77 protein-coding genes (1 of these 77 running past the window's edge) are annotated in these 54,418 nt (G+C 41.6%); 5 read left to right on the top strand and 72 right to left on the bottom strand.

Annotated features, from left to right (window positions below; translation table 11 throughout):
* Window positions 1-273: 273 nt before the first annotated feature.
* The 27 genes from RWN13_RS10645 to RWN13_RS10515 form a co-directional block, all read right to left on the bottom strand.
* Window positions 274-699 (bottom strand): activator of HSP90 ATPase, encoded by a 426-nt coding sequence (locus RWN13_RS10645; RefSeq protein ID WP_314063157.1) that lies wholly within the window; start codon window positions 697-699, stop codon window positions 274-276.
* 178 nt (window positions 700-877) lie between these two features.
* Entirely contained in the window at window positions 878-1,240 is a 363-nt protein-coding gene (locus RWN13_RS10640; RefSeq protein WP_314063155.1) for a DUF1048 domain-containing protein, read from the bottom strand.
* Window position 1,241: 1 nt separating this feature from the next.
* Entirely contained in the window at window positions 1,242-1,565 is a 324-nt protein-coding gene (locus RWN13_RS10635) for a PadR family transcriptional regulator (RefSeq protein ID WP_314063193.1), read from the bottom strand.
* An 81-nt stretch (window positions 1,566-1,646) separates the two neighbouring features.
* A complete protein-coding gene (locus RWN13_RS10630) occupies window positions 1,647-2,402 on the bottom strand; it encodes an ABC transporter permease (protein WP_314063153.1) in 756 nt (251 codons plus the stop codon).
* Complete coding sequence (locus tag RWN13_RS10625; RefSeq protein WP_314063150.1) at window positions 2,399-3,322, bottom strand: ATP-binding cassette domain-containing protein; 924 nt, start codon at window positions 3,320-3,322, stop codon at window positions 2,399-2,401. The genes RWN13_RS10630 and RWN13_RS10625 overlap by 4 nt, the downstream gene beginning before the upstream one ends.
* A gap of 431 nt (window positions 3,323-3,753) precedes the next feature.
* The gene (gene rpsI / locus RWN13_RS10620) at window positions 3,754-4,146 is read right to left on the bottom strand and encodes a 30S ribosomal protein S9 (RefSeq protein ID WP_314063148.1); all 393 of its coding nucleotides are present in this window, start codon (window positions 4,144-4,146) and stop codon (window positions 3,754-3,756) included.
* Window positions 4,147-4,159: 13 nt separating this feature from the next.
* Window positions 4,160-4,588 (bottom strand): 50S ribosomal protein L13, encoded by a 429-nt coding sequence (gene rplM, locus RWN13_RS10615; RefSeq protein ID WP_245249373.1) that lies wholly within the window; start codon window positions 4,586-4,588, stop codon window positions 4,160-4,162.
* A gap of 168 nt (window positions 4,589-4,756) precedes the next feature.
* Window positions 4,757-5,515, bottom strand: a complete 759-nt coding sequence (gene truA / locus RWN13_RS10610; RefSeq protein WP_314063146.1) for a tRNA pseudouridine(38-40) synthase TruA — start codon at window positions 5,513-5,515, stop codon at window positions 4,757-4,759.
* Between the two features lie 56 nt (window positions 5,516-5,571).
* Entirely contained in the window at window positions 5,572-6,369 is a 798-nt protein-coding gene (locus RWN13_RS10605; protein WP_314063143.1) for an energy-coupling factor transporter transmembrane protein EcfT, read from the bottom strand.
* Entirely contained in the window at window positions 6,366-7,223 is an 858-nt protein-coding gene (locus RWN13_RS10600; RefSeq protein ID WP_314063140.1) for an energy-coupling factor ABC transporter ATP-binding protein, read from the bottom strand. Before RWN13_RS10600 ends, RWN13_RS10605 begins: the two co-directional genes overlap by 4 nt.
* Window positions 7,199-8,038: an energy-coupling factor ABC transporter ATP-binding protein gene (locus tag RWN13_RS10595; protein ID WP_314063138.1), complete on the bottom strand. Its 840-nt coding sequence runs from the start codon at window positions 8,036-8,038 to the stop codon at window positions 7,199-7,201. The genes RWN13_RS10600 and RWN13_RS10595 overlap by 25 nt, the downstream gene beginning before the upstream one ends.
* 356 nt (window positions 8,039-8,394) lie before the next feature.
* Window positions 8,395-9,342: an N-acetylmuramoyl-L-alanine amidase gene (locus RWN13_RS10590; protein WP_314063133.1), complete on the bottom strand. Its 948-nt coding sequence runs from the start codon at window positions 9,340-9,342 to the stop codon at window positions 8,395-8,397.
* Window positions 9,335-9,631, bottom strand: coding sequence for a hypothetical protein (locus tag RWN13_RS10585; RefSeq protein ID WP_314063131.1), 297 nt, complete (start codon window positions 9,629-9,631; stop codon window positions 9,335-9,337). Before RWN13_RS10585 ends, RWN13_RS10590 begins: the two co-directional genes overlap by 8 nt.
* A 16-nt stretch (window positions 9,632-9,647) precedes the next feature.
* Complete coding sequence (locus tag RWN13_RS10580) at window positions 9,648-9,926, bottom strand: hypothetical protein (RefSeq protein ID WP_314063130.1); 279 nt, start codon at window positions 9,924-9,926, stop codon at window positions 9,648-9,650.
* A gap of 123 nt (window positions 9,927-10,049) precedes the next feature.
* Window positions 10,050-10,475: a hypothetical protein gene (locus RWN13_RS10575; protein ID WP_314063129.1), complete on the bottom strand. Its 426-nt coding sequence runs from the start codon at window positions 10,473-10,475 to the stop codon at window positions 10,050-10,052.
* Window position 10,476: 1 nt separating this feature from the next.
* Window positions 10,477-10,716, bottom strand: coding sequence for a hypothetical protein (locus RWN13_RS10570; protein ID WP_314063127.1), 240 nt, complete (start codon window positions 10,714-10,716; stop codon window positions 10,477-10,479).
* A 2-nt stretch (window positions 10,717-10,718) separates the two neighbouring features.
* On the bottom strand, window positions 10,719-11,030 hold the full coding sequence (locus RWN13_RS10565; RefSeq protein WP_314063126.1) for a hypothetical protein: 312 nt from the start codon (window positions 11,028-11,030) through the stop codon (window positions 10,719-10,721).
* Complete coding sequence (locus RWN13_RS10560) at window positions 11,030-11,851, bottom strand: BppU family phage baseplate upper protein (protein WP_314063124.1); 822 nt, start codon at window positions 11,849-11,851, stop codon at window positions 11,030-11,032. The genes RWN13_RS10565 and RWN13_RS10560 overlap by 1 nt, the downstream gene beginning before the upstream one ends.
* A 16-nt stretch (window positions 11,852-11,867) precedes the next feature.
* Window positions 11,868-14,624: a phage tail spike protein gene (locus tag RWN13_RS10555; RefSeq protein ID WP_314063122.1), complete on the bottom strand. Its 2,757-nt coding sequence runs from the start codon at window positions 14,622-14,624 to the stop codon at window positions 11,868-11,870.
* Entirely contained in the window at window positions 14,621-15,385 is a 765-nt protein-coding gene (locus RWN13_RS10550) for a distal tail protein Dit (RefSeq protein ID WP_314063120.1), read from the bottom strand. The genes RWN13_RS10555 and RWN13_RS10550 overlap by 4 nt, the downstream gene beginning before the upstream one ends.
* 14 nt (window positions 15,386-15,399) lie before the next feature.
* Window positions 15,400-17,013, bottom strand: coding sequence for a hypothetical protein (locus RWN13_RS10545; RefSeq protein ID WP_314063117.1), 1,614 nt, complete (start codon window positions 17,011-17,013; stop codon window positions 15,400-15,402).
* A 60-nt stretch (window positions 17,014-17,073) separates the two neighbouring features.
* Entirely contained in the window at window positions 17,074-17,358 is a 285-nt protein-coding gene (locus RWN13_RS10540) for a hypothetical protein (RefSeq protein ID WP_314063114.1), read from the bottom strand.
* A gap of 59 nt (window positions 17,359-17,417) precedes the next feature.
* Entirely contained in the window at window positions 17,418-17,774 is a 357-nt protein-coding gene (locus RWN13_RS10535) for a tail assembly chaperone (protein WP_314063112.1), read from the bottom strand.
* A 49-nt stretch (window positions 17,775-17,823) separates the two neighbouring features.
* Window positions 17,824-18,336: a phage major tail protein, TP901-1 family gene (locus RWN13_RS10530; RefSeq protein WP_314063109.1), complete on the bottom strand. Its 513-nt coding sequence runs from the start codon at window positions 18,334-18,336 to the stop codon at window positions 17,824-17,826.
* Between the two features lie 11 nt (window positions 18,337-18,347).
* On the bottom strand, window positions 18,348-18,527 hold the full coding sequence (locus RWN13_RS10525) for a hypothetical protein (RefSeq protein WP_314063107.1): 180 nt from the start codon (window positions 18,525-18,527) through the stop codon (window positions 18,348-18,350).
* A 179-nt stretch (window positions 18,528-18,706) separates the two neighbouring features.
* Window positions 18,707-19,111 carry a hypothetical protein gene (locus RWN13_RS10520; protein ID WP_314063105.1) on the bottom strand — a complete coding sequence of 135 codons (405 nt, stop codon included), beginning with the start codon at window positions 19,109-19,111 and terminating at the stop codon, window positions 18,707-18,709.
* Between the two features lie 38 nt (window positions 19,112-19,149).
* A complete protein-coding gene (locus RWN13_RS10515; RefSeq protein ID WP_314063103.1) occupies window positions 19,150-19,470 on the bottom strand; it encodes a hypothetical protein in 321 nt (106 codons plus the stop codon).
* A 326-nt stretch (window positions 19,471-19,796) separates the two neighbouring features.
* On the opposite strand from RWN13_RS10515, the gene RWN13_RS10510 reads away from it, so the two are divergent.
* Together RWN13_RS10510 and RWN13_RS10505 are read left to right on the top strand one after the other, a co-directional pair.
* Complete coding sequence (locus tag RWN13_RS10510; protein ID WP_314063101.1) at window positions 19,797-20,120, top strand: helix-turn-helix transcriptional regulator; 324 nt, start codon at window positions 19,797-19,799, stop codon at window positions 20,118-20,120.
* The gene (locus tag RWN13_RS10505) at window positions 20,095-20,790 is read left to right on the top strand and encodes an ImmA/IrrE family metallo-endopeptidase (protein WP_314063098.1); all 696 of its coding nucleotides are present in this window, start codon (window positions 20,095-20,097) and stop codon (window positions 20,788-20,790) included. The genes RWN13_RS10510 and RWN13_RS10505 overlap by 26 nt, the downstream gene beginning before the upstream one ends.
* 182 nt (window positions 20,791-20,972) lie before the next feature.
* Here the strand turns inward: RWN13_RS10505 and rplQ are convergent, their stop codons facing one another.
* From rplQ to rpsL, 34 genes are all read right to left on the bottom strand, one after another.
* Entirely contained in the window at window positions 20,973-21,353 is a 381-nt protein-coding gene (rplQ, locus tag RWN13_RS10500) for a 50S ribosomal protein L17 (protein ID WP_314063095.1), read from the bottom strand.
* A gap of 89 nt (window positions 21,354-21,442) precedes the next feature.
* Window positions 21,443-22,381: a DNA-directed RNA polymerase subunit alpha gene (locus tag RWN13_RS10495; RefSeq protein ID WP_209527045.1), complete on the bottom strand. Its 939-nt coding sequence runs from the start codon at window positions 22,379-22,381 to the stop codon at window positions 21,443-21,445.
* An 81-nt stretch (window positions 22,382-22,462) separates the two neighbouring features.
* Entirely contained in the window at window positions 22,463-22,852 is a 390-nt protein-coding gene (rpsK, locus tag RWN13_RS10490) for a 30S ribosomal protein S11 (RefSeq protein ID WP_314063092.1), read from the bottom strand.
* Window positions 22,853-22,883: 31 nt separating this feature from the next.
* Entirely contained in the window at window positions 22,884-23,249 is a 366-nt protein-coding gene (gene rpsM / locus RWN13_RS10485) for a 30S ribosomal protein S13 (RefSeq protein ID WP_314063088.1), read from the bottom strand.
* A gap of 18 nt (window positions 23,250-23,267) precedes the next feature.
* Window positions 23,268-23,381, bottom strand: a complete 114-nt coding sequence (rpmJ, locus tag RWN13_RS10480; RefSeq protein WP_009488082.1) for a 50S ribosomal protein L36 — start codon at window positions 23,379-23,381, stop codon at window positions 23,268-23,270.
* A gap of 32 nt (window positions 23,382-23,413) precedes the next feature.
* Window positions 23,414-23,632, bottom strand: a complete 219-nt coding sequence (infA, locus tag RWN13_RS10475) for a translation initiation factor IF-1 (protein WP_126779078.1) — start codon at window positions 23,630-23,632, stop codon at window positions 23,414-23,416.
* A gap of 210 nt (window positions 23,633-23,842) precedes the next feature.
* The gene (locus tag RWN13_RS10470; RefSeq protein WP_314063086.1) at window positions 23,843-24,493 is read right to left on the bottom strand and encodes an adenylate kinase; all 651 of its coding nucleotides are present in this window, start codon (window positions 24,491-24,493) and stop codon (window positions 23,843-23,845) included.
* 66 nt (window positions 24,494-24,559) lie between these two features.
* Window positions 24,560-25,864 carry a preprotein translocase subunit SecY gene (gene secY, locus RWN13_RS10465; protein ID WP_314063084.1) on the bottom strand — a complete coding sequence of 435 codons (1,305 nt, stop codon included), beginning with the start codon at window positions 25,862-25,864 and terminating at the stop codon, window positions 24,560-24,562.
* On the bottom strand, window positions 25,864-26,304 hold the full coding sequence (gene rplO, locus RWN13_RS10460; protein ID WP_314063080.1) for a 50S ribosomal protein L15: 441 nt from the start codon (window positions 26,302-26,304) through the stop codon (window positions 25,864-25,866). Before rplO ends, secY begins: the two co-directional genes overlap by 1 nt.
* A gap of 45 nt (window positions 26,305-26,349) precedes the next feature.
* A complete protein-coding gene (rpmD, locus tag RWN13_RS10455) occupies window positions 26,350-26,529 on the bottom strand; it encodes a 50S ribosomal protein L30 (protein ID WP_314063077.1) in 180 nt (59 codons plus the stop codon).
* Window positions 26,530-26,543: 14 nt separating this feature from the next.
* The gene (gene rpsE / locus RWN13_RS10450) at window positions 26,544-27,044 is read right to left on the bottom strand and encodes a 30S ribosomal protein S5 (protein WP_209527060.1); all 501 of its coding nucleotides are present in this window, start codon (window positions 27,042-27,044) and stop codon (window positions 26,544-26,546) included.
* A gap of 20 nt (window positions 27,045-27,064) precedes the next feature.
* On the bottom strand, window positions 27,065-27,421 hold the full coding sequence (gene rplR, locus RWN13_RS10445) for a 50S ribosomal protein L18 (protein ID WP_314063075.1): 357 nt from the start codon (window positions 27,419-27,421) through the stop codon (window positions 27,065-27,067).
* Window positions 27,422-27,556: 135 nt separating this feature from the next.
* Complete coding sequence (gene rplF / locus RWN13_RS10440) at window positions 27,557-28,093, bottom strand: 50S ribosomal protein L6 (RefSeq protein WP_314063073.1); 537 nt, start codon at window positions 28,091-28,093, stop codon at window positions 27,557-27,559.
* 29 nt (window positions 28,094-28,122) lie between these two features.
* The gene (gene rpsH / locus RWN13_RS10435; RefSeq protein ID WP_209527066.1) at window positions 28,123-28,521 is read right to left on the bottom strand and encodes a 30S ribosomal protein S8; all 399 of its coding nucleotides are present in this window, start codon (window positions 28,519-28,521) and stop codon (window positions 28,123-28,125) included.
* 33 nt (window positions 28,522-28,554) lie between these two features.
* Window positions 28,555-28,740, bottom strand: a complete 186-nt coding sequence (locus RWN13_RS10430; RefSeq protein ID WP_016184192.1) for a type Z 30S ribosomal protein S14 — start codon at window positions 28,738-28,740, stop codon at window positions 28,555-28,557.
* Between the two features lie 18 nt (window positions 28,741-28,758).
* The gene (rplE, locus tag RWN13_RS10425; protein WP_314063071.1) at window positions 28,759-29,298 is read right to left on the bottom strand and encodes a 50S ribosomal protein L5; all 540 of its coding nucleotides are present in this window, start codon (window positions 29,296-29,298) and stop codon (window positions 28,759-28,761) included.
* A gap of 27 nt (window positions 29,299-29,325) precedes the next feature.
* Window positions 29,326-29,637 carry a 50S ribosomal protein L24 gene (rplX, locus tag RWN13_RS10420; RefSeq protein WP_209527070.1) on the bottom strand — a complete coding sequence of 104 codons (312 nt, stop codon included), beginning with the start codon at window positions 29,635-29,637 and terminating at the stop codon, window positions 29,326-29,328.
* Between the two features lie 32 nt (window positions 29,638-29,669).
* The gene (gene rplN / locus RWN13_RS10415) at window positions 29,670-30,038 is read right to left on the bottom strand and encodes a 50S ribosomal protein L14 (RefSeq protein WP_209527072.1); all 369 of its coding nucleotides are present in this window, start codon (window positions 30,036-30,038) and stop codon (window positions 29,670-29,672) included.
* 53 nt (window positions 30,039-30,091) lie between these two features.
* The gene (rpsQ, locus tag RWN13_RS10410; protein WP_314063067.1) at window positions 30,092-30,364 is read right to left on the bottom strand and encodes a 30S ribosomal protein S17; all 273 of its coding nucleotides are present in this window, start codon (window positions 30,362-30,364) and stop codon (window positions 30,092-30,094) included.
* 24 nt (window positions 30,365-30,388) lie between these two features.
* Window positions 30,389-30,577 carry a 50S ribosomal protein L29 gene (gene rpmC, locus RWN13_RS10405; protein WP_209527076.1) on the bottom strand — a complete coding sequence of 63 codons (189 nt, stop codon included), beginning with the start codon at window positions 30,575-30,577 and terminating at the stop codon, window positions 30,389-30,391.
* Window positions 30,567-31,001, bottom strand: a complete 435-nt coding sequence (rplP, locus tag RWN13_RS10400; RefSeq protein WP_209527078.1) for a 50S ribosomal protein L16 — start codon at window positions 30,999-31,001, stop codon at window positions 30,567-30,569. The genes rpmC and rplP overlap by 11 nt, the downstream gene beginning before the upstream one ends.
* A 2-nt stretch (window positions 31,002-31,003) precedes the next feature.
* Window positions 31,004-31,669 (bottom strand): 30S ribosomal protein S3, encoded by a 666-nt coding sequence (gene rpsC / locus RWN13_RS10395; protein WP_209527080.1) that lies wholly within the window; start codon window positions 31,667-31,669, stop codon window positions 31,004-31,006.
* A 16-nt stretch (window positions 31,670-31,685) separates the two neighbouring features.
* The gene (gene rplV / locus RWN13_RS10390) at window positions 31,686-32,033 is read right to left on the bottom strand and encodes a 50S ribosomal protein L22 (protein WP_314063065.1); all 348 of its coding nucleotides are present in this window, start codon (window positions 32,031-32,033) and stop codon (window positions 31,686-31,688) included.
* Window positions 32,034-32,055: 22 nt separating this feature from the next.
* Window positions 32,056-32,334: a 30S ribosomal protein S19 gene (gene rpsS, locus RWN13_RS10385; protein WP_126779042.1), complete on the bottom strand. Its 279-nt coding sequence runs from the start codon at window positions 32,332-32,334 to the stop codon at window positions 32,056-32,058.
* A gap of 83 nt (window positions 32,335-32,417) precedes the next feature.
* On the bottom strand, window positions 32,418-33,251 hold the full coding sequence (gene rplB / locus RWN13_RS10380) for a 50S ribosomal protein L2 (protein WP_314063063.1): 834 nt from the start codon (window positions 33,249-33,251) through the stop codon (window positions 32,418-32,420).
* A gap of 46 nt (window positions 33,252-33,297) precedes the next feature.
* Window positions 33,298-33,588 carry a 50S ribosomal protein L23 gene (rplW, locus tag RWN13_RS10375; protein WP_209527085.1) on the bottom strand — a complete coding sequence of 97 codons (291 nt, stop codon included), beginning with the start codon at window positions 33,586-33,588 and terminating at the stop codon, window positions 33,298-33,300.
* A complete protein-coding gene (gene rplD, locus RWN13_RS10370; RefSeq protein WP_314063061.1) occupies window positions 33,588-34,211 on the bottom strand; it encodes a 50S ribosomal protein L4 in 624 nt (207 codons plus the stop codon). The genes rplW and rplD overlap by 1 nt, the downstream gene beginning before the upstream one ends.
* Before the next feature lie 26 nt (window positions 34,212-34,237).
* Complete coding sequence (gene rplC / locus RWN13_RS10365) at window positions 34,238-34,867, bottom strand: 50S ribosomal protein L3 (protein WP_314063058.1); 630 nt, start codon at window positions 34,865-34,867, stop codon at window positions 34,238-34,240.
* 26 nt (window positions 34,868-34,893) lie between these two features.
* The gene (gene rpsJ, locus RWN13_RS10360) at window positions 34,894-35,202 is read right to left on the bottom strand and encodes a 30S ribosomal protein S10 (protein WP_126779032.1); all 309 of its coding nucleotides are present in this window, start codon (window positions 35,200-35,202) and stop codon (window positions 34,894-34,896) included.
* 284 nt (window positions 35,203-35,486) lie between these two features.
* A complete protein-coding gene (locus RWN13_RS10355; RefSeq protein ID WP_314063056.1) occupies window positions 35,487-36,203 on the bottom strand; it encodes a hypothetical protein in 717 nt (238 codons plus the stop codon).
* Between the two features lie 250 nt (window positions 36,204-36,453).
* Window positions 36,454-37,641, bottom strand: a complete 1,188-nt coding sequence (gene tuf, locus RWN13_RS10350) for an elongation factor Tu (RefSeq protein ID WP_314063054.1) — start codon at window positions 37,639-37,641, stop codon at window positions 36,454-36,456.
* Window positions 37,642-37,764: 123 nt separating this feature from the next.
* Window positions 37,765-39,852: an elongation factor G gene (gene fusA / locus RWN13_RS10345; protein WP_314063052.1), complete on the bottom strand. Its 2,088-nt coding sequence runs from the start codon at window positions 39,850-39,852 to the stop codon at window positions 37,765-37,767.
* A gap of 95 nt (window positions 39,853-39,947) precedes the next feature.
* On the bottom strand, window positions 39,948-40,418 hold the full coding sequence (gene rpsG, locus RWN13_RS10340) for a 30S ribosomal protein S7 (RefSeq protein WP_209527096.1): 471 nt from the start codon (window positions 40,416-40,418) through the stop codon (window positions 39,948-39,950).
* Between the two features lie 68 nt (window positions 40,419-40,486).
* Window positions 40,487-40,909, bottom strand: coding sequence for a 30S ribosomal protein S12 (gene rpsL / locus RWN13_RS10335; protein ID WP_314063050.1), 423 nt, complete (start codon window positions 40,907-40,909; stop codon window positions 40,487-40,489).
* A 415-nt stretch (window positions 40,910-41,324) separates the two neighbouring features.
* Between rpsL and rpiA the strand changes: the two genes are divergently transcribed.
* The 3 genes from rpiA to gpmA all read left to right on the top strand — a co-directional run bounded on the left by rpiA (window position 41,325) and on the right by gpmA (window position 43,729).
* Window positions 41,325-42,002, top strand: a complete 678-nt coding sequence (rpiA, locus tag RWN13_RS10330; protein ID WP_314063049.1) for a ribose-5-phosphate isomerase RpiA — start codon at window positions 41,325-41,327, stop codon at window positions 42,000-42,002.
* Between the two features lie 129 nt (window positions 42,003-42,131).
* Window positions 42,132-42,896 (top strand): formate/nitrite transporter family protein, encoded by a 765-nt coding sequence (locus tag RWN13_RS10325; RefSeq protein ID WP_314063047.1) that lies wholly within the window; start codon window positions 42,132-42,134, stop codon window positions 42,894-42,896.
* A 146-nt stretch (window positions 42,897-43,042) separates the two neighbouring features.
* On the top strand, window positions 43,043-43,729 hold the full coding sequence (gene gpmA / locus RWN13_RS10320) for a 2,3-diphosphoglycerate-dependent phosphoglycerate mutase (RefSeq protein WP_314063045.1): 687 nt from the start codon (window positions 43,043-43,045) through the stop codon (window positions 43,727-43,729).
* A 50-nt stretch (window positions 43,730-43,779) separates the two neighbouring features.
* Here the strand turns inward: gpmA and RWN13_RS10315 are convergent, their stop codons facing one another.
* The 11 genes from RWN13_RS10315 to RWN13_RS10265 all read right to left on the bottom strand — a co-directional run.
* Window positions 43,780-44,946 carry an iron-containing alcohol dehydrogenase gene (locus RWN13_RS10315; protein WP_314063041.1) on the bottom strand — a complete coding sequence of 389 codons (1,167 nt, stop codon included), beginning with the start codon at window positions 44,944-44,946 and terminating at the stop codon, window positions 43,780-43,782.
* A 157-nt stretch (window positions 44,947-45,103) separates the two neighbouring features.
* Window positions 45,104-45,811 (bottom strand): purine-nucleoside phosphorylase, encoded by a 708-nt coding sequence (gene deoD / locus RWN13_RS10310; protein WP_314063039.1) that lies wholly within the window; start codon window positions 45,809-45,811, stop codon window positions 45,104-45,106.
* Window positions 45,812-45,825: 14 nt separating this feature from the next.
* The gene (locus RWN13_RS10305) at window positions 45,826-46,647 is read right to left on the bottom strand and encodes a purine-nucleoside phosphorylase (protein ID WP_314063037.1); all 822 of its coding nucleotides are present in this window, start codon (window positions 46,645-46,647) and stop codon (window positions 45,826-45,828) included.
* A gap of 18 nt (window positions 46,648-46,665) precedes the next feature.
* Window positions 46,666-47,832 carry a phosphopentomutase gene (deoB, locus tag RWN13_RS10300; protein ID WP_314063035.1) on the bottom strand — a complete coding sequence of 389 codons (1,167 nt, stop codon included), beginning with the start codon at window positions 47,830-47,832 and terminating at the stop codon, window positions 46,666-46,668.
* Between the two features lie 93 nt (window positions 47,833-47,925).
* On the bottom strand, window positions 47,926-48,888 hold the full coding sequence (locus tag RWN13_RS10295; RefSeq protein ID WP_314063033.1) for an ABC transporter permease: 963 nt from the start codon (window positions 48,886-48,888) through the stop codon (window positions 47,926-47,928).
* A gap of 1 nt (window position 48,889) precedes the next feature.
* The gene (locus RWN13_RS10290) at window positions 48,890-49,963 is read right to left on the bottom strand and encodes an ABC transporter permease (RefSeq protein WP_314063030.1); all 1,074 of its coding nucleotides are present in this window, start codon (window positions 49,961-49,963) and stop codon (window positions 48,890-48,892) included.
* The gene (locus tag RWN13_RS10285) at window positions 49,956-51,527 is read right to left on the bottom strand and encodes an ABC transporter ATP-binding protein (protein ID WP_399553652.1); all 1,572 of its coding nucleotides are present in this window, start codon (window positions 51,525-51,527) and stop codon (window positions 49,956-49,958) included. Before RWN13_RS10285 ends, RWN13_RS10290 begins: the two co-directional genes overlap by 8 nt.
* Before the next feature lie 166 nt (window positions 51,528-51,693).
* Window positions 51,694-52,776: a BMP family protein gene (locus RWN13_RS10280; protein ID WP_314063028.1), complete on the bottom strand. Its 1,083-nt coding sequence runs from the start codon at window positions 52,774-52,776 to the stop codon at window positions 51,694-51,696.
* A gap of 67 nt (window positions 52,777-52,843) precedes the next feature.
* Window positions 52,844-53,239, bottom strand: a complete 396-nt coding sequence (locus tag RWN13_RS10275) for a cytidine deaminase (protein ID WP_399553651.1) — start codon at window positions 53,237-53,239, stop codon at window positions 52,844-52,846.
* A 24-nt stretch (window positions 53,240-53,263) separates the two neighbouring features.
* Window positions 53,264-53,908: a deoxyribose-phosphate aldolase gene (gene deoC / locus RWN13_RS10270; RefSeq protein WP_314063024.1), complete on the bottom strand. Its 645-nt coding sequence runs from the start codon at window positions 53,906-53,908 to the stop codon at window positions 53,264-53,266.
* Between the two features lie 33 nt (window positions 53,909-53,941).
* Window positions 53,942-54,418, bottom strand: partial view of a pyrimidine-nucleoside phosphorylase gene (locus RWN13_RS10265; protein ID WP_314063021.1) — the end only. The gene runs 825 nt beyond the window's last position; only the last 477 of its 1,302 coding nucleotides appear in the window; its start codon lies beyond the right edge, outside the window — the gene reads right to left on this strand; the stop codon is at window positions 53,942-53,944.

The following is a 54,418-nucleotide window of genomic DNA, read 5'->3' as shown; positions in this document are numbered from 1 at the left end:
GTCTATGTTACCAGGTGGATTAAGCGTCAGTTTTAAGCTCCTCATTATTCACTTTAAAACACAGTATTTCTACGAATGGAAACCTATTATTATTCCCAATGCTAATCCTAAGTCTTTTTTAGGTTATATATATCAAAAACAAAAATACACTATCAGACTTCATGCTCTCTGTAATTTTTTTGTGCTTTTTATTATAAAAAAAAGACTTCTCAGTTAAAGAAATCTTTTTACGGCTCTATAATAAAAGAGGCTACTTAGATTCTTGCCAGCCAATCAGTCACTGCTGAGTTTTATCAATTCGGCTCCGGCAATATCCCACAACTTATCCATCATCTCATAATATTGGTCATCCATAACAACATCCACAAGCATCTTAGTTTGATTGCCTTCTGGTTCGAACAGGTAGTGCTCAAGCCAGTTAGCAAAGTCAGGGACTTCAACAAATTTACCTTCATTAATTTCACCTAAGAACGAAAACTTGATTTCTTTCTCTGGTTCAAATACCACGACTTTAGCTACCAGACCATTCCCGCTTTCGTCAACAAATGAAACGGTTTCATTCAATCCCATCTCACCTGTATACGTTGACCCTGCTTGAAATGCCGCAGCCCATTTCTCATACTTGTTACGATCCATCACCAATTGCCAAGCCTGTTCTGGTTTGCAATTAAGCTTGAACTCTTTTTTTATGTGTCTCATTATAGCTCCTCCTCGTCTTGTGGTCTTACCCTTATCTTAACTCTTACTATTTATTATAGCATTAGACTCTTTTGATTGTCCTTGTGTCGGCTTGGGTATATTGAAAGGGTTGGACATCCAACCCTTGACAATACTTTAGTAGATACGCTTTACTTAGTGACGTACTTCTACTTTTTAGTTACTCCTGGTGTAACTTTTTGGCGATTCGTTGATTCATTTTACGCTTTAACTCATTAACTTGTGTGCGAGCTTGCATTTCATGAAGGGTACTTTCGGCAAATGTCCCCACATCTTCACCAACCAATTGCAAAATTGGGATCTTGTTTGAGGCTCCTTCTTCAAAAAAGTCCACCAAGGCATACATTCCCACCATCATATCCATGCCGTCTCCGGCTGTGAACTGCCATAAAAATTTCTGTACTTCTTCAAATACGATTTGATACTCTTTTGGCAGTTCTTTCACCCGTGCCATATGAGCTTTATACTCTACTTTGTCTGCTCTAACTTGTTTAAAATAATCCACAATATTATGACTTTTCATGCTAATCAGTCTCCCTTATTTTAACAATTTGGCCTGAAATAAATTCCCAACGCTGCCAGAATAATTCTAACTCTTTTTGCCCCTCTTCATTTAATGAGTAAAACTTCCTCATGGGTCCCACACTGGATTTTTTCTTTGTCACAATGACCAATCCCTTTTTTTCTAAGCGTAGCAGAATGGTATAAACCGTTCCCTCCACAATATCCTCAAACCCGTAATTTTGTAAGTTCTGGGTAATTTCATAGCCATAGGTCTCATGACGATTAATAATTTCCAAAATGATCCCTTCCAGAACGCCTTTTAACATTTCTGTAATTCCGTCCATCTTCTCACCTTTACTTTCTGGCAATCCCTCAATATGACCTATCGTATGTTTATTTTGATGGTTTGTCAATTGGCTGATTGCTTAAGCCATCTTCTTATGATAAACACCGATTGACAAAGCTTGAAATACCACGATATTGCCTAAACACCAAAGAAAGGCGATTCCTAATTCTGAGGGGATTTCCCCTGCGGTTAACAGTGTACGCATGGCATTGATAATTGGTGTCATCGGCTGATGTTCCGCAAAGCCTCGTAAGGCATTTGGCAATGTTTCAGTTGGAACGAAGCCTGAGCTTATAAATAACAATCCCATCAGCAAATAAGAGAAAACACTAGCCGTATCACTGCTTTTAGCGATTAAACCGAATAGAACGGCTATCCAGGAGACGGCCAAGGTTACCATCAGTAATAACCCTAGACCAAGTATCCACTCAACTAAATGGGCTTTTGGTCGAAAACCAATTAACACACCACACAACAAGACAATCACAGCCGACGCTGTGTTAAAAACCAAACTGGTTAAGACGTGACTGTTTAAGATCGCCGACTTGGCAATTGGCATCGAATGGAACCGTTCAAAAATACCATTCGTCACATCTTTATTTAAACGAAAAGCAGTGTAAGCCACCCCACTGACGATCGTTAGCAGCAAAATCGCTGGAATGATAAAGCCTTTGTAAGTCGCAACTGGAATCGTCATTGCCCCACCGAAAATATAGACAAAGGCTAGCATAATCAAAACTGGCATTAAAACTACTGTAATAATTGTATCAACACTTCTGGTCATGTGCTTCATCATGCGTCCTGTTAAGGTTAAGGTATCTTCAACTAATCTCATTTTCCCGCCTCCTGTTGGTTCACTATTGAAAAGAAAACATCTTCCAATGTGGGATTTTTTTGAGCAAATCCTAAAATTTGAATCTGCTGTTGCTGTAACGCGCTCAATACTTCAGTTATTTTTTGTACCTCATCGTTAGTTGTGACTGTCAGAGTCAACCGTTCCTCATTCAGTTCACCACCGACTCTCTTTTCTGCTTGCTTCAATGTCTCTTGATCGGCAAAAGCCAGCTCAATTGTCCCCTGTGGCAACCGTTTTTTGACCTCAGCCATACTGCCTTGCAAGGCAATTTTTCCCTTATTGAGAATGGCCACTGTATCAGCCAATTGTTCCGCTTCTTCGAGGTATTGGGTTGTCAGAAAAATGGTGACCCCTTTTTGCTTTAGCTGACGAATCATCTGCCAGAGCACCGCTCGAGCTTGTGGGTCAAGTCCCGTGGTCGGTTCGTCCAAAAATAAAATCCTTGGTTCACTCATCAAACTCATGGCTAAATCAAGCTTTCTGCGCATGCCACCGGAATAAGTGCTAACTGGACGTTTAGCCGCCTCCTGTAAGTCAAATTGCTTGAGCAACGTATCAACTCGCTTTTGGTAGTCTTTCAAGTGCCGTAATTTTCCGATTAGCACCAGATTTTCGCGACCAGTCAACACATCATCTACGGCTGTAAATTGCCCCGTTAAACTGATGATTTCACGAATTTTTTCTGCTTCGGTTGATGAGTCCAACCCATTCACCTGAATCGTTCCTTCATCTTGTTTCAATAAAGTCGTCATCATTTTAACGACTGTGGTTTTTCCTGCGCCATTTGTGCCAATCAAAGCAAAAATATTGCCTTGAGGTACGACAAAGTCAATGCCATCAATGATTGAATGGCCTGAAAATGATTTTTTTAATTGGCTGACTCTGATTACTTCATTCATACTATCCTCTCCCATCTACTTAGTAATGTTAAGTACAGGTATATAGTATAACGTAGTAGATCAGATGTCAACTACTTTGTTTTACTATGTAGTGAAGGAATCAGGCAGATCAAAAAAATGACCTCCTGAACCTTTACGATTGCCAGGCTGCTTTTCGTATTCTCCAATTCCTATAAGTTGTTCACCCCTTCGCTCTTCAAGGCGTTCATCTTGCATCATCGCTACTATGACTTCAGTTGGTTACTCATTTTCCAGACCCTTATCACTCTGAGAAGTTGGTGTAGATAGATGAGCCCGCCACATTACCTCACCTGATTATTCCTGTAGTTAGCTTCTTTGGCAACCTTATCCTTAGACTTTGTCCATACTAGACAAAAAAACACTCCCCAATTGCTTGGAAAGTGTCTTGAACGGTTGATATATAAGATATATTAACGTTTTGAGAATTGTGAAGCTTTACGGGCTTTCTTAAGACCTGGTTTTTTACGTTCGACCATACGTGAGTCACGAGTAAGTAAACCTTTAGATTTAAGAGCTGGACGGAAGTCAGGATCAACTTCTAATAGTGCGCGTGCAATCCCATGACGAGTTGCGCCAGCTTGACCAGAATAACCTCCACCGTTTACGTTTACGAAAACGTCATATGCACCTTCTGTTGCTGTTGCAGCGAAAGGTTGGTTAACAACTTCACGTAAATCAGCATGTGGAATATATTCAGTAATATCTTTTTTGTTCATAATGATTTTTCCTGTACCGGGTACTAGACGTACACGCGCTACAGCATTTTTACGACGGCCTGTGCCGATATATTGTACTTTAGCCAATGAATTTCCCTCCTTAAATTAGGTTAGTGATATCTAATACTTCTGGTTGTTGTGCTTGATGTGGATGTTCTGATCCAGCATACACATGTAATTTAGACAATTGTTGACGACCTAACGTTTTCTTAGGTAGCATGCCTTTTACAGATGTTTCAATCAAACGACGAGAATTTTTCTCACGCAATTCACCAGCTGAGACAGATTTTAATCCACCTGGGTATTGACTGTGACGGTAATAGATTTTGTCACTTGCTTTGTTACCTGTTAATTTGATTTTTTCTGCATTGATGACGATTACGAAATCACCAGTATCCACATGAGGTGTGAATGTTGGTTTATTTTTACCACGTAGGATTGACGCAACAACTGCTGAAAGACGTCCCATTGGGATATCAGTTGCATCTACTACGTACCATTTACGTTCTACTTCGCCAGCTTTGGCCATATATGTTGTACGCACGTTTGTTTCCTCCAATTTATAAGTCTGATGTTTGACACAATAAGTTTCCGGGGCTCATCGTGGGGCAAACAATACCATTTACCATAATACGCCCAAAACAGCATATTGTCAATGTATTTATGTGACTTATCATGATTTTTTTTATTAGACAGCTTATGAGTCTCTTGATTTGTCTGGATACTTGACTTCCATGAGGTACAATCCCTCTGGATGAGCCGTTGGGCCTGCTTGGTTGCGATCAAGGCTAGCGATGATTTTTGGCAGGTCACTTGGCTTCAGATGGCCATTGCCAATTTTAATTAAGGTCCCCACTAGGATTCTAACCATTTTATATAAAAAACCGTCGCCGCGGAAAACAAAGACTAGTTCATTATCCCCAGACTTCTCCACAGTGGCTTCATGAATTGTCCGCACTTTATTTTCCACAGAGGTACCAGTTGCGCAAAATGCGGAAAAGTCATGGGTGCCAATCAGATGCTGAATCCCTTCTTGCATCTTTGCCAAATCCAAGGGATGGCGGTAATGAGCGGCATAGTAGCGTTTAAAAGGGGTGCGGGGTTTGCCGATGTCCAAGTGGTAGTGATAGGTTTTTCCCATGGCGTCATAACGTGCATGAAAGGTATCCGACACCTTTTCCATAGAGCGAATGGCGATGTCATCGGCACTTTGAGTGTCCAAGGCATGGCGTAACTTTTCTGGATCTCGCTCAGGATAGTCAAAATGAATGACTTGTCCCCAAGCATGAACCCCTGAATCCGTTCGTCCAGAACCGTGAATCGTCACGTCTTGGCCGTTGTTTAATTTTTTTAAGGTCTTTTCAATTTCAGCTTGAACGGTGTTGCCATTTTCTTGACTTTGAAAGCCACAGTAATTGGTGCCGTCGTAAGCCACAACTGCTTTATATCTCGGCATAAGGCGCCTCCTTCATTTGAAAAAAGCAGTTCTCTCAGGGAGGACTGCTTACTCTTTTAATATCTTAAGTAAACCAGTGCGACAGTCAGTAAGCCATAAATTAAGATGGCCAGTGTGTCGCGACCTTGCCAATGCAAGATCCGGTATTTTGTACGACCTTCGCCGCCTTGGTAACCACGGGCTTCCATGGCAATGGCTAAGTCTTCTGCTCGGTTAAAGCTGCTGACAAATAACGGAATCAGCAGGGGCACGATGGCTTTCATTCGCTGGGCTAAGTTGCCTTCGCCAAAGTCAACACCACGAGCTCGTTGAGCATTCATGATTTTCTCAGTTTCATCCATTAAAGTTGGCACAAAACGCAAGGCAATCGATAACATCAGTGAGACTTCATGGGCAGGAAACTTCACGACTTTAAGTGGTCGCAATAAGTACTCAATCGCATCTGACAAGGCCAATGGCGGCGTGGTTAAGGTTAACAGTGTGGACATAAAGATAATTAACACAAACCGACAAAAGATAAAAGCCCCATTCATCAAGCCTAGCTCGGTTACGGCGATGATGCCAAAGCGGAAGTATTCCGTCCCACCACTGGTAAAGAGAACTTGCAGAATAACGGTGAATGAAATTAACCAAATCAAGGGTTTCACACCGCGAATGAAAAACTTAATGCTGACTTTCGATAGTAAGATCACACCGATTGTAAAAGCAAACATCAGTAAGTAAGACTGCCAGTTGTTGCAGAGGAAAATAATGCCGATAAAATAAAAGCTGGTCAGTAGTTTCGCTCGTGGGTCCATATTGTGAATCAGGGAATCCCCTGGAATATAGCGTCCGAAAATTAATTTATCCATCATTGGCTTTCACCTGCTTGCTTAATTGCTAAAGCCAGTTCTTTCGTTGTTAGGGGGAGATGATCAAACACAAACCCTTTATCCACCAAGCGTTGGGAAAAGGCCGTGGCAGTTGGCACGCCTAAGTGTTTGTCCTTCAACCACTGAACGTCGGCAAAAACTTCCTGTGGGCCGCCTTGTTTCACGACGGTACCGTCTTCTAGGACAATCACGTAGTCGGCGTAATTGGCCACGTCGTCCATCATATGGGTCACAAGGACAACGGTTAATCCTCGTTCTTTATGGAGACGGTCAAACATTTCCAGCATCTCCAGACGTCCTTGCGGATCTAAGCCTGCTGTTGGCTCGTCTAAGACGAGAACAGTCGGCTCCATGGCCAGAACACCTGCGATGGCTACTCGGCGCATCTGCCCTCCTGAGAGCTCAAATGGGGACCGTTCCATATAGCTGTCGTCAAGGCCTACCATCTCCAATGTTTCTTTGACGATTTCTTTGGCTCGTTCATCGGTTACGCCAAAGTTCTTCGGCCCAAAAGCGATGTCTTTTGCCACGGTTTCTTCAAAGAGTTGAGCTTCGGGAAATTGAAAAACAATGCCCACTTCTTTGCGGATACTTTTTAAATTTTTATTGTTTGTCTCTGGTTTAATCACGCGTTCGCCAATTTCCACTTGACCTTCAGTTGGCTTGACTAAGGCATTTAAATGTTGCAACAGGGTCGATTTGCCACTGCCGGTATGGCCGACAATTGCGGTGTAGGACCCTTCTTTAATTTCCAGATTAATATCTGACAGGGCCCGGTGTTGAAAGGGCGTCCCTGGCTGATAGGTAAAGCCTACTTGTTTAAAACGGATGTCCATAACCAGTTCACCATCCCTTCTTCAGACATGTATGCTGCTGGCACGTCGATGCCTAGATTGGTTAATTCTATCTTTAATTTTTCTGGGAATGGTAAATCCAAGCCCATGGCAACCAGTTTTTCCCCTGCCGAAAAGATTTCTTCTGGTGTGCCTTCTTGAACTAATTCACCGGCTTTCATTACCATGACCCGATTGGCGTTAGCTGCTTCGTCTATATCGTGAGTAATCGAAATCACCGTTAAATTTTTTTCTTCTTTTAATTGTTGAATCGTGGAAATAACTTCCAGTCGTCCTTTAGGATCAAGCATACTGGTTGCCTCATCTAAAATGATTACATCGGGGCTTAAAGCCACAACACCAGCGATTGCAACCCGTTGTTTTTGACCACCAGACAAGCGAGCTGGTTCTTTGGTTTTGAACTCACTCATGCGGACTTTCTCCAAGGCATCGTTGACACGATTGACCATTTCTTCACGAGGTATCCCTTGATTTTCCAAACCAAAAGCCACATCGTCCTCAACAGTTGAACCAACAAATTGATTATCGGGGTTTTGAAACACCATGCCAATTTTTTTACGAATCTCCCAAACATTGGCTTCGTTCAGTTCTAATCCACCGACAGTCACCTTACCTTCATTGGGCAAGATTAACCCATTAATCGTTTTTGCCAATGTCGACTTACCAGACCCATTATGTCCGATAATTGCCACCCATTCGCCTTGATTAATTGAAAAAGAAATATCATTTAGAGCGGAAACCTCTTGGTCTTCCTGATATTTAAAACTAATATGATCGATCTCTATAATTGGTTTCATGAATGTCCCTCACAGTTTCTTTCTACAAAAGAAAGCCAACTTAGGCAGTCAGCTTTAATCAAGTATAACACTAACAAAAAAATAGCAAAGTTTCAATGATATGAGCTTATCACTGCACTAAATTCCCTATAAGTGAATACTTAACGGCTTTTTTATTTAAATAAACGATAATTTCTTTTTTCCTTTTATTTCCTTGTCGTTAAACTCGACTAAGTCACTTGTCTATAATAGCATATTATCAAGGAAATTCCATCATCTTGGTCCCTTTTTCCGTTTATTTTAGGGAATAAAACGCTTTATGTCATGACACCTCAAAAAACCTAGGTCTCAGAGCGCGAGAGCTAGGTTTTTCAGGCTTATAATTTAAGATTGGTGGTGGCAACTGCCGCTGTCACTTGTCCATTTTTACCGATAACGGCTCGGTCGCCCTTAATCTCCATGACTTCATACACGCCTTGAGTCTTTAAGGGGGTTCCCTGATAATCCACTGCCTTAATCAGGGTCACGTTTGCCCCGATTTTCAATGACTGACTAGCCCCTGAGACTTCCGAACCAACTCCTCCGACGCAGTCTTGTGACAATAACCAACCAATTGGCTGGTCTTTGTTATACAGCAAGTACTCACAATTGGAGCGGGACTGTTTAATCGGTCGTTCCTGACGGTAAGCAAAGGTTCTGCCTTTGACCCACTGGGCAATCTTCGCTCCCTTACTGGACGAACTCCAATGGCTAGCATGAGGGGCCACGGTGACTGTCTTGCCTGTTACACTTGGTTTTTGGTTACTGATTGGTCCGCCAGAAATTCCTGCGGCTAAGGCTTTTGCTAAGGTTTCCATGTTACCAATTGCCTTGCTTCGATCGCCGCTGTTGGTAATAAAGCCCAATTCTAGTAGGCGATAGGCAATACCTCTCTGAGCGGCCACATTTAAGTTCTGTAAATCATTGCGCAAAGAAAACCCGCTTGGTGTGCCCACCCAAATGCCAATGTGATTTTTAATCACCTCTTTCAAGCGGTTATCCAAGTTATCTGGTGAAAAACCTGCAGCAATGATCACATGACCGCCACAGGCATTTGGATTGGTGGCGCCGTCCATGTGAAACTCAATCACATTCTGGTAGGCGGTGGTAGCCAAGCCGTTTTGCTGGTAACAATCCTTGGCCTGATCGTAACTATCCACCTTATCTGGAATCAATTGTTTGATTCTGCTGACTAACTGGCGCATGGTGGCTGCCTCATTATAGCCACCGCCACTGGCTCCCGGATCCCCTTGGCCGTGACCGGCCACCAATAAAATTTTAGTCATTTTCTTCTTCCTTTTGACTTGGCATAAAGGTGTCTTTCACAAAATCATAGGCACCGCTTGAGGCAAAGCCACCGATGATTCCCAAGCCAATCGAATAAAAATAATCCCCATAGTGTAAACTAAAGACGCTTCCCACAACGGCACCGATAATCGTGGCTGTGGCAGGCAGCCAGCGCTTTTCCACGATGCCCGTATAATTGGTCACGAATACGATTATCAAGCAAATAATCGCTGTTGAAAGTATCTGATTTTCGCCGTACTGTGACATCCATTCTAGTAATAGCTCCATCTTCTGACCTCCTTTCTCATCTCTCTATTTTGACTTTTATATCATGAATTTCTTCTGACACTTTCTTGATTGTTTCACTTGTTTCTTTCACTGTATTGGAGATGTTTCCCATCATCTCTGATTGTTTAGCAATGAAGCTTTGCTGCTCCGCAATTACTCTGGTTTTGTCTTCAAGTTGAACGGTATAACGTTTTTCACGTTCGTCGTTCTTCTTCATCACCCAAATAAATAAGGAGACAAACAATAGCCCAAAGCTGATCTCTGTTGCGTTTGACAGCAAATTTTCTATTCCCATTGGCTCACCTCCTTGTATAAAAATAACAATTAGCGTGATTGAGCTGTCACGCTAATTGTTTTTTGTAATAACAGATAATTTTTATCCTTGTTCTAGAAATAGTTAATCACTTCTGATAACCAACTATACAGACCACACCTCAAAAAGCATCATATTATATGCCGCATTACTAGGGGTTGGGTTAGCGTTGTTACTGTGACCTTTAAGCGTAGTGTCACTAACTTCAATTAACTTAACCGAATATGTTGATGTAGCTCCTGCATGAGGCAACCAATCAGCTCGCAACCCTAGTCCTACTTCTTTAGGAATAAAGACTGAACCATACCAGTTTTTTTGAATCCCTGCAGCATTATAACGACCATATTTTAATAACCAGCCATTAGCACATTCACTTAACTTCTTTTTCGGAGTAGCAACTTGCCCTTCATCCATCAATAATCCACCAGACCATAACAATTCACCTTTTGTTCCAATTCCTTCAATTGCCTGCACATGCGTCTTAATATATTTTTTCTGTCCATTTTCTACTAATTGTACGATATCTGCCATATTAAACCGTCCCCACTTTCTCAAATGTAATCGTGTTGTTACCAGCTGGTCCTTGTGGGCCTGTTGCGCCAGCCGCTCCCACGTCGCCCTTAATTCCTTGGGGGCCTGTTGCACCCGTTGCTCCTGTGTCTCCTTTTGGTCCTTGTGGGCCTGTAATGGTACTGAGACCTAGTACTGCTTTCGCATGGGTTTGAGGGTAAACCTCGACTCCTGCATTTTTTACTTTTACAATATCTACCATCCTTATTCATCCACCTTTTCCAATGAGATTCCATTGTTAATATGTTCAATCACTTCTTTTAATTCTCGGTACATCTCTGCCGTCAGTATCCCATCTTGAGTTTCTGAGGCAATTGGAACTCCTGATTCTGAAATCCCTAGATCTTGAGTTGTCAGCCAAATGTCTCCTTTTTTCCCGTTAACTGATTTAACCGTCGCCTCCTGATTGCCAAGGGCGTCGATTCCTTCAACGGCAGAGATATGGGTTATGGGATAAATTTGCCGATTTACGCCACTGTCATCTTTTTCCATGATGCGCTTGATTTCAATTCCCACTATAATTCACCGACTTTCTCAAGATAAAAAGTATCTTGGTTTGGATTGCCAATTTCTGCCACAACGAGTCCTGGCAAGTAGTGATCCGTTGCCACCGTTCCTTCTTTCATCACTTGATGATTGAGACTGAACCGATCGTCTTGCAGGGTTCGCAATGTCACAACCTCTTCATAAGGCAAGGTATAGTGGGACTCTTCCAGATGGTTTAACCGAGTGCCCAAATCAGCAAATGTTTGACCTGATGCTGACGACTTGCGCGCCTCACTCACTTCCCGATTGGTTTCTGTCAAAAGCTGTTTGACGCTAATTAGTTCTTGCTTTAGCTGATTGACCTGATTGCCTAGCTCTATGGCGGCATTTTCTCCTAGTGTCTCTTTAATCTCTTCAATCCACTGTGTCATCTCATCAATCAAGTCTTGAGCCGACTGCCAGTATGCCCCCGTATCAAAATTAGCAGTTGCTGGACTTGGCATCACCACATAAGTAAAGTCTTGGGTCGTTCCAACCACCTGATTATCTCGCTTAAAACAAAAATTCCCTTGATGTTTGCCTGTTTTTTGCATGCAGTAGTCGTTCATCACCAGTCGAACAAGGCTGTTCTTGCTGTCGATGACCTCTGCTTTAATTTCCACCGGCAGTTGATTACTGACTGTTTGAAAATAAACATCGTATTGATTTAAATTCGGAAACAACTCATGCTGCTGACTAATTTGAAAATCAAAGACTTCTGTCTGTTGATTTCCCTGACGGACTTTAATTAAACCAAGATGATTATACGGCTCGGTTGTACTTAAAATCCCTTTCCATTTTGCTTGAATCATTCCATCACTCCTTTCTTTACCCCAAGATATAGGGTCTTGGGTTTTCAAATCCTTCATTGCTCGGCCAAACATCGTTCATTATCTGAAAATGACAATGTTCACCTGTTGAGGGTCCTGTCGTGCCCATAACAGCAATCTGCTGACTTTGAGCTACTTGTTGACCAACACTCACGTTTAAGGACGAGTTATGGGCATACCCGGTGTATTTTCCGTTAGGATGTTTGATGACAATATACAAGCCATACCAATCCGGATAATTGCCCGCTATTACTACCTCACCGGCCATGGCCGCATAGATAGGGGTATTGGGATTGCCATTAACTAAATCAATCCCATTGTGAAGTTCGTCCCCATGAGGAGGTAACGGACTCACACGCCAGCCAAATTCACTGGTCACCGTAATCGGTCCTGAAATTGGTGGTTTAAAAGTGGTGCCAATCACTGGTGGCTTTAAGTTTTTAAACTTGTTGTACCAGTTATGGGCATTTTGAATCCGTTCCCCAGAAGCTTCAACTCCTGCCCGTTCAAAGTTCTTCAAAAAGGCCATGGTGGCTGAATCAATGTTAGTCATTTGTTTAAACATGGCCCAAGTTTGCGGGAATTCGCCTGTTGGAATCCACTGGCCATTTTTAGCATGCCAGTCGATTAATTTCATTTGCCCTTGAATGGTATCTGGCTTATCTTTAATCTGGGCCCGATCCATCAAGCCAATCATGTAATCTCTGCCTGTATAAGTTTGGGTCGAATCAGTCCATTGAACCAGTCCGTAACCATAGCCAGGCACGCCTGGCCGTTCATTGGCAGTTGGGCTCATATCGCCTGTTTCCCGTTGAATATTGCCCATCATACCTGCCGCTGATTCTTTGGCATGTCCTTGATTAATGGCCGTTATCCATATTTCCCAGGCCCGTTTATCTAGTCCTGTCGTCACCTCTGGCGGATACTGTCCGTCCCAGTTGTTGTTTCCACCGGAACCGCCTGGTGTCACTTCCTGACCATTTAATGTCAATCTGCCATTAATGTTCAGATCGCCATCGTGATGCCACTTGCCACGACTGTTGATCAACGGTTTGTTGGAATTAGATTCTTTGGGAATCTGAATCACATAGGTACTACCACCATCATTGGGATTTGAGGTATTTAAGGATAAAATCTCATTTTTCCCTTGTTGCAAGGCCACTCCGTTGGCTTTCCCTGTAGCTGAGCTGTAACTGGCAAATAAGGAACCAATCACCTCATTATCATCATTTAAAATACTCAACATGCCGTTTTTCAAGCGAACTTTATGATTGTCACCGTCTGTTGTAATCGTTGAACCAGTGATTGTGACGCCTATGATATCAATCGCACGTAAAACACCGGCTTTAATATAATTAGCATCGAATGTACCATCAATCGACCAAGCAGGTTTGAAATCCGTCATATCAAAAGGTCCATCAATAAAGCCGAGCCCTTGGCTATTTGCTACCAAAAAATTATCGCTGGCATCTAGTGAAGGGCCATTCATCCAAACCATTTGATTCGGCACCCGACTGTCTGACTCCCCCGTATCTGAAGGATTCATCATGATAATCGAACCACCTTTAGCCCCTCTCACAATATCAGACTGCCACTTGGCAATGTCTTCCGATTCCTGAAAGGTCATCTTGCGTTCATCCAAGGCTTTTAACTCGTGTTGAATGGTTGCCGTATTTCGCGAGGCGCTTTTGGTCATGTTATCTCCTAAACCAGCCTCGCTTTTGCCAGTTAACCGGTCTGTTTTGACTTTAAAAACACGTGTTTCATAATGATAGCCACGATCATCGCGATGAACGGTGACCCAATTCCCAATTGCATCGCCACTTAAGGTAGTGGTTTTAAACTGGACTAAGGGCCGTGAGCATGCCACTAATTCTTCATAGGTTCGTTCTAATAATTTTTTCGGGTTATCTTCATTGTCAAAGGTAACCACTTTTTCTCGTTTGCCCATACTTCCGTCACTCATGGGAATGCCATAAGCAGCAGTCATCTCTGGTAGTTCTAGCCATTGTTGGCCTTTTGGTTTATTTAAGGGGTTGCCGCGGCTTTTTTTCCATTCTATCTCTTTAAAATCAAGCTTTTTCCCTTGTCCATCCCCAACGTCTTGGCTCTTTCCCCGACCGATTAGTGAGGTATATATCTGACTGCGGTCTTGCTCTCTAATAATGCTTAAGGCTTTCTCGCCATAGGTAAAACGGGTGTTACTGACTTCGCCTATCTGTTGATAGATATCCATCCATTTACGGCTGATACCCCGCCCTTCTAGCTGACACTTAAAGACAATTTCACAGCCGAGTTCTTGTAATTGTTTGAGTCCTTCTTTAATTGAAAGATAGCTAAACTCACCACTGACAGCAGCCAAGCGATCGTCCACGTAGCCTACCGTCCAATCCGTGCCTGTTACTAAGAGCTGAGCCACAGATTTAATAGAGCGTTCCTCAACTTGAAGGTTTTCAACCACGTAGCCAGCCAGCTCATCTGGGGCGAATCCCACGCCTGTAAAGGTGAGTTGGTCACCTGAATCAGATGAATTGTATATTCGGTACATGGAGAAAGATAAGTCCAGTTCTCTGACGGCCATATAAGCGGCCTCTTTAAGCTCGTCGTGGTAATCCACCACCACAGATAAGGTATCGTTCAACAGCTCAGACTTGGCCGCTGTTATTTCCTGTTCCTGAATTACTTCTGTCAGGGCTTGCTCCGACACCACTTTAATTAACCGTTGAATGTCATTAAAAAAATAGACATTACTCATAAACTCACCTCTCGATAGATAACCTTTAACTCTCCATTACTACTAGTAATGGTTTGGCCTTGGGCCAGATAGAAGTCTTCAAAGCTACTGTCTAAATCCAGATAATAGGTTCTGTTTTGCCCATTGACCCTAATCTTTCCTTCTTTAAAGTCCACTTCGACCCGATCCCCCTCATTAAAAACCACTTGGCTCATGGAGATCCTTTGGGAGCCATTGGAAATCACTAAACTGCCTTTTTTTTGTGTGGTGATAGTGATTGTATCTGGTTTTGTTCGATAGCTGAACGTGCCCCCAATAAACCCTGTCGAGGTAAACTCTTTCGTATATTTCCGTGGATCTTGACAATAAACATCAAAGCTGGAGACGATGGTGTAACTGTCTCCGGCAATTTCATCTGATGCCGAGTACCTGCCAAGATAATGCACGTCCCGTTCATCATTAAAGTAGACAATCACGTCTCGTTCCCGGTATAAATAAGCCATTAATTGCCGATAATTAACCAGCAATTCCTCCGCGTTATCATGACGCAATTGGTAATGAACGGTTAGCCTTCGCTGAGGAAGCGTTTGATTGTAAATCACCGTCCCTGTTTTGCGGCTGTCTGCTTCAATCTCCAACGAGATCATTTCACGGCCACTGACGGATAATGTCCGATACCCCTCAATGGCTTCTTCAAAAAACAGACCGTCGTAATTCATAGCTGACGTTGGTAACGATCCCCGATTGACTTGTGTCTCTGTTGTATCTTGAAAATGATACATGGTTCTCCTCCTCTCTAAAAGGCTAAATTCAGTTCTGTATTGCCGCCAATAGCTTGGGAAATATCATCAACAAAGGCTCTAAACTGTTGGTTCCCCAAATTAACGGTAAAGACTGCTGGTTGCTTGTTTGGTGTTAGCAATAATTCACTTTTAGCGTTAATTGTTTGCTGGTTACTACTGTTTAAGGTTTTATCTAATTCAGACAATGAGGGGGTGGATAAAATGCTATCCATCGCTCGCTTGATTTGAGCTTCTCCTGCGTATATTCCTGTGGCGATCGTGCCACCAAAATTTAGCTGATCCAAATCTGATAAGGGTCCTGTTTTAGCTGGTGAAAATGGCAAGAAATCACGAATTTTACCGACAATCGTGTCAATCGCATTGGTCACAAATTTAACGCCGGCTAAGATGCCATCGCCAATCATTTTCACTAAGTTACCACCGGCATCCTTAAAGGTATTAAACCAGCCAGCAATCACATTGTAGGCCCCTTCAATCCCTGTGGTCACAATGCTTTTAACCCCTTCCCAAGCTGCTGTTACGGTTTCTTTGACGCCATTCCAAGCCCCCGACCAGTCACCGCTAATCAAACTCATCACCGTTGAAACAATCCCTTTGGCGACGTTTAAGCCTGTTTGAATAATTGTGGCGATGATGTTGAAAATAGTCGCTACATAGGTTTGGATTGTATTCCAAGTCCCTTGCCAAAGTGCTTGAATAACACCCAAAACGACGCCGATTACCGTCGAAATGGCATTAATCGCAAACTCTATGGCGGCTTTAATCCCGTTCCAAATAGTACTGGCTACTGTTTTAATGGTCTCATTATGTGCCGTCCAAAAAGCAGTTAAGGCACCCCAGACGGTTTGAACAACCGTTGAAATCACGTTCACTACTGTGGCAATGACGGCACTAATGGCGGCCCACACATTTTCTGCTGCTAGGCGAACTTGATTATTGGAATCCGTCCACCACGTGACGATACTGCCCCAAACTTCTGAAATAAACGTGGCAATAGTGGTTATCACATTGCTGATGGTTTCCGATATCATCGTCCAAATTTCGATTACTGCCGTTCTAAAGCCTTCGTTGGTGTTCCATAAGTAGATGAAACCAGCGACTAGTGCAACGATACCTGCAGCCAGTAACACCCAAGGTCCACCTACTAAGCCAGAAATGGCGGATCCTAATCCACCAAGCCCACCTGTTGAAAATGATGCCATTACTTCTTTAGCTACTCCTATTCCTTGTTGTAACTGATCGAATTTTTCTTTAACTTGGCTTATTCCCTCTGTAAAAGTCTTTATATTACCACCAACCATTTGGGCAGTAGATAAAAAGCCATTCACTTCTTGTAAAGCTTGGCCGACAGCTTCAAAACCAAATGTAGCAGCAAATTCAGATAATTGACTATTAACTTTCTGAGTATTCGTCAAAAATGTACTTACTTTTTCTAGTCCACCTTTGAGTTTTGCAGCATTATCGCTTAACTTGTTGACCGCTTCTGAAACAGCTCCTCCTGACGATCCACCACCTTTAGCGGCTCGCTGTTCAGCTCGGGCATTCATTCGCGAAAATAAATTTGTATCTGTTGCGGATAATATCGCTTCTACACTAAATAGTTCCACATGTTACCTCCTTTCTCTTATGAATTTACTAGCTAGATCTTCACTGGAATGACCCACTTTCTAGCCATTGGCTTTTCTCATTAATTGCGCGAATTGGGAGTCAGGCGTGTCCTCTACGAGGCCTAGAATTTCTTGCTCCCTCTTTTGATAATTAAAGAAGGCATTGAAATCTTTAAAGTAAGGCACTTCTTTTTTGCCTAACTTCTTCGTCGCCTGCACTTGCTGACCTAGCCAAGCTTGCAGATGGAAGTCGTATTCCTGATCCAGCTTTCTTAATTTAAAGGCGGTCACTCGCAGCTCAAATTCATAAGGGGTCATTCGTTCAATCCCTCTAATATCAGTCATTCCCAAACATCTTAATGAGAATATCTTGATCTTCTCATATGTCTCTGCGGAACTTTCGTTTAATTCTTGGTTTTCTTCAAGCTTTCCCGTAAGTTTCGCATGGCTAACTTTCCCGCATTTGATTCGGCTAGTGCCTTCATTACCTCGTCAAATAGTCCTTCGATATCTTCGACACCGTCGATGTAATCATCTAAGACATCCTGGGAGACCTTGTCTTCTTCAGTCAAATTGCCTAAAAGTAGCACGGTAGAAAGGGTGTTAACGTTAGTTCCTTGTAATTCGGGAATTACTTTAGCCGATAAGCCAAAACCAAATTTGATGCCTTCCTGTTCCAAAGGTAACCGGGCATCAATTTCTCGTACAAATTTTGTGCCAAATTTAAATGAATAGGTTTGTTTATTAATGATCAGTTTCATTCCATTGCCTCCTAATTTAACTTGTTATAGCTAGTTCCAATCGTCATAACTAGGCGTCAGCCGTTGTTGTGTCTTTAAAGACGTATTGAACTACTTCTGCCTGATCTTCTGATAATGAGGCAAATCCATCTTGTCCTGTCCCATTAATCGCAAATTCTAAGGATAATTCAACTCCGTCTTCTGAATTTGCAGTTTGAGAGAAGCTTGTGACAAACCCTTGGTAATAGGTAGCGGCAAACTTGTCTTGATTGACGGCCCCTGTTCCCTTTTCTGATTTATCAATTTCCCAGATTTCAATTAATTCGCCGTCAATTAAGGCTTGACGCATTTCCTTCACGTGAGCATCGCCTTTGGCAACGATTGAAGTAGCCGAAAACTCGTACTCCAATTGGGCCATGCTTTGAACGGCACCGTCTTTCGTTGGGGCACTGCTGGCCTCACGACTCAAGCCAATTTCGTGTTCAGTTTGGAAGGCTAATTTCCATGCCCCTTGTTCGGTCTCTTTCTTCAATAAACGGTATAATAGAATTACGTCAATTCCTTTTTTTGCTTCTAATGTCATCTTATTTCCTCCTATTTTTCGAAATCAATGGTAATGGTCATTTTTTTGATTGTCCCCATTTCTTTCTTTAGTCCTAATTGTTGGTACAGTCTTGCTAATTTCTGTTTGACTATGGCATCCACTTCAGCATCAGTGTAAGTTCGTGATGCTTTTTTCGGGTTGCCTGTTCCTTCATTTCCTGCTCTTGTCATATCCGGATACCCTCCATGTCTTTTTTAGTCGTTAAATGCTTGGACTGAAGCTAGCAGAGAAGGACTACTAAAAATAAAGGTTGGTTGTCTTTTTGTTTCCTTCTCTATCACCTTACATCCTTATCTTACTGCCAAAAGCCTCTTGAAATTGGTAAAGAAAAAACCACAAACTGGTAAAACTACCACCCTAACCGCTTAGCAATCTCGTCTACTAGCTTCTTTTCAAGTTTGCGACAATTATCTTCCGAATAACCTACCTCATCATTCAGGGAGATGGCCACCCAGGATAGTGGCTCACGTTTAAAATATCTTAAATTAATAATGACCTGAGTTTCAATCGTAGTATTGGCAATAACCTCTTCCATGACTTTTAAGGCCAAACTTCGGAAATGAATTTGCTCATGGGACACAATCTTAATGGCTGAGTTTGCCTCAAATGCCGAAAATTGGTTACTGCCGTCTTCCTGAACTGCCATTAGAGATTGTCTTAATTGTTCCATTTCCTCTTTCATCTGGGGATACTCACTTAACATTTCTCTGACATGTTGTCGCGCCTTATTACTAATTTTTAACTGTTCATTCATTCCTGATCAACTCCTCCTCAATTTCTGCCCATTAAGGGCTATACTCTACGACAATACCCCTGACTGACACAGACACACCCATTTCCCTCTCTAAACTCAAAGAGCTCTTGAATCGTCTTTAAATGCCTCTCATGAAGTCTTACAAGGTAACTGTGTTCGTTAATCTTGACGACCTCGCCAGTTAATTGACGGTATCTCTTCTCATGAAAGTCAAAGATGACCCTGTCTCCCACTTGAATCCGCTGATGTCTGACTAGCCGAGCTAATGACTGGGGATAGGTCTTCAAAACCGAACGCCCTTCTTTGCTGACTTTCTGTTTTCTCACTTCTTCACTTAACCACTTTTGCTGATTCCTCATTGATTTCCCTCCGATATTAAAAAGCCTTTTCAAGTTTACCTTTACTTCACCTAACAGTATGTTAAAATAAGGTACGAACATACGTTCTTTTCGATCGTTAAAAAAAGAACCTGTTTAAGGTCAGTCATTGACAATCACGAATATATTCACCATTCTATTGTTATAACTCGGAAAATATTCTATAATTAAGGTATAGCTACAAGCCAACTAATTTGGCATTGCCAATTTTTTAGCTGACTAACTTGAGACATTCTTGATATTTCCAATATATCACTGAATATTTTCGGCGTCAACTATTATATATAAGAATATTTTCATAGGAGGATATGATGACTGTCTTAGAAGTAATCAGACGATTAGCAAATGAAAAGAATGTGAGTTTAGCAGAAGTGGAACGAGCCGTTGGTTTATCTAGTGGTGCCATTACTAAGTGGGCCAAAAGCTCTCCGTCTAGTGATAAACTGGTTCGCCTTGCCGATTATTTTAATGTCTCTGTTGACTATTTATTGGGGCGAACAGATGAGGGGACCCAGGATAAAAACTATTTTATGATTCAGCGTAAGGCGAAACAGATGACCCCTGAGCAGCGGGAGAAAACCTTGCGTATATTGGAGGCTACTTTTGATGACGATGAACTGTGGGACGACTAAGCCCAATTTTAAACTAGCGAAAACCATGGCCTATGGCTTGCTTAAAACCAATCAAATTCAGGCCTTTCCGGTTAACCCCTTTGCCCTGATTAAAAACGAGCCTAATATCAGCCTGATTTCCTATTCGGATTTTGGCAAAAAGAGGCAATTGTCTTTGAATGAAGTCATTGAATTCGCTCAGAGTACTGATGGTGCAACGGCTTATTTAAAGGAGAAGAAACGCTACTTAATTTTGTATAATGACACGATCAAGCATGCAGGTAGAATCAACTACACGTTGGCTCATGAACTGGCTCACGTCAAACTTGGTCATTTAAAAAAGGGAAGTGCCTTCTCCCTCAGCCGCAATAATATCTACTTAAACGATAATCCGGTTTTCGAAGCCGAAGCCGATACCTTAGCTGCCGAGGTGCTGATTCCTTCTTTTTTAGTGCGCAATCTCCCAGATGAGGATGTGGCTTATTTGTCGACCTTTTTTCTTGTTAGCCATCAGTGTGCCAAGGCTGCCTTGAATAATGTCAACTATGTATCACGTCGCTATTCCTCTGCTATTTTTGATGTGCCCTTGTTTTTAAAAGGTCAGATGAAACCTTTTGTTATGGCCATTGAACAGAAAAAATTTCTCACTCAGTCCTATGTTACCGATCAGCGCCTGATTATGTCGCCCTAAAAGGAAGCAAAAAAAATAAGCCTGTAAGGGCTTTCGTTCGATTGTAAAAAATAACACCTTATGATGAGTGCATACTCTCTGGTAACACATTACCAGAGAGCAGCGACGAGCTAGACTCGGAGTCCTAGACTCCAACATCATAACACTCTAAATGAATCATCTATAAAGTGATGTTTATTGATTTAGACAAGTTCTAAGATAACCATTTGGGCAGCGTCTCCGCGGCGTGGTTCTGTTTTTAAAATACGAGTATAACCACCTTGGCGTTCTGTGTAACGAGGTGCAATATCACTGAATAATTTTTGTAATGCAGTTTCTACTACAATCTCTTCGTTTTCTTCACGTACATCGGCAATTTCATTTCTTACGAATGAAGCTGCTTGACGACGAGCATGAAGATCGCCACGTTTACCTAAAGTAATCATTTTTTCAGCTGTTGAACGTACTTCTTTCGCACGTGCTTCAGTTGTAACGATTTTCTCGTTAATGATTAGATCTGTCGTTAAGTCGCGCAACATCGCTTTACGTTGACTGCTAGTGCGTCCTAATTTACGATAGCTCACTTAGTTTTCCTCCTTTAACTCATAGGTCCGGTATCCGCTAATCTATGGTCGCTAGGCTTCCAAGGATAGTGGCCCTTCATACGAAAGTATTAATCGTCTTGTCGTAAGCCTAAGCCTAGATCATCGAGTTTGTTTTTGACTTCCTCTAATGATTTACGTCCTAAGTTACGTACTTTGATCATTTCTGGTTCAGATTTATCGGTTAACTCTTGAACGGTATTAATACCGGCACGTTTCAGACAGTTGTATGAACGTACAGACAAGTCTAACTCTTCGATAGTCATTTCCAACATTTTTTCTTTCTGAGTTTCTTCTTTTTCAACCATGATTTCAGCATTTTTCGCTTCATCTGTTAGGTTTACAAAGATATCAAGATGCTCAGTCATGATTTTTGCCGCTAAGCTGATCGCTTCTTGTGGCATGATGGAACCATCTGTCCAAACTTCTAATGTCAATTTGTCGAAGTCATCACGACGACCAACACGTGTGTTTTCTACTTGGTAGTTGACACGACGAACTGGTGTGTAAATAGAATCAACAGGCAATACGCCAATTGGCATATCTTCTTTTTTGTTTTCGTCTGCTTGGACGTATCCCCGTCCTGGTTTAACCATTAAACGAGCACGGAAAGTGGCGCCTTCAGCAACGCTACAAATGTGTAGATCTTTGTTTAAGATTTCGACGTCACTGTCCGTAATAATATCGCCTGCCGTAACAGTCGCTGGACCAGTCACATCAATTTCAAGGGATTTTTCTTCTTCAGTGTAAAGCTTTAATGCCAATCCTTTGATGTTTAAGACAATCTGCGTCACGTCTTCTCGCACGCCTTTAATCGTTGAGAATTCGTGTAGCACACTATCAATCTGTAGATTAGTAATAGCCGCTCCTGGTAAAGAAGATAATAAAATACGACGTAGTGAGTTACCTAAAGTCGTTCCGTAACCTCTTTCGAGAGGTTCGATGACGAACTTACCATAATCTCTGTCTTCATCAATTTTGGTGATTCTTGGTTTTTCAAATTCAATCATTCTTATCTATACCCCTTTCAAAACGAAAAGTGTCTTGCTCAATGACGTTCTTAAGTTCACACTCAAAATGAAAGACGCTCATTAAACACGACGGCGTTTTGGAGGGCGGCATCCATTATGCGGAACTGGAGTGACGTCACGAATTGCTGACACTTCTAATCCTGTTGCTTGTAATGAACGAATTGCTGCTTCACGACCTGAACCAGGGCCTTTTACTGTTACATCAACAGTTTTTAAACCGTGTTCCATCGCAACTTTAGTTGCTGCTTCTGCTGCCATTTGAGCCGCAAAAGGCGTTGATTTTTTAGAGCCTTTAAAGCCTAACGCTCCGGCAGATGACCAAGCAATAGCATTGCCATGAACATCTGTAATCATGATAATTGTATTATTAAATGTTGAGTGGATATGTGCAATACCAGTCTCAATATTCTTTTTCACACGGCGTTTTCTGCTAACTTTCTTTGCTACCATGAAGTTCTAACCTCCTTCACTTTAATTAAAATTATTTTTTCTTACCTGCGATTGCGCGGGCTGGACCCTTACGCGTACGCGCATTGTTTTTCGTGTTTTGACCACGAGTTGGTAAACCACGACGATGACGAATTCCACGGTATGAACCGATTTCCATCAAACGTTTGATGTTTAAGTTTGTTTCACGACGAAGATCGCCTTCAACTTTTAATTTATCCACTTCTGCACGGATTTTATCTAATTGATCATTCGTTAATTCACGTACACGAATTTCCTCAGATACTCCAGCATTCGCTAAGACTTTTTGTGCAGTTGTTTTGCCCATTCCATAAATATATGTTAATGAGATTACTACACGCTTGTCACGAGGGATATCTACTCCTGCAATACGAGCCATTTATGCTACACCTCCTAATTATCCTTGACGTTGTTTATGTTTTGGATTTTCGCAAATAACCATAACGCGTCCCTTACGACGAATTACTTTACATTTTTCGCAAATTGGTTTTACTGATGGTCTTACTTTCATGATTATACCTCCTTGAATTTTACGGAGTACAATTATTTAAAGCGATAAGTAATGCGACCTCTTGTTAAATCATACGGTGACAATTCAACAGTCACTTTATCTCCTGGAAGGATACGAATATAGTGCATTCTGATTTTTCCAGAAACGTGCGCTAAAATCTCATGTCCGTTCTCAAGTTCGACTTTAAACATTGCATTCGGCAAAGTTTCGACGACTGTACCTTCAATTTCAATCACATCTTCTTTCGCCATACATAGTACCTCCTTATACTTGTTTCGCATTTTCACACGATAAAAAATCGGCGGGTCGACCTGACACCACCAAAAAACACCTCAACTTACTGATTATAGCATATTATTCTCATAATATAAAGTTCGTTGAGTTAATTTATCACACAACCTCTTGATTGCCAAGGCAAAAACAAATCCACAAGAATAACGGCTACTTTTGGCTTAGATTCTCTAAATACTGTCAATGATCTTCTTAACATCAGTAAAGACAGTATCAATTTGGCGATTTCCATCGATTGTGTGTAAAAGATTGGCTTTTTCATAAAAGTCTAGAATCGGTGCACTGCCCTCAATGTTGACAGCTAAGCGATTTTTAACCGTTTCAGGTTTATCATCTTCACGTTGGTAGAACTCATGTCCGCCACAACGATCACATGTGCCTTCCACTTTTGGTTGATTATTGACCTTATGATAGGTTGCCCCACATGTCCGGCAAATAAAACGACCAGCTAGACGTTCAATCAAAACGTCTTCTTCTACATGTATATTAATTACGGCATCAATTTTTTTGCCCAAGCTTGTTAGAATTTCTTCTAATGCTTGTGTTTGTTCAATCGTACGTGGGAAACCATCTAAGAGAAAACCTGACGCTGTGTCGGCTTCTGCTAAACGATCTTTCACGATACCATTTGTGACATCATCAGGAACAAGTGCTCCCTTATCAATATAGGATTTTGCTTCAAGACCTAAGGCAGTTTCGTTCTTCATGGCATCACGGAACATATCTCCAGTGGAAATATGTGGAATACCGTAGGCATCAATGATGCGTTCTGCTTGAGTCCCTTTACCTGCTCCAGGTAGCCCCATTATTATGAGATTCATCTTTATTCCTCCTATAGATCAGTAAAGTTCGAGCTAGTGCTGAGGAAAATCCTCAACACCTGCGTCTTACTTAACAATAAAGCCGGTATACTGGCGTTTCATCATTAGACCTTCTAATTGTTTTGTGGTTTCTAAAGCTACCCCTATCGCGATCAACAAACTTGTACCACCTAAACCGATTGATGAAGGTAGGTTCCAGATGTTTTGTGCGATGATTGGTAAAATTGCGACTAAAGCTAGGAAGATAGATCCAGCTACGCTCAAACGTAATAAGAGAGCAGAGATATAATCTTCTGTTCCTTTACCCGGACGAACACTTGGGATATAGCTGCCTTGCTTTTGCAAGTTTTCCGCAACTTTTTCAGGATTAACTTGGACAAACGCATAAAAGAATGTAAAGGCAACGATTAGCACCGTATAGAATATTCCCCCTGGAAGAGTGGAATAGTCAAAGAGTTGAGATAGTACTTTAAACCATGTTGCATCTGCTTTGGTTGTCGCAAACATCTGCATAAAGGCATTCGGTGTTGATATCAATGAACTGGCAAAGATAACTGGAATAACCCCAGCAGCATTTACTTTTAAGGGTAAATAACTACTTTGTGGTGCTCCGGCAACTCGCTTCGTATATTGAATCGTAATTTTTCTTTCTGCTTGGTTGAAGTAGGTAATAAAGGTCACAATTGCTAGAATTGCGATCAATAAAATCACGACAAACACGACAGACTTCCAAAGGTCACTCGGATCAATGTTGATAAAACGATCTTCGATGATTTCTTTAATACCACTAGGTAAACGAGAAATAATCCCCGCAAAGATAATCATTGAGACCCCATTACCAATTCCTTTTTCGCTGATTTGTTCACCCATCCACGTCACGAACATTGTACCGGCTGTTAAAATAATGCCGATTGTGATAAACGTTGAGGCGTCTGCCTTTTTAACAAAATCAAATCCTGATCCTGCAAATCGGTTAAATCCTGCGGTAATCGCCATTGACTGAACAAATCCTAAGATTAACGTCAAGTAACGAGTGGCTTGATTTAGCTTACGACGACCAACTTCACCTTGTTTCGACCATTCAACGAACTTTGGCACAATATCCATTTGCAACAATTGAATGACGATTGATGAGGTAATATATGGGGAAACACCCATTGCGAACAATGAGAAGTTTTCCATGGCACTACCACTAACGGTATTCAACATGTTAAACAATGGATTATCGCTTAGTTGAGCTAATGCTCTAGCATCAACGCCGGGAACCGTAATATGCGCTCCAACGCGGAAAGCTAGCAAGATAAATAATGTAAAGAATATTTTATTGCGGATATCCTTAACCTTAAATCCATCTTTCAATAGTTTAAACATTAAATCACCTCGATTGAACCACCAGCGTTTTCGATAGCTGTTTGTGCTGATTTAGAAAATTTAGCAGCTTTCACTGATAATTTTTTCGTCAATTCACCGTTAGCTAACACTTTGATTCCCGCTTTTTCATCTTTGATAATTCCAGATTCAACAAGCAAGGCTGGTGTTACTTCTGTACCATCCTCAAATTTATTAAGGACTTCAAGGTTTACGACTGCGTATTCCTTGCGGTTGATATTTGTAAATCCACGTTTTGGTAAGCGCATGAATAGTGGAGTTTGTCCACCTTCAAAGCCTAAGCGTACGCCACCACCTGAACGAGATTTTTGTCCTTTTTGGCCACGGCCAGCTGTTTTACCATTACCAGATGAAGTTCCGCGACCAACGCGATTGCGTACGTGTCTTGAACCTTCTGAAGGTTGTAACTCATGAAGTTTCATTTACTTGGCACCTCCTCTTTTAGTAATTCTGATTCCTTTTTAAAACTAAACTTCTTCAACGTCCACTAAATGTGAGACAGTGTTAATCATGCCTTTGATGGCAACATTATCAGTTTTCACAACAGAACTGTTGATCTTACCTAAGCCTAAAGCTTTCACTGTATCTTTTTGGTTTTGAGGACGTCCGATAAGACTTTTTCTTAATGTTACTTTTAATTCAGCCATTATGTTTGTCCTCCTTATCCTGTGATTTCTTCTACAGTTTTTCCGCGTAATTCAGCTACTTCTTCAACACGTTTTAGGCGAGATAAGCCTTCAACTGTTGCGCGAATCACGTTGATTGGTGTATTAGAACCCAAAGATTTACTTGTAATATCAGCGACACCAGCTAATTCCAATACGGCACGAACTGGACCACCAGCGGCTACTCCAGAACCGGCTAATGCAGGTTTCATCAGAGTACGTCCACCACTGTAGACACCCAATACTTCGTGAGGGATTGTCGAACCAACCATCGGCACTTCGATTAAGTTTTTCTTAGCATCTTCAATTGCTTTGCGGATTGCTTCTGGTACTTCTTGTGCTTTACCAGTTCCAAATCCAACATGACCATTTCTATCGCCAACCACAACAATCGCGGCAAAACGTAGACGACGTCCACCTTTTACAACTTTTGTAACACGGTTAATCGCAACAACGCGGTCTTCTAATTCCAAACCTTTTGGATCAATATAAACCATGAATGGTGTTCCTCCTTCTCCTAAAATTCTAGTCCGTTTTCGCGTGCTGCTTCAGCTAGTGCTGCAACACGGCCATGGTAAAGATAACCACCACGGTCAAAAACTACTTCTTTGATACCTTTAGCTGTTCCGTTTTTAGCGATTAATGCGCCAACGGCAACTGCTGTTTCGGTTTTTGTTCCACCTGAAATTTCTTTATCTAAGGTAGAGGCACTTGCTAGCGTCACACCCGCTACGTCGTCAATTAATTGAGCGTAGATGTTTTTGTTAGAACGAAACACGTTCAAGCGTGGGCACTCTGCAGTACCAGAGATTTTTGCGCGTACACGACCGTGTCTCTTTTGGCGTGTTTTGTTTTTATCTGGTTTTGTAATCACAATTGTCACCTCTTTTATATTTGGTTTGCTGCTAGGCAGACTTTTTAGCTACATGACGTAGCTTGGTAACTGTTAACGTTATGAATAAGGCCTGAAAGATTGTTAAACAATCTTTCACTCACTATTCTAAGGTTACTATTTACCAGTTTTACCTTCTTTACGACGTACGTGTTCGCCTTCATAGCGAATTCCTTTGCCTTTATATGGCTCTGGAGGACGTACTCCGCGAATGTTAGCTGCTAATTCGCCAACGTGTTCTTTGTTAGCACCCTTAACGATAACTTTTGTGTTTGCTGGTACTTCGATTGTTACGCCAGCTGGCGCTTCAAATTCGACTGGATGAGAATACCCAACAGCAAGTACAAGTTTTGATCCTTGTAATTGTGCACGGTACCCAACCCCGATAAGTTCAAGAACTTTTTCAAATCCTTCGCTTACACCAACAACCATGTTATTAAAGTTGGCACGCATCGTTCCATGCAGTGCGCGATTTTCTTTATTGTCATTTGGACGTGTAAATGTCACTTCATTACCTTCGATATTCATTGTAATAACGTCAACGAAAGTACGAGTTAATTCACCTTTAGGTCCTTTAACTGTTACGTCGTTTCCATTTTGTGTGACAGTCACACCTTCAGGAATTACGACTACTTTATTACCAATACGGCTCACTCAAGACACCTCCTTCTAGTTAGTTTCGATTACCACACGTATGCGATAACTTCGCCACCGATGTTACGTTCTCTTGCTTCTTTATCAGTGATAACACCTTCAGAAGTTGAGATGATAGCAATTCCTAGTCCGTTTAAGACTTTAGGAACGTCATCAGCTTTAACGTAAGCACGTAGGCCTGGTTTAGAAATACGTTTTAAGTTCGTGATTACACGCTCTTCATTACGACCATATTTCAAGAACACACGAATGATGCCTTGTTTGTCATCTTCAATATATTCAACATCACGAATGAAACCTTCACGTTTCAAGATTTCAGCGATATCATGTTTAATTTTTGAAGCAGGTACTTCTAACATATCATGTTTAACCATGTTCGCGTTACGTACGCGAGTTAGGAAGTCTGCGATTGGATCTGTCATGACCATTGAACTATTTACCTCCTTTATGCGGGTTTTTTGTTACCAGCTAGCTTTCTTCACGCCGGGAATTTGTCCTTTATAGGCAAGTTCGCGGAAGCAAATACGGCAAAGTTTAAATTTACGATAAACTGAATGTGGACGACCACAACGTTCACAACGTGTGTACTCTTGTGTTGAGAATTTAGCAGGACGTTTGTTTTTAGCAATCATTGATTTTTTAGCCAAGTAGTTCGCCTCCTTTTATTATTTTTGGAATGGCATTCCAAGTTGTGTTAATAATTCACGGGATTCTTCGTCTGTGTTAGCAGTTGTAACGATGACGATATCCATACCACGTACTTTATCAACTAAATCGTAGTCTACTTCTGGGAAGATCAATTGCTCTTTTACCCCTAAAGTAAAGTTACCACGACCATCGAATGATTTGTTGCTGACACCATGGAAGTCACGTACTCGAGGTAGAGAAACTGATACTAGTTTGTCTAAGAATTCGTACATTCTTTCGCCACGTAAAGTTACTTTACAGCCAATTGGCATACCTTCACGTAGACGGAAACCAGCGATAGATTTTCTAGCTTTTGTGATGATCGGTTTTTGACCTGAGATCAACGTTAATTCCTCAACGGCTTTGTCTAAGTTTTTAGCATTTGTTGTTGCTTCACCTACACCCATGTTAATAACGATCTTATCAACTTTTGGTGTTTGCATGATTGATGTGTAATTGAATTTCTCCATTAACGCTGGAGTAATTTCTTTCGTATATTTTTCTTTCAGGCGGTTCATTCTGTCGGTCCCTCCTTCCGTTCTTTACTACTTATCTAATACTTCACCTGTTTTTTTAGAAACACGCACTTTTTTACCGTCAACTTCTTTATAACCTACTCTTGTTGGTTCTCCGTTTGATGGGTCAATGACCATCACGTTAGAGACATGAATAGATGCTTCTGTTTCGACGATGCCTCCTTGGGGAGCGCCAGCACTAGGTTTTTGATGCTTTTTGATCATGTTAGCACCTTCAACGATGACACGATCAGCTTTTGGGAACGCAGTTAAAACTACGCCTTCTTTGTTTTTGTCTTTTCCAGTGATAATTTTAACTTTATCGCCTTTTTTAACAAACATATTGTTTCGCACCTCCTTTTGACAAGAATTGATTATAAGACTTCTGGTGCTAGTGAAATGATTTTCATGAAATTGCTATCACGTAATTCACGAGCGACTGGTCCGAAAATACGTGTTCCACGAGGACTCTTGTCGTCACGGATAATCACACATGCATTTTCATCGAATTTAATATAAGAACCGTCTGCACGACGAGCTCCAGTTTTTGTTCTAACGATTACGGCTTTGACGATTTCACCTTTTTTAACAACTCCACCTGGCGTTGCTTGTTTAACCGTACATACGATAACATCACCAATATTGGCTGTTTTACGTCCAGATCCGCCTAACACTTTAATAGTTAGTACTTCACGAGCACCTGAGTTATCGGCTACTCTTAAACGACTCTCTGTTTGGATCACTATAGTATCCTCCTTTCAGATTTTAAGCTTCAATCTATATAGGAAAATCTCGCTTAGATAATTACTGCTTCTTCAACGACCTCTAATAAACGGAAACGTTTTGTAGCGGATAATGGACGAGTTTCCATAATTTTAACGATGTCTCCAATTTTGGCAACATTGTTTTCATCATGCGCGTAGTATTTTTTAGAATACTTTACACGTTTACCGTATTTCTTATGGGCATTACGAGTTTCAACAACAACGACGATAGTTTTATCCATCTTGTCTGAAAGTACACGTCCTTGGTAAACTTTACGTTGATTTCTTTCTAATTCTTGAGTCATTCGCTTAATGGCCTCCTTCCAATGTTACTTTGTTTGTTCACGCAACACTGTTTTAATGCGTGCAATCGATTTACGCACTTCTGGAATGCGCGCAGTGTTTTCTAATTGACCTGTAGCTAGTTGGAATCGTAAGTTGAATAATTCTTCTTTGTATTCCTTCTCTTTTTCAATAAGTTCAGCAGTGGTTAACGCTTTGATGTCTTTAACCTTCATTCGATTCACCACCCATTTCCTCACGTTTTACAATCTTTGTTTTAACAGGTAATTTGTGAGAAGCAAGTCTTAATGCTTCACGAGCAACTTCTTCAGAGACGCCTGCGATTTCAAACATGATCTTACCACGTTTTACTGGTGCAACCCATCCTTCAGGAGCTCCTTTACCTTTACCCATACGAACGCCGATGGCTTTTGATGTATAAGATTTATGAGGGAAAATTTTAATCCAAACTTTACCGCCACGTTTCATATAACGAGTCATTGCGATACGAGCAGCTTCAATCTGGCGGTTAGTGATCCATTTTGATTCAACAGCTTGTAAACCGTACTCACCAAATGATACTTCTTTACCACCTTTAGCTTCACCACGCATTTTACCTCTAAATTCGCGACGGTATTTCACACGTTTAGGTACTAACATGATTATTTCCCTCCTTTCTCAGTGTTTTTTTTACCTGGAAGAATTTCTCCGCGATAGATCCACACTTTAACTCCTAGTTTTCCGTATGTTGTATCTGCTTCTTCCCATGCGTAGTCGATATCGGCACGCAATGTATGAAGTGGCACAGTTCCTTCTGAATAACCTTCAGAACGAGCAATGTCCGCTCCGTTCAAACGTCCAGAGACTTGCGTTTTAATTCCTTGAGCGCCTGATCTCATCGTACGTTGAATTGCTTGTTTTTGAGCACGACGGAATGCTACACGACTTTCAAGTTGGCGTGCAATTCCTTCTGCTACTAATTTAGCATCTAAATCTGGTTTTTTGATTTCCACGATGTTGATGTGAATTTCATTTGGTTTTTTACCAGTTAATTTAACTAGTGACTTTCTCAAGTTCTCAACTTCAGATCCGCCTTTACCAATAACCATTCCTGGTTTAGCTGTGTGAAGTGAAACGTTCACGCGTTTTGCCGCGCGTTCGATCTCAACAGTTGACACAGCAGCATCGGCAAGTCTTGAAGAGATGAACTTACGAATTTTTAAATCTTCGTGTAAGTATTCAGCATACTCTTTTTCAGCATACCATTTAGCTTCCCAGTCGCGGATAATGCCTACACGTAACCCAATTGGATGTATTTTTTGACCCACTGATTGTCCCTCCTTCTTACTTCTCTGTTACTACTACTGTAATATGACTTGTACGTTTGTTGATTGGTGATGCTGAGCCTTTCGCACGAGGACGGAAACGTTTCATCGTTGGTCCTTCGTTAACAAATGCTTCAGATACGACCAAATTTTCAACATCTAAATCATAGTTGTTTTCTGCATTTGCAACAGCTGACATCAAGACTTTCTCGATGATTCCAGCCGCCTTATTTGGCGTAAATTTCAAAATCGAAATAGCTTCCGCTACGCTTTTCCCTCTAACTAAATCAATAACTAGACGCGTTTTACGAGGTGAAGTACGAACTGTGTTTGCAGTTGCTCTTGCTGAAGTAATTTGTTCTGACATTTGCAATTCCTCCCCTCAATAATTAGCGTTTTGTTTTTTTATCGTCGGCAGTGTGTCCACGATATGTTCTAGTTGGTGCAAATTCACCTAATTTGTGTCCTACCATGTCTTCTTGAATATAGACAGGTACGTGCTTGCGTCCATCATATACAGCAATTGTGTAACCTACGAATGTAGGGAAAATTGTTGAGCGACGTGACCAAGTTTTGATTACTTTTTTCTTTTCAAGATCCTTTTGAGCCTCTACTTTTTTAAATAGATGGTCATCAACAAAAGGTCCTTTCTTCAAACTACGACCCATGGTGAACCTCCTCTCAAATTGTATGGCTAGATGGCCATGAGTGCTTTATTGTCTTCGGTATGCCAAACATTTTTGACATACTGTTATTTAGTCTTGCGACGACGTACAATAAATTTATCTGACTTAGCGCGTTTGCTACGAGTTTTGTAACCAAGTGTCGGTTTACCCCAAGGTGTAACTGGAGATGGTTTACCGATTGGCGCTTTACCTTCACCACCACCGTGTGGGTGATCGTTCGGGTTCATTACAGAACCACGGACAGTTGGGCGTTTACGCATCCAACGGCTACGTCCGGCTTTACCGATGTTGATTAATTCGTGTTGTTCGTTACCAACTAAACCGATTGTTGCACGGCAAGTAGCAAGAATCATACGAACTTCGCCTGAGTTCAAGCGAACCAATACGTATTTGCCTTCTTTACCAAGCACTTGTGCTTTTGTTCCAGCAGAACGGATTAATTGTCCACCTTTACCAGGTTTCATTTCGATGTTATGAACGACTGTACCGACTGGGATATTTGATAACGGTAATGCATTACCAATTTTGATATCCACTTCTTCGCCAGAAACAAGTCTCATTCCAACTTCTAGTCCTTTAGGAGCTAGGATGTATGTTTTAACACCGTCTGTGTAGTGTAATAACGCAATATTCGCAGATCTGTTCGGATCATACTCAATTGTTTTTACAACAGCTTCAACGTTGTCTTTGTTACGTTTAAAGTCAATTACGCGGTATTGACGTTTATGACCGCCACCTTGATGACGAACCGTGATACGACCGTTATTGTTACGTCCAGCATTATTTTTAGATGGCTCTAGTAACGTTTTTTCCGGTGTAGAAGTTGTGATTTCAGCGAAATCAGAACCTGTCATATTACGACGTCCGTTCGTGGTTGGTTTATACTTTTTAATTGCCACGTCTGTGTTCCCTCCTACTTAAAAATATTAGTGTTCAGTGCTGGATTTACTCAGCGTCAAACAATTGGATTTCTTTAGAATCTTGCGTTAACGTCACGATTGCTTTACGACGTTTTCTTGTATATCCGGCATATTTACCCATGCGCTTAAGTTTTGGTTTAACGTTCATGATGTTGACGTTTTTGACTTTAACGCCGTCAAAAGCCGCTTCAACAGCTTGTTTCACCAAAGTTTTGTTAGCACCAAGTTGTACGTCGAACGTGTATTTCTTCTCGTCCATGGCCAACATTGACGCTTCAGTAATTACTGGGCGTTTGATGATGTCTAGTAAACTCATTATGCAAACACCTCCTCTACTTGAGTAAGAGCAGCTTGTGTAATTAACATTTTAGTGTTACTTACTACATCAAGCACACTTACATGGTCTGCTTCAATCACAGAGACATTAGGCAAGTTGCGAGCTGATAAAGCTGCAAAATCATTTCCATTTTCTAACACGACTAATACTTTAGTCGTTACATCTAATTTGCTTAAAACTTCTTTAAAGTCTTTAGTTTTTGGTGCATCAAAACTCAATGCATCGACAACAACCAAATTATTTTCTGCAACTTTTTCTGATAAGACAGATTTGATTGCTAAACGACGAACTTTTTTAGGAAGTTTGTAGCTGTATGAACGTGGTGTTGGTCCGAAGACTACGCCACCGCCACGCCATTGTGGTGAACGGATTGAGCCTTGACGGGCACGACCTGTTCCTTTTTGACGCCAAGGTTTACGGCCACCGCCTCGGACAGCGCTACGGTTCTTAACCGCATGTGTTCCTTGTCTTAATGACGCACGTTGCATGATAATTGCATCAAAGACAACACTTTCGTTTGGTTCGATACCGAAAATTGCGTCGTTTAATTCAACTTCGCCTGTTTTCGTACCATCTTGTTTAAATAATGCTACAGTTGGCATTCCTTAGTTCCTCCCTTCTTAAACGATTATTTAGTCACTTTAGCTGACTTGATTTGAACTAATGATTTCTTAGAACCTGGTACATTACCTTTAATTAAGATAACATTTTTCTCAAGGTCGACACGGACTACTTCAAGATTTTGAATCGTCACGCGATCGCCACCCATTTGACCAGCTAATTTTTTGTTCTTAAATACTCTATTCGGATCGACTGGACCCATTGACCCAGGACGACGGTGGTAACGAGAACCATGTGACATCGGTCCGCGAGATTGACCATGACGTTTGATAACGCCTTGATAACCTTTACCCTTCGTAATTCCTGTAACGTTAATGATGTCTCCTGCTTGGAAAGTATCCACCTTAACTTCTTGTCCTACTTCATAATCTCCTAGCACAACATCCTTAAACTCTTTAATGAAGCGCTTAGGAGTCGTGTTAGCTTTTGCAACATGACCTTTCGCAGGTTTGTTCGCCAAAATCTCACGTTTGTCTTGGTAACCCAATTGAATTGATTCGTAACCATCCGTTTCCATTGTTTTAACTTGTAATACAACGTTCGGCGTAGCTTCGATAACTGTTACTGGGATTAACTCACCATTGTCCGTGAAAATCTGTGTCATTCCTACTTTTTTACCTAAGATTCCTTTGGTCATGAGTACACCTCCATCCTCTTAATTTTTTATAACTTGATTTCGATATTGACACCACTTGGTAAGTCTAGCTTCATTAAAGCGTCAACTGTTTTTGGTGTTGGATTCACAATGTCAATCAGACGTTTGTGAGTTCGCATTTCGAATTGTTCGCGCGAATCTTTGTATTTGTGTGTTGCACGGATTACCGTGTACACTGAGCGATCTGTTGGCAATGGAATTGGACCTGATACACTAGCTCCAGTTCTCTTTGCTGTTTCAACGATTTTCTCCGCTGATTGATCTAAAATACGGTGTTCGTACGCTTTTAAACGGATACGAATTTTTTGTTTTGCCATCTTGTTCCCTCCTTCGCCTATTTTAAAAAGTAGACATAGCTCCACGAAAATATCAAACACGACCCTCATGGCAACGCTCCGGGGCGTGTCACAACCTCTCGTTTCTCAGCCGCAGGGGTTCTACTTAGCCCCCACTCGTACTATTTCACTTATAGAGACAGCACCTCTAATAGTATACAAAAAAAAAAGCTTGAAAGCAAGCTTTTTTCATAGTCTTTTCAAATTAATTTTCCTAATGAGCTTTTATTGGCTTTTTCTTCTCTATACTATAGAAGAAAGAGTGATTAATAAGCCGGTAAGGGGGTATACTGGACACCCATTTGATCCATGGCATTTTCAACTAGCTTTAACTGTGCTGCTAGTTCTGTGCGCTCTTCACCCATTGGCAATGCTGCGATAGCATCCCGGGCATTGTTGTAACTTTCCAAGGTAAAGTCTGATGTGACTGCTCCGTCAATTACCAAAAGGCTTAAACGTTCTTTAGCAACGGCGCTGCCACCTGTTTCAACGGAACCTGATGAACTTGTAGTACCTAAGATGTTTTTCACGGTTGTGGCAAACTCATCGGTTAGACCGCTGCTGGCAACACTGGCGATGACTTGTTGTTTATCAGCTTCTGTGACGCCTTCTGCCATAGTTGGATTATCCGTCACCCGACTCCCAACAAGGGCTGGTGTTGTGAATAGCTGGTTTAGCGCTTTTTGAATGTTCCATTTTTGAATGGCACTGTTTAAGAGCCCTAAGTCCTCTTGATTCCCTTGATCCATTGTTTCTTTAACTTTATCAATATACGAATCCGTGATGTCTTCCCCTAAAAACACGTGGTTTTGATCCAAAAATAAATCATTAACAGATAAACTAGTTGGTTTTTCCGCGACACTGCTGGTTGCTGTTGTATCTTTAGGAATTTTAGAAGACGAATATTTCATCCCAATGACAATTGCCCCCATAGCAAAAATTGCCGACAGAAGAACAACGATATATTTATTTACTCCTCGCACAATGTTCCCTCACTTTTTCTGAAATTATTGCTCCACATCTCAGTTTACATGAAGATTGGCTGTAACTCAACATTTTTCTGAATAAATCCGGAATATTGTGATTTTTTTGTCTTTTAATAAAGGTTGATTAAACTGTATTTCCTAGGGGTTTATTTGATAAATTCGTTATTTAATTGTTATAAAACTGGCCTGTTTATTGCAGAGAAAAAAAGCCAGGAGCAGGCTCCCAGCTTTTAAACATTCGTTAGAATTATTTAGTGATTTCAGAAACAACGCCTGAACCAACAGTACGTCCGCCTTCACGAATAGAGAAACGAGTTCCCGCTTCGATCGCGATTGGGTGGATTAGTTCAACGTCGATTGCAACGTTATCACCAGGCATTACCATTTCAGTGCCTTCTGGTAAGTTGATAACACCAGTTACGTCAGTTGTACGGAAGTAGAACTGAGGACGGTAGTTACCGAAGAAAGGAGTGTGACGTCCGCCTTCTTCTTTGCTTAATACGTAAACTTCAGCTGTGAAGTTAGTATGAGGCGTGATTGTTCCTGGAGCAGCTAATACTTGGCCACGTTCGATATCTTCACGAGCAACCCCACGAAGTAACGCACCAATGTTATCGCCAGCTTCAGCGTAATCTAATAATTTACGGAACATTTCAACACCAGTAACTGTTGTTTTGCTTGTGTCTTCTTTGATACCAACAACTTCGATTTCATCACCGACTTTGATAGTTCCACGTTCAACACGGCCTGTTGCAACAGTACCACGTCCAGTAATAGAGAATACATCCTCAACTGGCATCATGAATGGTTTGTCATGGTCACGTTCAGGAGTTGGGATATAAGTATCCACAGCTTCCATCAATTCCATGATTTTTTCTTCGTACATTTCTTCGCCTTCTAGGGCTTTAAGAGCTGAACCAGCGATGATTGGAGTATCGTCACCAGGGAAATCGTAGTCGCTTAATAGATCGCGAACTTCCATTTCAACTAGTTCTAATAATTCTTCATCATCAACCATATCCATTTTGTTTAAGAATACAACGATGTATGGAACACCAACGTTACGAGACAAAAGAATGTGCTCGCGAGTTTGTGGCATTGGACCATCAGCAGCAGATACTACTAAGATAGCTCCATCCATTTGTGCAGCACCAGTGATCATGTTTTTAACGTAATCCGCATGGCCCGGGCAATCTACGTGAGCGTAGTGACGGTTAGCTGTTTCATATTCGATATGAGAAGTAGAGATTGTGATACCACGTTCTTTTTCTTCTGGCGCGTTATCGATGTCCGCGTAGTTTTGAGCTTCACCGAAGCCTTTTTTAGATAATACAGTTGCAATAGCAGCTGACAAAGTTGTTTTACCATGGTCAACGTGTCCAATAGTACCAACGTTAACGTGTGGTTTAGAACGGTCAAATTTTTCTTTACCCATTTTAAATAAATCCTCCTAAATGTTTTTTAGTTTTATTTTCGAGATGGTCGTAAGCGATCGCTCAGAGCCACCATCTTCACAGTCATTTTACATGATTCCTAGCAGAAAAGACAGTATAAACTACTAGTCTGCAGAACCACCGTTTTTCTTGATGATTTCTTCTTGAATTGATTTCGGTACATCTTCGTAATGATCAAATGTCATTGTGAAGATACCACGACCTTGAGTCGCAGAACGTAAGGTTGTCGCATAACCAAACATTTCAGCAAGTGGAACCATTGCACGAACTACTTGAGAGTTCCCACGAGCTTCCATTCCTTCAACGCGGCCACGACGAGCCGTTACGTGTCCCATGATATCACCTAAGTAATCTTCTGGAACAATCACTTCAATTGCCATGATTGGCTCTAAAATAGCTGGTTGAGCTTTCTTAGAAGCAGCACGTAATGCCATAGAAGCGGCAACACGGAAGGCTGTCTCATTCGAGTCAACATCATGGTAAGATCCGTCAAATAGTTTTGCTTTGATATCCACTAATGGGTATCCAGCAAGTACACCATTGTCCATTGAGGCTCTTAAACCAGCTTCAACTGCAGGAATGTATTCACGAGGAACAACCCCACCGACAATTGCATTTTCAAAGGCGAAACCGCCACCTTCTTCATTAGGTGTAAATTCAATCCAAACGTGTCCAAACTGACCTTTACCACCAGACTGACGAACAAACTTACCTTCGGCAACAGTAACTGGCGCACGGAATGTTTCACGGTATGAAACTTGTGGCGCACCAACGTTGGCTTCAACTTTAAACTCACGACGCATACGGTCTACAAGAACGTCTAAATGAAGTTCTCCCATACCAGCGATGATTGTTTCACCTGTTTCAGGGTTAGTTGATGCATGGAAAGTTGGATCTTCTTCTGATAATTTTTGTAAGGCAGTTCCCATTTTATCTTGGTCAGCTTTTGATTTTGGCTCAATCGCAACTTCGATAACGGGTTCTGGGAATTCCATAGACTCAAGAATAACTTGATTCTTTTCGTCACATAGAGTGTCGCCTGTTGTTGTATCTTTCAATCCAACGGCAGCAGCGATGTCCCCAGCGTACACTTCAGAAATTTCTTCACGAGAGTTGGCATGCATCTGTAAGATACGACCAACACGTTCGCGTTTACCTTTAGAAGAGTTCTTCACGTATGAACCAGATTGTAAAATACCTGAGTAAACACGGAAGAAAGTTAGACGACCTACGAATGGGTCAGTCATTACTTTAAAGGCTAAAGCAGAAAATGGTGCATCGTCAGAAGACTCACGAACCACTTCTTCTTCAGTATCTGGATCGATACCTGTAATAGGAGGAACTTCTGTTGGTGATGGTAGGTATGAGATAACCCCATCAAGCATTAGTTGAACTCCTTTATTTTTGAAAGCAGAACCACAGAATACTGGGTAGAACTCAACAGCAAGTGTTGCACGACGGATAGCCGCGTTCAACTCTTCGTTAGAGATTTCTTCGCCCTCTAAGTATTTTTCAGTTAAGATTTCATCAGTTTCAGCAACAGCTTCTACTAATTTTTCACGCCATTCTTCAGCTAACTCACGGTATTCTTCTGGAATTTCTTCCTCACGAATATCAGTTCCTTCGTCGTTTGTGTAGATTTCAGCTTTCATTGTAATTAAGTCGATAATTCCAGTGAAAGTATCTTCAGCACCAATCGGCAATTGAACTGGGTGAGCGTTAGCTTGTAAACGATCATGTAATGTTCCAGTTGAGTACAAGAAATCTGCACCAATTTTATCCATTTTGTTAATGAAAACAATACGGGGAACACCATATGTTGTCGCTTGACGCCATACAGTTTCAGTTTGAGGCTCAACACCTGATTGAGCATCTAAAACGGTAACCGCACCATCTAATACACGTAGCGAACGTTCAACTTCAACAGTGAAATCCACGTGACCAGGTGTATCGATAATGTTAACGCGGTGACCTTTCCAAGATGCCGTTGTTGCAGCAGACGTAATAGTGATACCACGTTCTTGCTCTTGTTCCATCCAGTCCATTTGAGAAGCTCCATCATGAGTTTCTCCAATTTTGTGAATTTTACCAGTATAATAAAGGATACGCTCTGTTGTTGTTGTTTTACCAGCATCAATATGAGCCATGATCCCGATGTTACGAGTTTTATCTAGGGTAAATTCTCTAGGCATTCTTTTATCTCCTCTCATATGATAAATGTTTCGTTTAAAGCAAAGCTATCTGACAATCAATTGAGCGACACGCTAATTGAAAGACAGAGAGGATTTTACCAACGGTAATGAGCAAACGCTCTGTTGGCATCAGCCATTTTATGTGTGTCTTCACGTTTCTTAACTGAAGCACCAGTATTGTTAGCAGCATCCATAATTTCTTTAGCAAGGCGTTGTTCCATTGTATGTTCTCCGCGTAGACGAGCATAGTTGGCAATCCAACGTAAACCTAAAGTAATTTGACGCTCTGGGCGTACTTCAACAGGAACTTGATAGTTAGAACCACCAACACGGCGAGCTTTAACTTCTAAAACAGGTTTAACGTTATCCATTGCTTGCATAAATACTTCCAATGGGTCATTACCTGTAGATTCTTTAATAATTTCAAAGGCATTATAAATAATGCTGGCAGCTGTACCACGCTTACCATCAACCATGATACGGTTGATTAAACGAGTTACGTCTTTTGAATGAAAAATCGGATCTGGTAAAACTTCACGTTTTGTTACAGGACCTTTACGAGGCATTCAAAATTCCTCCTTCCGAATATAATTTTTTTAGTTGTTTTAATTGTTTATAGTTAATGTGACAAACCTTACGCTTTCGCAGCTTTAGGGCGTTTAGCACCATATTTAGAACGGCTTTGTTTACGGTCGGTAACACCGGCTGTATCAAGCGCTCCACGAACAATATGGTAACGTACTCCTGGTAAATCTTTAACACGTCCTCCACGAATAAGAACAACACTATGTTCTTGTAAGTTATGGCCGATACCAGGGATATAAGCTGTTACCTCTAAATTGTTTGACAAACGTACACGAGCGTACTTACGTAACGCTGAGTTAGGTTTTTTAGGTGTCATTGTTCCTACACGAGTACACACTCCACGTTTTTGAGGAGCATTAGTGTCTGTAAAAGATTTTTTCAAACTGTTGAATCCTTTACCTAATGCAGGTGAACCAGATTTAGTCACTTTTGATTGACGAGATTTACGGATTAATTGATTAATCGTTGGCATTCTTTGTTTCCTCCTTCCCTACTTGGCTTTCTAGTACCACACATCCAGGTGGTTCATTTTTCACGATAAAAATAATGCAAGTTAACTTGCAATCATCGTTAGAAATGCTTTTCAGACAGTCAGAACGTTGCAATAAACTGTACTTTAAGCACCTTAAAAATCTTAACACATTATCTTAGTAACTGTCAACTCTTATTGCCACTTTTTTTCAACTTCACTTTAATTGGTCGCTTCCAGCAAAACAGGCTTTCCTTTTCTCGCAACTATCAGTAGAATAAGGGTATACTATAGTAGAAGATTGTATCTTAACTTTATCGGTATGTTTCTCACCACACACATATGGCGTTGTTTGATGAGCAGCTGTCTTTCTAGAGTGCTGATTAAATAAACCATATCAACTAACTTGGAGGTTACTATGAACTTAAAACAAATGGTTGGCATCGAGGCCGCCACACATGTTACATCTGGAATGGTCGTAGGTTTAGGAACAGGCTCTACTGCTTATTATATGGTGGAGGAAATCGGTCGTCGCGTTAAGGAGGAAGGCTTGGATATTATCGGGGTCACAACCTCAAAAGCAACGGAGACCCAAGCTCTGGCTTTAGGCATTCCCTTAAAAAGCATTGATGACGTCACCCATGTTGACGTGACGATTGATGGAGCTGATGAAATTAGCGCTGATTTCCAAGGCATAAAAGGAGGTGGCGCCGCTTTATTATTTGAGAAAATTGTGGCAAGCTACTCTAAGAAAAACATTTGGATTGTTGATGAGTCTAAACTGGTTGATAAACTAGGGAAATTCCCTCTACCTGTTGAAGTCATTCCTTATGGTTCGACTCAACTTTTAAATTTATTTGCAGCTAAAGGGATGTCCCCCACTTTACGTCGAGAGGCAAATGGCGACCTTCTCAAAACAGACAGTGCTAATTACATCATCGACCTGCAGCTTGATCGGATCGATTCACCAAAAGAACTGGGACCATGGTTAAGTAACTTAGCTGGCGTCGTTGAACATGGGCTTTTCCTAGATGTTGTGACTACTGTCATTGTCGGTCGTGAGAACGGCCCTGAAACCATTCAAGTAAAACATTAAATAATTATTAGGTAAGAGACTGGAAATTTCCAGTCTTTTTTCTCTTGCTCTTTTATTCCTTGAAACACTGTACTATAATAAAGTTATTAAAAGAGAAAAAAATCACAAAGAAATACGAGGAGTTGTGTTATGCGTTCACCTGAAGAAATTCTAGATATTAGTATTCAAATGGGAGCAAAAAAAGTTGCTAAACCGCTACAAGCTAAGTTAATTCTTGGTTTTGTTGGGGGCGCGATGATTTCCCTCGGGTACCTAGCTTATGTAAGAGTCATCTCATCCGTCGCCCATGAATGGGGCAGTTTTGCTAGTTTTATTGGGGCTTGTGTCTTCCCGATTGGGCTAATCGTTATTTTACTAGGTGGTGGCGAACTGATCACCGGCAATATGATGGCCGTAGCCAGTGCTTGGCTAGATAAAAAAGTCACCGCTAAAGAGATGTGGCTTAACTGGTTAACGATTACCTTAGCTAATTTTGTTGGAGCCCTATTTGTCGCTTATTTTTTTGGTCACATCGTAGGTCTTACCAGTACCGGTGTTTATTTGGAAGAAACCATCTCTGTGGCTCAAGCCAAGATTGCCGCAACGCCCTTACAGGCTTTTGTCTCTGGTATCGGCTGTAACTGGTTTGTTGGTCTGGCTTTATGGCTCTGTTACGGCGCCAAAGACGGTGCCGGAAAAATCCTCGCCATCTGGTTCCCTGTGATGACCTTTGTGGCCATCGGCTTTCAACATAGTGTGGCGAATATGTTTATCATTCCAGCCGCTATTTTTGAAGGAGGCGCCACTTGGCTGCAATTTATTCAAAATGTTATTCCTGTCTACTTTGGCAACATTGTCGGTGGGGCCGTCATGGTTAGCGCCATCTATTATTATTCACTCAGACACCACGATTAATCGTGGTGTTTTTTTCTGTTTGATCGGACTATCTATGGCCTTAACCAGTCTAACTCATAGCTATCAGTGGCATGTTTTTTTAATTAGGGATACAATGGAATAAGTAATCAATCTCATCGACATTAATGATAAAAGGAGTTGCTACAATGCCAAAATTAGTATTTGTCCGCCACGGACTAAGTGAGTGGAATGCCCTTAATTTATTTACTGGGTGGGAAGATGTGGATTTAAGTGAAAAAGGCATCGAAGAAGCCAAGAATGCTGGCAAAAAAATCAAAGAAGCTGATATTCAATTTGATGTGGCTTTCACTTCGGTCTTAAAACGAGCGATTAAAACCTGTCATTACGTACTGGAAGAGTCCGACCAGATTTGGGTGCCTGAATATAAATCCTGGCGTTTAAATGAACGTCACTACGGGGCGCTTCAAGGTCTTAATAAGCAAGAAACAGCTGATAAATACGGAGCAGATCAAGTCCAATTATGGCGTCGTTCCTACGATACCCTGCCGCCTTTGTTGGAAGCTAGCGACCCTAAATCAGCCGTTAATGATCGCCGCTATAGCCATTTAGATAAGCGTGTTATTCCCGGTGGCGAAAACTTAAAAGTAACGCTTGAACGGGCGATTCCTTATTGGGATGATCACATTGCTCCGGCCTTAATCACTGGTCAAACTGTGCTGGTAGCTGCTCACGGCAATTCCCTGAGAGCATTGGCTAAACATATTGAAAAAATTTCCGATGATGATATTATGGCCTTGGAGATTCCTACGGGTCAACCGCTGGTCTATGAATTAAATGACGACCTAAGTGTCGCTAATAACTATTATCTATAAGCGCTTAAAAAAGCGTGAAAAACCATTTTTGGTTTTTCACGCTTTTTATTTTAGAAACAATCTTTTAAAATAGCTTCCACATCAGCTGCGGTAAGAGGCACAAAGGCTGCTTCTGCTATGGTGCTGTGTTCCACTGCTTTTTCCGCCATCAATCTCAGTTTACTGTCATCAATTCCAACTTCTGGCAAGGTCATTGGAATGCCCCAGCTGGCAAAAGTATCGTAAAGGGCTTTGATTCCTTGATGAGCGATATCAAAAGGCTCACCGTCTCGAGAGACGCCAAATACATTGACCGCAAATTCAACAAATTGGCCTACTGTTTGCTCATTTAAAACATGAGTCATCCAGCGTGGTGTCACAATCGCTAAGCCAATACCGTGGGTAATATCGTAAAAAGCACTTAGCTCATGCTCAATCGCATGACAAGACCAGGTCCCTTCTTTCCCTTTGCCTGTTAAGCCGTTTAACGCCAGCGAACTGGACCACATTAGATTAGCTCGCGCTTCATAGTCAGTTGGTGTCTCTAAGGCAACTGGTGTGTACTTGACCACTGTTTTCATAATACCTTCTGCAATCCGGTCTTGAACGCTAGCGGAGGTGTTGCGGCTAAAATAATTTTCAATCAGATGGCTGAAAATATCTGCTGATCCTGCTGCCGTTTGAACAGCTGGAACTGAGTAGGTATAGGTCGGATCTAAAATGGACACCTTAGGCAATAGACTCGGTCCACCTAATCCTAGTTTTTCATTGGTGGCTAAATTAGTAATAACAGCACCACCGTTCATCTCTGAACCCGTAGCAGACATGGTTAAAATCGTCACTAAAGGTAAGGCTTCTCCCACTAAGCCACGGTTTTGAGTAAAGTCCCATGGATTGCCGTCATAATAGCGGGCAGCCGCAATCGCTTTGGCACAGTCAATTGTCGAGCCACCGCCAACAGCTAAAATAACATCAATATTCTCTTGTCGGCAAATTTCAGCCCCTTTAACCACTGTTTCCAAACGAGGATTTGGCTCAACACCCGCTAATTCCGTTACCGTAAAGTTACCAGTTAGTAAGTCCATTACTTTTTGATACACACCGTTTTTCTTAATGCTGCCACCACCGTACACCAGAAGAACCCGCTGGCCATATGTTTCAAGTGCGGCTGGCAGATGACTAACCTGTCCTTCACCAAATAAAATCGACGTTGGTACATGAAAATTAAAATTGTTCATTCTAAGAAAACCTGCCTTTCATTTTTTGAAAGATTAACCCCTCAGTCATTCCTAGCTGTAGTAGTTAATCCAATCGTTCTTTCACACTACTAGGATAACGCAAAAAACCAAAAAAGACTATTCATCCACATCTTTTGTGGATGAATAGTCTTGCCTGTTACTCTTGAATAATTGTATCTAAGGCGACAATCATCATCTCGTCAAAGGTTTTTTGACGTTCCTCAGAGGTTGTTTCTTCACCGGTTAAGATATGATCGCTAACAGTCATAATCGCCAAGGCCTGGACGTGATATTTAGCCGCCAAGTAATACAAGACAGCCGCCTCCATCTCAATCCCTAAAACCCCATGCTCACCTAAACGAAACACTTCATCCATGCTATCTTTATAAAAAACATCATCTGACAAGACATTTCCCACGTGAATATTAAAGCCTTTTTCTTTAGCTAATCCGTAAGATTTTAACAACAGATCAAAATCAGCGATTTGCGGGAAATCATGTTTTGGAAAGTCGTTGCGAATGATATTAGATGACGTTGCAGCTGCCTGAGCAATCACTAGGTCACGAACATGAACGTCTTTTTGTATTGAGCCGCATGTTCCCACGCGAATCAATTTTTTAACATCGTACTCACGAATCAGTTCCGTGGCATAAATTGCCGCTGAAGGCATGCCCATCCCTGTTCCTTGAACCGAAACTGGGACGCCTTTATAGGTGCCGGTGTACCCTAACATGCCACGAACTTCATTATATAGCTTTGGTTCTTCCAAGAAGGTCTCCGCAATATACTTTGCTCTCAAAGGATCCCCTGGTAATAAAATTTTATCGGCAATTTCGCCTTTTTTTGCTCCAATGTGGACGCTCATTCTTACACCTTACCTTAAATATTTTTTAGTGTTTCTTTAATCAATGATTTGAAATCTGCTTTGACTCGTTCCGTTGTTTCCACCACTTCTGCATGATTAAGATTAGCTTGCATCCCAGCTGCTAGGTTCGTTACACAAGTAATCCCTAACACACGCATACTCATGTGACGAGCCACAATCACTTCTGGAACAGTTGACATGCCTACAGCATCGGCTCCCATGGCACGTGACATGCGGATTTCAGCTGGTGTTTCATAGGTTGGGCCTGTATAGCCCATGTAAACACCTTGTTGAAGGGTGATTTTTAATTGATCAGCCACTTGGCGGGTGATTTTACCGTATTCTTTGTCATAAGGTTCGGACATATCTGGGAAACGTGGCCCTAAATTTTCATCATTTTCACCAATTAACGGATTAGTTCCGGTAAAGTTGATTTGATCCGTAATCAGCATTAAATTACCAGGTGTAAATGAGGTATTAACCCCACCTGCTGCATTGGTTACAATCATTGAATGCGCGCCTAAGGCTTTCATCACTCGCACAGGGAAGGTCACCACTTGCATGGTATTGCCTTCATAAAAGTGGAAACGACCTTGCATCGCCAACACTTTTTTACCTGATAAGTCACCATAAACCAGTTGTCCCGCGTGGCCAACTACTGTCGACACTGGGAAGTTAGGAATTTCTTCATAAGGAATGACGATTGGATTGTCAATCTCATCCCCTAGTTCGCCTAATCCTGAACCTAGGATTAAACCAAACTCAACTTCTTTCACGCCTTTACTTTGAATATACGTTGCTGTTTCTGTCAATTGTTCACTTAGGGTTTTTGTCATTTGTTTAAAGCTCCTGTTCTATTTTAAATCAGCTAAAAAGCTGTTGCCGTTTTCTGTAGCAGGGACACCGAAGTTTTCCGCAATCGTTGCTGAAATATCCGCATAAAACCCTTGTGGTAAGTGGCCGTGTCCTGTCATTTTTTTACTGTAAGCTAATAAAGGCACGTATTCACGAGTATGATCTGTTCCTGGGAAGGTTGGATCGTTTCCGTGATCAGCCGTGATTAGCAACAGATCATCTTCTGCCATAGCTTCGTAAATTTCCGGTAAGCGGGAATCAAACTCATCAATAGCCTGCCCGTAGCCCACTACATCACGTCGGTGACCAAATAGGGCATCAAAATCAACCAGATTAGTAAAGCTTAAGCCAGTAAAGTCTTGTTTCATAACTTCGATTAGCTTGTCAACTCCGTCCATATTAGAAGCCGTTCGTACAAATTCAGTGATGCCTTGGCCGTTAAAGATGTCGTTAATTTTCCCAACAGCAATCACGTCTTTGCCAGCTTCTTTTAGTGAATCAAGTACTGTATGGCCAAATGGATCCAGGGCGTAATCATGACGGTTTGCCGTGCGTTTAAAGTTACCTGGCTCACCGAGATAAGGGCGGGCAATAATGCGACCGATCATATACGGATCCTCTTTGGTAATATCACGAACGTACTGGCAAATACGATACAACTCCTCTAAAGGAATAACCTCTTCATGAGCAGCAATCTGTAAGACCGGATCCGCCGAGGTGTAGACGATTAAATCGCCTGTTTTCATTTGATGGTCGCCGTAATCATCTAGTACTTGTGTGCCACTGTATGGTAGATTACAGACAATACCGCGACCAGAAAACTCAGAAATTTTATCTAACAGTTCTTTTGGGAATCCTTCAGGAAAGACTCTAAAGGGCGTTTCAATGTTTAAGCCCATGATTTCCCAGTGACCGGTCATTGTGTCTTTGCCCACTGAGATTTCTTCCAGTTTCGTAGCATAGCCTTGGTGATTTTCGATGGCTTTAACGCCCTTAAGTGGTTCGATTGTTCCCAATCCCAACTCTTCCATATGAGGCACAGTTAAGCCTGCTTTTTCCGCAATATGACCTAAGGTGTGACTGCCCACATCGCCAAATTTTTCCGCATCTGGCGCTTCACCAATTCCAACTGAATCTAATACGACTAAATGCACTCGTTTAAACATCTAATGCCTTCTTTCTGATTATTATTGACTTCTCTTTTTAACACAAACGTGCCAGAGACCGAAAGTAAGCTTTCATCTTGGCACGTCCTTTTATTATTTAGATTTTATGTAAGTTTGACCATTGGCTTTCGGTCCTTGAGCGCCTCCGATAAAGAGCACTAATACAATCACCGTTAAGACATATGGCATAGCTTGCATGTATACTTCTGGCAATGCACTGATTCCCGGAATCATGCCACCGATTACGCCTAAGCTTTGGGACAAGCCGAAGAACAAAGCGGCTCCCATAACAGCTATTGGGTTCCATTTACCAAAGATCATCGCTGCCATAGCAATAAATCCTTGTCCAGCAATGGTCGTCACGGAGAATTGACCAGAGATGGATTGAACGGCTACCGCTCCTCCCATTCCGCCAAGAAAACCGGACGTTAGAACAGCTGCATATTTCATTCCATAAACGTTGATGCCCAAAGTGTCTGCCGCTTGTGGGTTTTCACCGACTGAACGTAGACGTAAACCGAACTTCGTTTTAAAGATGATAAAGTATGCCACGAATGCCACAATAATGGCAAAGTAAGCCGCTGCCGATGTTCCTTTAAAGAAAATCTCGCCAATAATCGGAATTTTATTTAAAACCGGTACCGTAGCTTTCCCTAGAGTTGCTTGGAGCATATCCGTCTGACCATGACCGTCAAAGAGCATTTTTGTTAAGAAGACCGTTAAAGCCGGTGCCATTAAATTGACTACCGTACCACTGACAATATGATCTGCTCGTAAATTAATAGTGGCGACTGCATGAATCAATGAAAACAGCATGCCGACTAGACCACCAAAAATCATTGAAACCCAAGGAGTCCATGCACCAAACGTGCCAACCATAGCCAAGTTGAAGACAGCACCACTAAACGCACCGACTGTCATAATACCTTCCAACCCAACGTTAACCACACCACCGCGCTCAGAGAAGGTTCCTCCAAGAGCCGTCAAAATTAACGGAGCTGAATAGACCAAGGTTGATGATACGACAGTTGCAACAGTTGAAATAAATTGGTCCATTCTAAACGCCTCCCTTAGTCACAACTTTTTTTGATGATAGTTTATCTATGATAAAACGAATGGCATAACTGATTCCCACAAAGAAGATAATTGAGGCAATCACGATGTCGACAATTTCACTTGGAACGTTGGCGCCACCAGGCATGCTTAAGCCACCAATTTTAAGGACCCCAAACAAGAGAGCTGAGAAGAAAATCCCTATTGGATTACCGCCGCCTAACAATGAAACCGCCAAACCATCAAACCCGATACTTGGGGCTGCACTTAAAATGTAGAGGTTTTGGAATGTTCCCAAGCCATCTACCACGCCTCCTAAACCAGCTAAAGCACCAGAGATTAGCATAGCTAAAATAATGTTTTTCTTAGCGTTCATCCCTGCATAGGTTGACGCATCAGGATTTAATCCCACCGAACGTAATTCAAAGCCCGTTGTTGTCCGGTTCATCAAAAGCCAGACTAGGCCGATCATGATTATCGCCAGGAAAATCCCTAAATTCAATCGTGATCCCTGAGTTAATTTAGTTAACCACTCCACCCGCAGACTAGCATTTGCGCCTAAAATGGGAGTCGCATCCTTGTCCTGAGTGAAAACATGACGAACTAAATGGTTACTGATGTAAAGCAAGGTATAGTTCAACATGATTGTTACGATAACTTCACTGGTGCCAAACTGAGCTTTTAACACACCGGCAATTCCGGCCCATAAAGCGCCCGCTAAGGCCCCCACAACAATCGCTAAAGGTATTAAAATTAATTTGGGTAAATCGGGAAATGACATGCCGATTGCCACAGCGGCAATCCAGCCGGCCAAAGCTTGACCTGCAAGCCCGATATTAAAGAAACCAGCAGCATTCGCAACTGAAAATCCTAACCCGGTTAATATAATCGGTGTTGCTAAACGTAACACTTCACCGATGTTATAAGGACGTCCAAAAGCCCCCTTTAACATGGCACCATACCCAGCAATCGGATCATGGCCTGACACTAACATAATAATGGCACCAAGCAGTAGGCCACAAATAACTGAGATTAGCGGTACGGCTATGTTGACCCAAGGTTTATTCGACTTACTCACTTGCACCAACCCCTTCCTGCCCCTCAGCTAACATTCTACGAGCCTCTGTTAACGAAACGCCGGCCATTAGTAAACCAAGTTCTTGTTCTGTTGTTTCTGCAGGATCAACAATCCCGACAATGTCGCCTTCAAACATCACAGCGATGCGATCTGATACATTTAATATTTCGTCAAGCTCAAAACTCACAAGTAAAACACCTTTTCCATTGTCCCGTTGTTCAATTAAACGCTTATGGATGTATTCGATTGCCCCAACATCTAGACCACGTGTTGGTTGGGCCACCATTAACAAGTCCGGATCGCGAGCAATTTCTCGGGCAATAATTGCTTTTTGCTGATTACCACCAGATAATGATCTCACTGGTACTAATTCATTAACTGTCCGTACATCAAACTCTTCTATTAATTCACGGGCAAAGCTATTAATCGTTGGATACTTTAGAATGCCGTATTGACTTAATGGAGCTTTATAGTAGGTTTGTAAGGCGATATTTTCCGCAACGGACATGGGTAAAACAAGGCCATAACGATGACGGTCTTCTGGAACGTGTCCAAAGCTGTTTTCCGTAATGCTTCTAGGACGACTATTGGTCATCTCTTTTCCATTGATTGTGATAGTACCACTTTCAACTTTACGCATACCAGAAATGGCTTGTAATAATTCACTTTGACCATTGCCATCGATTCCAGCGATTCCCAGAACCTCTCCGGCTCTTACTTCTAAATTCAACCCTTTGACGGCATCGAGACCGCGATTTTCTTTGACGACTAACTCTTTGATTTCCAGTACTGGATGAGTCGGATGCGAGGGGCCTTTTGGTGTCTTAAAGGAAACCGAACGACCTACCATCAAATCAGCCAGTTCTTGTTGTGATACATCTGCCACATTCACTGTATCAATACTTTGTCCACGACGAATAACGGTACAGCGATCAGCTACTGCTTTAATTTCATCTAATTTATGAGTAATGATAACAATTGATTTACCTTCATCGACTAACCCGTGCATAATTGAAATCAATTCATCGATTTCTTGAGGGGTTAAGACTGCTGTTGGCTCGTCAAAAATCAAAATTTCAGCACCACGATACAAGGTTTTAATGATTTCCACCCGTTGCTGCATCCCCACACTGACATTACTCACGAGTTGATCTGGCTCAATTTTAAAGCCATATCTTTCCGAAACCGCCATAATATCCTGGTAAGCTTTTTTGTGATCCACCACACCAGCATTTGTCGGTTCACTACCAAGAATAATATTTTCGGCAATCGTAAAGTTATCAATCAACATAAAATGCTGATGAACCATCCCGATGCCCAGCTGGTTAGCAACTGTTGGATTATTGATTTGTTTTTCCACGCCATTGATGCGAATCGTGCCTGAAGTTGGTTCCAACAACCCTGATAAAATATTCATCAACGTTGATTTCCCTGCACCATTTTCTCCAAGTAATGCGTGAATCTCACCTTTTTTAACGCGTAAATTAATATTGTCATTGGCTTTGAACGTTCCAAATTCTTTGGTGATGTTCTCCATTTCAATCACGTATTGTGATTCATTCACTGTTTTCACTTCCTAACTATTACGGTGTCGTAACTGACTAAGTAGAGCTAATACCCAACATTTCTAAGCCATAATCAGGATAAGAGACCTAACTCTTATCCGATATGACTGATAACTCTGAAACACTTTAAATCATCTTAATTATGGCGCCTGTTGTTAAAGAAGCTTATGGTTTTTGTGGCACTTCAATCGTACCAGCTTTGATGTCTTCTTTTGCTTTGTCAATGGCTGGTTGGATGTCTTTGTTCACGTCGTTTAATTGACCTTCTGTCAAATCAACACCGCCATCTTTCAAACCATAAACCAATGTTTCGCCACCAGGGAATTTTCCATCTTGATCTTGTTTGATGATATCTTCAACAACTGTACCAACAGCTTTAAGCGTAGATGTCAATGTTACATTACCTTTACCGTAGTCACCTTCATCATGTTGGTCACGGTCAACGCCGATAACCCAAACTTTTTTGCTATCGTCAGCTTTCATGATGTCTTTCGCTTCTGCAAAGACACCGTTACCTGTGTCACCTGAAGCGTGGAAAATTACATCAATACCGCTCTTGTACATTGCTGCAGCAATTGATTTTCCTTTTGCTGCATCACCAAATGAACCAGCATATTTAACGTCTACTTCAATGTCTTTATTAACTGATTTAGCTCCAGCGATGAAACCAGCTTCAAAACGGCCGATTACTTCGCCTTCTTGTCCACCTACAAATCCAATTTTATTAGATTCTGTTGCCATAGCTGCTGCTACACCAGCTAAGTAAGACGCTTCGTTATCATAAAAAATAACAGATGCTACGTTGTCTTGACCTTCAATAACATCATCGATTAGCGCAAAGTGCTTGTCAGTGTTAGCTGCTGCTACTTCTGCAATCGCGTCTTTCAATTTGAATCCAATACCGAAGATGATGTTAAAACCATCGTTAACAGCTGTATTTAAGTTAGGCGTAAAGTCTTGGTCAGAGTTGGATTGGTAATAAGTGAAACCACCTGTTCCTTTTTCTTTCCCATTTTCTTTCCCCCATTTTTGTAGACCTTCCCAAGCAGACTGGTTAAATGAGCGGTCATCAACGCCGCCTAAGTCAGTTACTAAGGCTGCAGAATATTTATCACTTGAAGCACCATCACTGCCACTTGCTTTACTCTCGTCAGTTGCTTTGTCTTTACCGCCTCCGCCACATGCTACCAAAGTTGCAGCTAAACCTAGTGTTAATAAACCCAATCCAATCTTTTTCGATGTCTTCATCTTGTAAAGCCCCCTGTATATTTTTTTTATTTAACAGCCATTGCTGACCGATTAAATCACAAAGAAATTATAGTTGTTCTTCCGTAAATGAATATGGCATTAACTCTCCGACTGTCATCTCTTTTGTAACGCCATCTTTGTTAACCAGTGTCACTGGCATGGTCGGATCACAAAATTCGACCATCACTTGACGACAGGCGCCACACGGCGAAATGGGGTCATCGGTATCTCCTGCAACCACCAAGTGCTTAAAGTCACGATGTCCTTCTGACACAGCTTTAAAAAAGGCTGTTCGCTCGGCACAATTGGTTAAGCCAAAAGAGGCATTCTCAATATTAACCCCTGTAAAAATCTGATCATCTTTAGTAACTAAACACGCTCCCACAGGAAATTTTGAATAAGGAACATAGGCTCGCTGATAGACTTGGCGCGCTTCCTTGATCCATTGTTCTTTCACTGACAACACTCTCCTTTAAAAAAAGCTTTTTTACTCCTCTGTAATGGCAATACTGGCACTCGTTCCAAGGCGTGTCGCACCTGCATCAATCATCCCTTGAGCCTCTTTGGCATGATGAATCCCGCCAGAGGCTTTAACTCCCATCTCAGGACCAACGGTTGCACGCATCAAGGCCACATCTTCAACTTTGGCGCCTCCCGTGGAAAAGCCGGTGGATGTTTTAACAAAATCCGCTCCTGCTTCCTTGGCTAAACGACTAGCGGTGACGATCTCATCATTAGTTAATAAACTCGTTTCAATAATGACCTTGACTAACGCCTTGTCTTTAGCTGCCTTCACAACCTCTGCAATGTCTTCTTTAATAAAGGCCTCATTCCCTGCTTTTAACTGCCCGATATTAATAACCATGTCGATTTCATCCGCACCATTAGCAATGGCATCACGGGTTTCAAAAGCTTTGACTTCGGTTGTATTAGCTCCTAGGGGAAATCCAATCACCGTGCAAACAGCAACGGGTTCTTTTAATAGAAGCTCACTGGCTAATTTGACCCATGTCGGGTTGACACAAACAGAATAAAATTGATGTTTTTTAGCCTCGTTAATCAATTTTTTGATATCAGCTTCCTTAGCATCTGCTTTTAACAGCGTATGGTCAATTTTTCGATTGAAACTCATTGCTCACCTCTCCTTGTCCCTTCATACAACGCCTTATTTAGTGACTATTTTTCTAACTAACTGTGGTTCTTCAACGGTTTCCCCGATTTCAATATTGTCGTACAACATCTTCTTCACGTCATCCACATTCTCGCGATTAGCATAAATGGTCACCAGTGGTTCCCCTTCGGTAACATCCATGCCCACCTTTTTATGTAATTTAACCCCGACGGTATAATCAATCATGTCTTCTTTTGTCTTGCGTCCGGCTCCTAATAACATGGCAGCAACACCGATGCTTTCGGCTTGTATTTCTCGAACACAGCCACTACTTTTAGCTGGTAAAACGAAGGTATACTTGGCTACGCCCATTTTTTCTGGGTGATCGACCACATCTGGGTCGCCCCCTTGATTTTTAATCATCTCTTTAAATTTCTCAAGAGCCTTGCCAGATTCCAAAGCTTCAACTAACATGCCTCGGGCTTCTTCCAATGTTTTAGCATGACCTGCTAGAACAACCATCTGACTTCC

It is taken from the genome of uncultured Vagococcus sp. (assembly GCF_963518325.1).
Lineage (GTDB): Bacteria > Bacillota > Bacilli > Lactobacillales > Vagococcaceae > Vagococcus_D.
This window is presented reverse-complemented; position numbering and strand designations above follow the sequence as displayed.

Coding starts and splice junctions, on each gene's coding strand:
- truA (WP_314063146.1), bottom strand. CDS start 5,515: ATGCCGAGATATAAAGCAGTTGTGGCTTACGACGGCACCAATTACTGT.
- RWN13_RS10630 (WP_314063153.1), bottom strand. CDS start 2,402: ATGAGATTAGTTGAAGATACCTTAACCTTAACAGGACGCATGATGAAG.
- rpsE (WP_209527060.1), bottom strand. CDS start 27,044: ATGGTTTATATTGATCCAAAAGGTTTGGAATTAGAAGACCGCGTTGTT.
- RWN13_RS10640 (WP_314063155.1), bottom strand. CDS start 1,240: ATGAAAAGTCATAATATTGTGGATTATTTTAAACAAGTTAGAGCAGAC.
- RWN13_RS10625 (WP_314063150.1), bottom strand. CDS start 3,322: ATGAATGAAGTAATCAGAGTCAGCCAATTAAAAAAATCATTTTCAGGC.
- rpsS (WP_126779042.1), bottom strand. CDS start 32,334: ATGGGTCGTAGTTTGAAGAAAGGACCTTTTGTTGATGACCATCTATTT.
- RWN13_RS10580 (WP_314063130.1), bottom strand. CDS start 9,926: ATGGGAATAGAAAATTTGCTGTCAAACGCAACAGAGATCAGCTTTGGG.
- RWN13_RS10570 (WP_314063127.1), bottom strand. CDS start 10,716: ATGGTAGATATTGTAAAAGTAAAAAATGCAGGAGTCGAGGTTTACCCT.
- RWN13_RS10585 (WP_314063131.1), bottom strand. CDS start 9,631: ATGGAGCTATTACTAGAATGGATGTCACAGTACGGCGAAAATCAGATA.
- rplC (WP_314063058.1), bottom strand. CDS start 34,867: ATGACCAAAGGAATCTTAGGTAAAAAAGTAGGAATGACACAGATTTTC.
- rpsG (WP_209527096.1), bottom strand. CDS start 40,418: ATGCCTCGTAAAGGTCCTGTAACAAAACGTGAAGTTTTACCAGATCCG.
- rpmC (WP_209527076.1), bottom strand. CDS start 30,577: ATGAAGGTTAAAGACATCAAAGCGTTAACCACTGCTGAACTTATTGAA.
- rplX (WP_209527070.1), bottom strand. CDS start 29,637: ATGTTTGTTAAAAAAGGCGATAAAGTTAAAATTATCACTGGAAAAGAC.
- RWN13_RS10315 (WP_314063041.1), bottom strand. CDS start 44,946: ATGAACAATTTTAATTTTCATGTACCAACGTCGATTTTATTTGGTGAA.
- RWN13_RS10560 (WP_314063124.1), bottom strand. CDS start 11,851: ATGATTCAAGCAAAATGGAAAGGGATTTTAAGTACAACCGAGCCGTAT.
- rplM (WP_245249373.1), bottom strand. CDS start 4,588: ATGGCCAAAGCTGGCGAAGTAGAACGTAAATGGTACGTAGTAGATGCA.
- RWN13_RS10325 (WP_314063047.1), top strand. CDS start 42,132: ATGCGTTCACCTGAAGAAATTCTAGATATTAGTATTCAAATGGGAGCA.
- deoB (WP_314063035.1), bottom strand. CDS start 47,832: ATGTTTAAACGAGTGCATTTAGTCGTATTAGATTCAGTTGGAATTGGT.
- RWN13_RS10600 (WP_314063140.1), bottom strand. CDS start 7,223: ATGGACATCCGTTTTAAACAAGTAGGCTTTACCTATCAGCCAGGGACG.
- RWN13_RS10520 (WP_314063105.1), bottom strand. CDS start 19,111: ATGAATGAACAGTTAAAAATTAGTAATAAGGCGCGACAACATGTCAGA.
- deoC (WP_314063024.1), bottom strand. CDS start 53,908: ATGAGTTTCAATCGAAAAATTGACCATACGCTGTTAAAAGCAGATGCT.
- rpsJ (WP_126779032.1), bottom strand. CDS start 35,202: ATGGCAAAACAAAAAATTCGTATCCGTTTAAAAGCGTACGAACACCGT.
- RWN13_RS10470 (WP_314063086.1), bottom strand. CDS start 24,493: ATGAATCTCATAATAATGGGGCTACCTGGAGCAGGTAAAGGGACTCAA.
- deoD (WP_314063039.1), bottom strand. CDS start 45,811: ATGAGCGTCCACATTGGAGCAAAAAAAGGCGAAATTGCCGATAAAATT.
- rplO (WP_314063080.1), bottom strand. CDS start 26,304: ATGAAACTTCATGAGTTACAACCTTCAGAAGGTTCAAGACACGTACGC.
- RWN13_RS10280 (WP_314063028.1), bottom strand. CDS start 52,776: ATGAAGACATCGAAAAAGATTGGATTGGGTTTATTAACACTAGGTTTA.
- RWN13_RS10575 (WP_314063129.1), bottom strand. CDS start 10,475: ATGGCAGATATCGTACAATTAGTAGAAAATGGACAGAAAAAATATATT.
- RWN13_RS10295 (WP_314063033.1), bottom strand. CDS start 48,888: ATGGACCAATTTATTTCAACTGTTGCAACTGTCGTATCATCAACCTTG.
- RWN13_RS10540 (WP_314063114.1), bottom strand. CDS start 17,358: ATGACTGATATTAGAGGGATTGAACGAATGACCCCTTATGAATTTGAG.
- rplE (WP_314063071.1), bottom strand. CDS start 29,298: ATGAACCGCCTGAAAGAAAAATATACGAAAGAAATTACTCCAGCGTTA.
- RWN13_RS10495 (WP_209527045.1), bottom strand. CDS start 22,381: ATGATTGAATTTGAAAAACCAAGAATCACCAAAATTGATGAAGACAGA.
- RWN13_RS10555 (WP_314063122.1), bottom strand. CDS start 14,624: ATGAGTAATGTCTATTTTTTTAATGACATTCAACGGTTAATTAAAGTG.
- rpsL (WP_314063050.1), bottom strand. CDS start 40,909: ATGCCAACGATTAATCAATTAATCCGTAAATCTCGTCAATCAAAAGTG.
- secY (WP_314063084.1), bottom strand. CDS start 25,864: ATGTTTAAACTATTGAAAGATGGATTTAAGGTTAAGGATATCCGCAAT.
- RWN13_RS10535 (WP_314063112.1), bottom strand. CDS start 17,774: ATGAAACTGATCATTAATAAACAAACCTATTCATTTAAATTTGGCACA.
- rpsH (WP_209527066.1), bottom strand. CDS start 28,521: ATGGTCATGACAGATCCAATCGCAGACTTCCTAACTCGCGTACGTAAC.
- rpsM (WP_314063088.1), bottom strand. CDS start 23,249: ATGGCTCGTATTGCAGGAGTAGATATCCCTCGTGACAAGCGTGTAGTA.
- rpsQ (WP_314063067.1), bottom strand. CDS start 30,364: ATGACTCAAGAATTAGAAAGAAATCAACGTAAAGTTTACCAAGGACGT.
- infA (WP_126779078.1), bottom strand. CDS start 23,632: ATGGCGAAAGAAGATGTGATTGAAATTGAAGGTACAGTCGTCGAAACT.
- RWN13_RS10510 (WP_314063101.1), top strand. CDS start 19,797: ATGATGACTGTCTTAGAAGTAATCAGACGATTAGCAAATGAAAAGAAT.
- fusA (WP_314063052.1), bottom strand. CDS start 39,852: ATGCCTAGAGAATTTACCCTAGATAAAACTCGTAACATCGGGATCATG.
- rplW (WP_209527085.1), bottom strand. CDS start 33,588: ATGAGTTTACTAGACATCATCAAACGCCCAGTAATTACTGAAGCGTCA.
- rpsK (WP_314063092.1), bottom strand. CDS start 22,852: ATGGTAGCAAAGAAAGTTAGCAGAAAACGCCGTGTGAAAAAGAATATT.
- rpiA (WP_314063049.1), top strand. CDS start 41,325: ATGAACTTAAAACAAATGGTTGGCATCGAGGCCGCCACACATGTTACA.
- RWN13_RS10635 (WP_314063193.1), bottom strand. CDS start 1,565: ATGGACGGAATTACAGAAATGTTAAAAGGCGTTCTGGAAGGGATCATT.
- RWN13_RS10515 (WP_314063103.1), bottom strand. CDS start 19,470: ATGAGGAATCAGCAAAAGTGGTTAAGTGAAGAAGTGAGAAAACAGAAA.
- RWN13_RS10530 (WP_314063109.1), bottom strand. CDS start 18,336: ATGACATTAGAAGCAAAAAAAGGAATTGACGTAATTCTATTATACCGT.
- RWN13_RS10595 (WP_314063138.1), bottom strand. CDS start 8,038: ATGAAACCAATTATAGAGATCGATCATATTAGTTTTAAATATCAGGAA.
- rpmJ (WP_009488082.1), bottom strand. CDS start 23,381: ATGAAAGTAAGACCATCAGTAAAACCAATTTGCGAAAAATGTAAAGTA.
- rplD (WP_314063061.1), bottom strand. CDS start 34,211: ATGCCAACTGTAGCATTATTTAAACAAGATGGTACGAAAACAGGCGAA.
- RWN13_RS10605 (WP_314063143.1), bottom strand. CDS start 6,369: ATGATGGATAAATTAATTTTCGGACGCTATATTCCAGGGGATTCCCTG.
- RWN13_RS10505 (WP_314063098.1), top strand. CDS start 20,095: ATGACGATGAACTGTGGGACGACTAAGCCCAATTTTAAACTAGCGAAA.
- RWN13_RS10645 (WP_314063157.1), bottom strand. CDS start 699: ATGAGACACATAAAAAAAGAGTTCAAGCTTAATTGCAAACCAGAACAG.
- gpmA (WP_314063045.1), top strand. CDS start 43,043: ATGCCAAAATTAGTATTTGTCCGCCACGGACTAAGTGAGTGGAATGCC.
- RWN13_RS10525 (WP_314063107.1), bottom strand. CDS start 18,527: ATGACAAGAGCAGGAAATGAAGGAACAGGCAACCCGAAAAAAGCATCA.
- rplP (WP_209527078.1), bottom strand. CDS start 31,001: ATGTTAGTACCTAAACGTGTGAAATACCGTCGCGAATTTAGAGGTAAA.
- RWN13_RS10590 (WP_314063133.1), bottom strand. CDS start 9,342: ATGACTAAAATTTTATTGGTGGCCGGTCACGGCCAAGGGGATCCGGGA.
- rplV (WP_314063065.1), bottom strand. CDS start 32,033: ATGTCAGAACAAATTACTTCAGCAAGAGCAACTGCAAACACAGTTCGT.
- tuf (WP_314063054.1), bottom strand. CDS start 37,641: ATGGGTAAAGAAAAATTTGACCGTTCTAAACCACACGTTAACGTTGGT.
- RWN13_RS10550 (WP_314063120.1), bottom strand. CDS start 15,385: ATGTATCATTTTCAAGATACAACAGAGACACAAGTCAATCGGGGATCG.
- RWN13_RS10305 (WP_314063037.1), bottom strand. CDS start 46,647: ATGACAAAAACCCTAAGTGAACAATTGACAGAAACAGCAACGTATATT.
- rpmD (WP_314063077.1), bottom strand. CDS start 26,529: ATGGCTGAATTAAAAGTAACATTAAGAAAAAGTCTTATCGGACGTCCT.